This window comes from Flavobacterium terrisoli (assembly GCF_030167905.1).
Lineage (GTDB): Bacteria > Bacteroidota > Bacteroidia > Flavobacteriales > Flavobacteriaceae > Flavobacterium > Flavobacterium terrisoli.
On record NZ_JARGNA010000004.1, the window covers coordinates 288,356 to 346,026 of the forward strand.

Consider the following 57,671-nt stretch of genomic DNA (forward strand, 5'->3'; position numbering starts at 1 on the left):
TATAGGCCTGAGTCGATTTGGCTCTGTTGTCAGACAACTTCATATTGTAGGCATCTTTTCCGCGGGAATCGGTATGCGATTCGATTTTGATTTTTACATCAGGGAATTTGAGCATTACAAAAACAACTTTATCCAACTCAGCAGCAGCCTGAGGCGTTACATCATGTTTGTCATAATTAAAGAAAATAGGATTGATATCAATTTTCTCCTGGCCTTTTTCTTTTACAATCAAATCATCCAGGAAGCTCAATTCAAAATCGATGTCCTTAAACTCAACCAAATCAGCTTTTGTCATTTCAATGACTCTTTCTTCTCTGCTGTAATTTGGTTTTGTGGCTACCAATTTTACTTTTTTACCACAAGGCAATTTGATAATATAGTAACCTTTGGCATCAGTCATCACCTGATCGATTTTCTCACCGAAAGCATCATAGGCAATTACCGTGGCATTGTCGATGGTCATTTTTGATTTTACATTAATGACTTTCCCTGAAACGAATTGGTTACATTCGGGTTTGACTTTGGTAAAGGCATAAATATCGTCATCACCTTTTCCCTGCGCTCTGTTAGAAGAAACATAACCGAAAGCATCCGTAGCGTCAACAATAAAAGCAAAATCATCTTTGTTACTGTTGATTGGTGCACCGAGGTTTTTTGGCACGGTAAAATTCAATCCCTCAGAAAATTTGCTTTCATAAACATCCAAATCTCCCCAGCCATAATGGCCGTCAGAAGAGAAATACAATATTCCGTTTCGATAATAAGGAAACAATTCATTTCCAATCGTATTGATGGTCGGACCTAAATTCTGTGGTGTACTCATTGTTCCATCATCGGCAATCTGAACCACATACAAATCGGTTTCACCTAATCCGCCAGGCATATCGGAAGCAAAAAACAACCATTTGCCATCTTCGCTCAAAGCAGGATGTCCAACAGAATATTTATCACTATTGAAAAACATTTTTTCGGTTTTGGCCAACTTATCATTTTCAATCGTTCCTTTCATGATTTGAAAATTGTTGGTTCTCGACTGATCCAGAATCAACTTTTTATTTTTCAGAACATTTGTTGTATAATAAATCGTTTTCCAATCCGGGCTAAACGCAGCTGTAGCTTCATGGTATTTGGTCGCCGCATCCGGTAAAAATGGCAATTCGTTAAACAAACTTCCATCAGCGGTGTGTCTTTCGGCAACATAGAGATTCAGAAAAGGCTGCTTGTTCCAACTATAGAGTTTTTCACCAAATTGGGTAGTGTCTTTGCTCGAAGCATAAATAATCTTCTCACCGTAAAAAGCGGTTCCAAAATCTGATTTTGTAGAATTGATGTCAAGATTCTTTACTGCATAAAGCGGCTTGGCTTTGGCCACGCTATCCATGTGTTTCTTTTGATTCATATAACGGGCGATTTCTTTCTCGTCGCCTTTTTTGGTCAAAAATTCTTTGGTCAGCTTATCTGCTTTATCATAGTCCATCACACCTTTTAAGGACTGAATATATCTCAGGAAATATTCATCTGATATGGTTTGTCCCTGGATATCATAAAGCTTTTGATACCATTTGAGTGCATTTCTGTTATCATCGATATAGTAATAACAATCGGCAACGTTTTTTAGGGTTTGCGTTCCCGGCTTTTCTACTTTGGCCAAATACTCTTCATAAGTTTTTGCAGCATCAACAAAAGACAATGCCTTAAAAAGCTGATCTGCTTTCTTCAATTTCGTTTGTGCAAAACCTGATGCCAAACAAAAGAACATAACTAGGGTATATATTTTTTTCATGTTTTCAGGGTTTTAGAAAAATCTAGGCGATTTTATTTGTTGGGTTTTCTTTTGTAATTGGTAACGAAGAATAAACTCATGCGAGCCATCATTGTACTTGTTCAAATCGGTCACCGTATAATCATAGGCATAACCAATGTAAAAGCAGCTCGTGATTTGAAATCCTGCCAAGGCACTTACCGAATCACCCAAACGATGGGAAACGCCTAAGGTTACTTTCTCCTGAATTAAAAAATTAGCAGAAAGATCCGTTGAAATTGGTGCTCCGCTTACTGCTTTCAGCATGAAAGCCGGTTTGAATTTTAAATTATCGGAGAAATTAAAGACATACCCACCAATAAAATAATAATGAAGTCGGTCATAATCAATGGCTTCCTCAACATCATCATAATATTCACCTCTGATAAAAGTCGGAACCGAAGCACCGATATACCATTTATCACTGTAGTAATACAATCCGGCTCCAATAGAGGGCTTCATTTTGTTATCGATGTTTTCATTCAACAAAGGATCAATAGGATTATTGTATCTACCTCTCGACCAATCCACATTTAGGATTCGCATACCGGCTTTTAAACCAAAGGCTAGCTTTCTTTCATTAGGAAAAGCAATGCTATAGGAGAAGTTTCCATCGATATACAGTTCGTTTGAAGGTCCTAGTTTGTCATTGACCAAACTAAATCCTAAGCCAACCTTGTCATTGGCCAAAGGAGAATGAATTCCAAAAGCCTGTGTTTGTGGCGCACCATCGATTCCAATCCATTGGGAACGATGTAAAATAACAGCTTCCAACGTGCCTGTTGAACCAGCATAAGCTGAGTTCACGACCATGGTATTATACATATACTGTGTATATTCCGGATCTTGTTGCGCCTTTATCACAAAAGGGCAAAAGATGTACAGCAATAAAAAGTGTACTTTTTTAATTTTTATATATGGTTCCATACTTATTTCTTTTTAGTTTAAATAATTAAGATATGATAGTCAGTACTATCTGGTGATGGCTAGCCAACCTGTTTTCACAGGTGAATTATCACCAATATCGAGTATGTAGTAATAAGTACCGGTTGGCAGCTTATCATCTCTATTGATTGCTCCGGAAACATTGGCTGTTCCGTCCCAATCATTACTATAGCGCTTTTTATCATAAACTAAAGAACCATATCTGTTATAAACACTCAGTTTGTTGTTTGGATAACTTTCTATACAGTCGATTATAAAAGTATCATTAGCACCATCATTATTTGGGCTAAATTCATTGTAAACAACCAGGCAAATAGGAAGAACTTCTCCGTCATCACTATTGTTTGTACCATCAGAATCTACAGGATCTGAAATGTCAATTGTAGCAATGTTTAGATAATTACCTGTTGATAAAACCGTAACTGTAACCGTCAATACCGCAGTTGTATTCGCCGGTAACACAGGAATATTCCAAATTCCCGTCAGGTTATTATAGGTTCCTGCTGTGGCTGTAAAACTAACGTAGCTGTATCCTGTTGGCAGATTTTCATGAACAATTACATTTAGGAATTGACCCATACCAACATTATTTACGGTAATGGTAAACGTAACGTTATCATCGATACTCGGAGTTGGATTATCAACCTCTTTGTTTATCGTGATATCGGAACAAGTCCGAACATTTAAATCAAATGAAGCATTGTTATTGCCGCTGCAGCTATCCGCGTAAGACACACTCACATTCCCCGGACCGATGGATAACCAACTTATGGTGACAAAGTTATCAGTTGTTTGTCCGCCAGATACAATTGAACCATTAACTACTGACCAAACATAATTGGTCATTCCGGCATTGGTGGTGTAAGTTGCCTGATCCCAGACACAAGTATCATTATCACCTTGGATGGCTGCCAAACCGCTTCCGCTAAAGGTTACGCTTATCGCTAACCGAATTGCGCTTTCACAAGCTGTCGTTGCATCAACCAAAGCGGCATAATAAGTGGTTCCGTTTACCAAAGCGGTAGTTGAAGCTAATGGACTTCCTCCTGTTACATTGGCATACCAAATAACATTACTTTCATTGACTTGCAGATTGGCAATCGTTGGGGCATCAACCAAACAAAACGCCTGAGTGGTATTGTTAGTCGTTGGCGTTCCCGGATCAGAAACAGTTGCATTAACTGCCAATCGAATAGCACTTTCACAACCTGAAGCTGCATCGACCAATGCTGCATAATAAATGTTACCGTTTGCCAACGCAGTTATTGAAGCCAAAGGACTTCCGCCCGTAGCATTGGCATACCAAATGACATTACTTTCATTGACCTGGAGGTTTGCAACTGTTGGTGCATCTTCCAAACAAAATGTCTGATTCGCATTGCTTGTGGTTGGGGTTCCCGGACTTGAAAGCGTAGCACTTACTGCTAAACGTACCGCGCTCTCGCATCCGGTAGTGGCATCCAATATAGCGGCGTAATATATATTTCCATCAACCAATGCTGTGGTTGATGCTAAAGGACTTCCTCCGTTTGGACCGGAATACCAAACCACATTACTTTCATTGACTTGTAAATTGGCAATAGTTGGTGCATTGGCCAAACAAAATGTTTGGACTGCATTAGTTGTGGTTGGCGTTCCCGGATCAGAAACTGTAACATTAACTGCTAATCTCACTGCGCTTTCACAACTTGTAATTGCATCTACTAATGCCGCATAATACGTTGCTCCGTTTACTAAAGCATCAGTTGTGGCCAATTGTGTTCCGTTCGTTGAGGCATCATACCAAACCACATTGATTTCATTCACTTGAAGATTTGCAATAGTTGGCGCGTTGACCAAACAGAATGTTTGATTTGGATTGGTCGTTGTCGGTGTTCCCGGATCGGAAACCGTTACATTTATTGCCAACCTCACCGCACTTTCACAACCAGTCGTTGCATCGGTTAATCCGGCATAATAAATATTTCCATTTACTAAAGCATCGGTTGTAGCCAAAGGAAGTCCACCAGTTGGAAGAGCGTACCAAACAACATTCGTTTCGTTTACCTGTAAATTACCCACAGTTGGTGCATCTTCCAAACAAAATGGTTGGTTTACATTATTTGTGGTTGGTGTTCCAGGATCAGAAATAGTGACATTGATTGCCAATCTGTTGGCACTTTCACAACCCGTGGTTGCATCCAATAATGCGGCATAATAAGTTGTTCCACTTACTAAAACCGTTGTTGGTGACAAAGGACTTCCACCGGTAGCATTGGCATACCAGATAACATTACTTTCATTAATTTGTAAACTGGCAATCTTTGGATCATCAACCAAACAGAAAGTTTGGTTTGGATTAATGGTTGTTGGTGTTCCTGGATCTGAAACCGTAACATTAACCGCTAACCTTACTGTGCTTTCACAACCAGTTGTTGCATCAACTAAAGCAGCATAATAAACGGTTCCATTGACTAATGCATCCGTTGGAAGCAATTGAGTTCCGCCATTTGGACCTGAATACCAAACTACATTACTTTCATTCACTTGTAAATCGGCAACCGTTGGTGCATCAACCAAACAAAATGCTTGATTGGCATTGTTTGTTGTTGGTGTTCCAGGATCATTTACAGTTATTATAACTGGTTTTAATGTACCTGCTAAGTTCAAACAAGTGTTGTCACTTTGCATCGCCACATAATAAGTATAAGGACTATTTGCATTTGATAAACCCGTAGCGGTTAAAGTGCCATTGGCAGCTACTGCAAAAGTCACACCGCCAATAACAGCACCATCCATAATCGGCTGGGTTGTATCATTTCCTAGATACCAGAAAAATTGAGGGTTAAGATGTGCAGTTGTTGGAACAATAACAGCCGCTTCATTGTTACAAATTGAAGCATCGTCGGCGGTTATATCTGAAGCTACTGAGAAAGGCAGAATAGTAAACGTAATCACTTTTCTGTCATCTTCAGCCGTTTCACAAAACTCATCAGAACTCAAACCAACATAATAAGTATAAGTTCCTGGTGTTAATCCTGTTAAGGTTAACAATGATGCTGTTTCACCTGCAATCGGCTCAACTGTAGTTCCATTAAGATAATACCAATGAAATATCGGATTGGTAATGGTCATCGTAGAATTAAGTTCAGCCTGTAAAGCAATTGTTCCAGTTTCGCTACAAATATCAATATTTGCAGCTCCATTAATCAAGACTTGCGTAATGGCGTCTTCAGGAGCAGTAGTACCAACATTCAAAGTAACGATACCTCTGTCATATACTTCACATCCAAATCGGAATGGCTGTACATAATAATTATAAGTACCCGGAGCTAAATTAGACGGAACAGTAAAACTCAAACCGGTTGAAACTACATTGCCTCCGGTTGGTGCATCATACCAAATAAAAGTAGCGCAATCTTCGGGCGTAATGCTTAATTGCACAACCTGATTTGGACAGACGTCTAAAGTATTTGTAGCGTCTGCTCCTATTACCGAAGTGTCAGCACGCCTGTTTACATCGTGGATTCTTAAAAAATCCAAGACATCAACAGTACCACCAAAACGGATGGAAATTCTATCATAAGGCATAGTTTGCGGGTGCAAAACCAAACTATAAACATCACCACTGATGAGTGCTAAACTCAATAAACTCGAGGTATTATCAAGCGGTAATCCTACAGGAGTATTTCCCATATACATTTGAAGCGTAAAGCCACTCAATAGAGACAGGCTTAAAACTGTTGCCGGCTTTGACATTAAGATTTCTAATGTATCACCTGCTAATGTTGGTGTATTGAAAGAAACGGTCAAATCGGCGGCAGCCAAAATCCCAACTCCACTGTACATAGTGGCATAAGAATTCATGCTGTTATCCACTGCATCATATGGATCATCGACACCAACAGTTGCTGTAGCAACACCAACACCTAAATCATAAGCACCATAGAAAACATCTTCTATATCTGATGGATTACAAGTGATTTGAGAAACTTCTTTATCGTAATAAGCTTCATATACATCAACATTTTGAGCCACACTGGCCACAGAACCAACAATGATTCTGATTCCGTCATAATCCTGTGGTCCATTGATATCTGAAGGTACAAAAGTATATTCAAAAACATTTTCTCCAGCCAACAAATCAACTAAGGAACCCGAAATCGGCTGGATAAATCCAATATCAATTGGCACACCCGAACCGTTTCTTTTGGTTCCGACAATTGAATAAGCACCGAGTGCTACTAAGCCGCTATAATCAGAACCTAATTTTACATTTACCGGTGTACCGGCAGGAATTACGTCATCCCATTGCAAGGTCTGCCAAGTCGTTCCAATGCCTAATAATCCTAAACCGGTTACGATGGTTGAATGGGATTGAACATCTTCATCAATAGCGTTGCTTCCATTAAAAACTCCGCCGGTAATTATGGAACCCCAACTTTGGGAATCTGCATATTTTCTTTCGGTGAGCACAGGACAATTGGCCGGGTCAATAACTGCTACAAAAGCATTTCTGGAGGCAAAACAATTTCCGTTGCCAGAAACAGCCGTGAAAGTATAATAGCCCGGAGTTGAAAATGGCCCGGCTACATTTGATGCCAGCGCATTACCATCAGAATCATACCAAGTGATTGGTGCATTTGAAGTGGCACTAAAAGTAACAGAACCTCCAATATTGATCACATTATTAACATTGGTCACAACCAAATTAACCTCCGGATTAACCACAACATTAACCGGCTCTACTAAAGAAGAGCAGCTTCCGCTTAAGCTTGTGGATTGAATATGATATAATCCCGAAGTTTGAATATTGGCTGCTGCATCTGGAGTAATTGGTGTATTGGTGCTATCAAAAAAGCTGTACACAATATCACTTGAACTGTCATAATTCAAGATAGCGTCACGCAAATTAACGCTTCCGCAGCCTTCAATTGTCGGAGAAACATCCAAGCTTAGAGCTGTGGCATAATTAACGGTTACTAACTTTAAAGTATTGGCAGCATTTTCACAAACGCCATTGACCGTTAATGAAATATAATAGCTATAAGGAGAATTGATTGCGGTTAATCCCGAAATAGACAATTCACCATTAGTGTTATTTAAAACATAAGTTACTCCGGGATCACCCGAAAATCCGGTGGTGATTTCCTGAGTTTTTAGTTGGTCTTTATAATACCTGAATGTTGCACCACCAATTGAAGATGAAGGCGAAAGTACAATAACTCCATTACAAGCTTCTAAAGTATCCGGGATTGTAATATCAGCAGCAACCGGTAAATTGATTACGGTCACAGTTACCTTAATTCTTCTCGATTCTTCCGGACAACCAATTCTTTTGGCCGAAACATAATAAGAAGTATTTTGAGTTAAAACCGGTGTTACAAAAGGTTGCCCAGAATTTGAGGTGGCCAATGATGCACCACCTGTCGCCTGACTGTACCAATTTAACTCTGTTCCTGCTCCGGTTTCAGCCACTAAGCTGGCAGTACTGCCCGAACAGATTGTTGGGTTTTGGGTAAACAAATCTGTGATTGTTGGCGCTGCCGGTGCCCGATAGATTTCAAATAAATCCAAGCTTTGCGTTAGCTGAACATTCAACAAAGAATTATACCTAACGGTAATTCTATTCGCCGGTGCATTGGGTGAAAATGGAATGGTTGCAATCTGATTGCCCTGAAGCAATGTCAATAAATCTAAATTCAACAATGAATTCAGGTTTACGGTCATCACATGAGTCGGCCCATTTTCTGCCATAATCTGAATGTTATTAGCCACACCAAGCGCCAACAGCGATGGATCGACTTTCATTCGAATAAAAAACTGATCTGTAGGTTGGGATAATCCATCGTAATAAACTGTTTGTTCAACGGAAGCAGCCACGGCTAAAATCCCGAGACTTAATCTCGAATAATTACTAGTATTGGCATCCAAAACATGTTGCGGGTTGCTCACTCCGGCACCACCGAGTCCTAATAAGTCTAAATTTAAACCTGACCCACTATAAGAAGTATAACTTGCCAATCCGCAGGTATCAGGTGTTCCTATATAAAAGGCTTCATATACATCCAGGCGTTTGGTATTGCCTAAACCGATTAAAGAACCAACCCTGTTGGTCAATCGAATTCTGTCATAAGATTGTGATGGTGTCAGCGCAATAAAATATTCATTATTGGCATTGACAACAATTTTCAACCTTTGAAAGGCAAAATCGTTTATGATCTGACTATGTCCCAGAAGAACTGAAGTCGAGCCATTTTTGGCTTCAACAGTAAATTCCTGGTTACCGATAAGTAAAACGCCTCCAACATCTGCCAATAATCCTCCGAGACTTCCGCCCAGTAGGGATGGCAGAATGTTATCATCGGTTTGAATCTTAAAATAAGAAGTGGTGTTTGCCGGAAGGACAGAATCGAACTTGAGTTCTAAATGTCCGGAATAAGCGCCTATTCCAATTGCGATTCCGGAGCTGGCTCTTATCCTGGCCCTTGTAGATAAATCTCCGTCTGTTGCATTTGCAGAAAAATCAACATTATCCTGACTTGTGATTGTAGTAGCATAAACAGGCAGTGACTGTGCTTCCAATCGCTGTAGGAAGCCAAATACCATAACACAAATTACAAAACAGCTTAGCCTAAGCCTTTTGTTGGGGGTAAAATTTAATTCCATTAGCAGTAATTTAAGTGAATATTTAGGGTAACTATTTCTTAATTAACTTGTTGCTCCTGTGGTATTTTTGGGTGGTATTTTTGGGAGGGTATTTTAGTTGATTTCTTGGTCGTATTTTTTGGTTTTTGGTTTCTGAACTTGTTTAAGATAGGTTTTAATTTATAATTTAATTTTTTTGTAGTCTTTTTTCTAAATATTTGCTATAAATACCTATTTAGATAACTTTATATCGATTAAAAGTGCTACTTATAGGTTTTTCATATCACTTTTAACAATCGTTCTACATTAATTTTTAAGTAATTAATCTATATTTGTTTTTTAAAGTATAATTGAATATTTATAGTTTATAAACTAAATACCATTAAGTAGTTTTTAAAAACCCCAAATTTTAGAGAATACTTAGCTTATAAATTTACAGAGTCATAATAGTGAGATATTGACTTTTGTTTTCATAATAAAAAAAATACCACAATCGTGAATGTTTTTTTATTACTAATTGCCACCTCTATATTTTTTTATAGAGGGATTAATTATTAAAAAAATATTAACCTTTATTTTTATTGTAGGATAAAAGTATAACACATTTTGCGAATATGCAAGAGAAAACATCTCAAAATGCGAATTTAATTTTGCAAAAATTAAAATTTGCCTTAAAAATACGTACCGATATTGAACTTTCCGAGTTTTTGAACGTAAAGCCCAACACTATCTCATCCTGGAAAAAAAGGGACACATTAGACTATAGCAGTATAATCGCCATTTGCGAACTATACGAAATTGATTTGAACGATATTTTTTACAATAAAACAAATTCCAAAGGTTTTGAAAGCGTAGAAGATGGCACTTATTTGGTTTCCCGGGAATCTCAATATCAATATTGTGTCGACAATAAAGGCATTCTCGAAACACTTCCTAAATACACCTTTCCGTTTCTTAGAGGCGATGCCAGCAGGGCATTCCAAGCCATAAGTAACAATATGTTTCCTGTTATCGAGGAGCGATCATATGTGCTTTGTACTGAAACAGACATCAATCAGGTTAAAGACAATGACCTGATTGTCATAGTAAGCCAGAAGAAAGGTATTTTTATTAATCGTTTGAAAATTTTGACCGAAGAGGGCAATAGTATTTTGTTAAAAAATGACCATCCATCCCATCATGATCTTGTTTTTGACAAAGCCGATATCGATGAAATATGGCTAATAAAAGGTGTTGTTTCTTATGACATCAACAGCAATAACAAAATGAAGTTCTTGAATGATAACTTAAAAATTATGGATACGGTATTGTCAAAGATATCTTAATACCGTATCCATATTTTTAGGCTTGGATGATTCCGTTGATTTGAAGATACAACTGACCATCACTCAAAATAGCGCCTTGACTGATCAAATCAAACAAAGCAGTGCTCCGCTCTTCTTCGTATTCTTTTTTGCCTAAGTGAATTTCTACGGTATCGGTAAACAAATTATCGCTCAACCATTGCAGCCCTTCTTTTTCCATAAAATTTACTTCGGGCTCTAGCGCTTTCAAAACGATGGACTGAATTAATTTTTCCTGACAGTGAAAAAGGAAAATATGGTTTTTGGAAAAATGTTCTAAATATTGAGCATTTGATAAAACACCTTCCCAAATCAAATCAGAGAAAACATCCAATTCCTGTTCGGCCACTTCGGGCTTATCTGCCTTAATCGTATCCCATTCTGCTTTATCAATAGATTGAGCCGCCAGAAAATTACTGAACTCCTGGTGCAAGGCTTCGAACTGCTCTTTTGTTAATCTTTTATACTTCATATTATATAAGGAATAAAATAATCTATTCCGGTTTTAATTATTTGCTAAAAAAAAATCCCGATTTGCATCGGGACTTTATATACTGTATATCGAAATATTATTTCTCAGCTACAATTTCGTATGGCAATTCAACCACTACTTCTCTGTGTAATCTCACAGTAGCAGCATATTTACCTGTACGTTTAACAACACCACTAGTGATGAATTTTCTATCGATTGGCTGACCGGCAGCTTCTAGCGCCCCAGCGATATCAATGTTAGTGATAGAACCAAACAATTTCTCTCCACCAGCTTTTGCTGTAATTCTGATTTCTAAAGCTTTCAAAGCCTCAGCTAATTTTTTAGCGTCGTCAACAATTTTCGCTTCTTTGAAAGCTCTTTGTTTTAAATTTTCAGCTAAAACTTTTTTTGCAGATGGTGTTGCCAATTGAGCAAAACCTTGCGGGATTAAATAATTACGACCGTAACCGTTTTTTACTGTTACTACGTCATCTTTAAATCCTAAATTCTGAACGTCTTGTTTTAAGATCAATTCCATGTTGTTGTCCTTTATTAGAGAAGTTAGGTTCCGATTAACGGGAAACCAACAACTATTGTTTAAATATTATTTTAATAAATCGGCCACGTATGGCATTAAAGCTAAGTGACGAGCTCTTTTAACAGCTACTGATACTTTTCTTTGGTATTTCAATGAAGTTCCGGTTAAACGTCTTGGTAAAATCTTACCTTGCTCGTTTACGAATTTCAATAAGAAGTCAGGATCTTTGTAGTCTACATATTTGATTCCTGATTTTTTGAAACGACAATACTTTTTAGTTTTATTGGTTTCAATGTTTAAAGGCGTTAAATATCTGATATCTCCGTCTTTCTTTCCTGAAGCTGATTGTTGCAAATTTGCCATAATGATTAAGCTTTAGATGATTCTTTTAATTTAGCTCTTCTTCTTTCCGCCCAAGAGATAGCGTGTTTGTCTAAACTTACAGTTAAGAAACGCATCACTCTTTCGTCACGTCTGAACTCAGTTTCAAAAGCAATAAGAGCTTCTCCTGATACTTGGAATTCGAATAAGTGGTAAAAACCACTTTTCTTGTTTTGGATTTCATAAGCTAATTTTTTTAAGCCCCAATCCTCTTTAGATACCATCTTTGCTCCTTTTGACGTAAGAAAATCTTCAAATTTGCTTACTGTTTCCTTTACCTGAACTTCAGATAAAACGGGATTTAAGATGAAAACAGTTTCGTAATGATTCATAATAAATTTTGTTAAATTTTAAATTGGGCGCGAAGATAAGAATAACTTTTAAATAAACAATCGACAATAGAGAGAAATCGTCTAAAAGTAAAAAATATCGTTTAAAAGCAAAAAAAATCGATAAAATGTTAGGTAGGTTAAAAAAAAGTATTTATTTTTACATCACCAAATCTATAATAAATAGTATTATGAAACTAAATTGTGTTGTTGTTGATGATAGTTCAATCCAAAGGATGATCATTGCAAAGTTAGTAAATAATCATCCCAATCTACATTTAGTGGGTGATTTTTCTAATGCAATTGAAGCAAAAAATTGCATGTCGGTTCATACTGTTGATTTAATTTTTCTCGATATCGAGATGCCGGTCATCAGTGGATTTGATTTTCTTGACGGTTTAAAAGTTAAACCCCAAATTATTTTTATTACGTCAAAGGCTGAATACGCTATGAAAGCGTTCGATTATGATGCTACGGATTACCTACAAAAACCGATAGCTTTAGATCGTTTTAATGCCTCTGTTCGTAGAGCAATGGATTTCCATATGCTTAAGAAAGAAAATCAGGAAGAAGAAGGAGAACATATCTTTATTAAGAGTAACCTTAAAAAGCTTAAAGTTTATACCAATAAAATTAAGTGGATTGAAGCTTATGGAGATTATGTAAAAGTAGTAACAGAAGAAGATAGCAATCTGGTTCTTTCTACAATGAAATCGTTCGAACAGGATTTATCAAAAGATAAATTCATCAGAGTTCACAAATCCTACATCATCAATATTGATAAGGTAGAACGTTTCAACAGTAAGTTTGCCGAAATTGGAGTGACTAAAATTCCATTGAGTCGAAACAAAAAAGAAGATTTGATTAAAGCTTTAGCTATTGCTTAATAAAAATCAACATTTACAGTAACTTTAATCGTTCTGTATTGTGAAACCAAATCAAAACTGTTCAGTATTTTCTGGACAGTTTTTTTTGTGCCCTGTAATGGCGTTTCACTTGGAATCTTAATCATGATCGTGCGGATATATTCGTTTCGGATACGACTAATTGCCGGTTCTTCCGGACCGAGTACAGGAATCGACAGGTTTTGTTGTAAAACCTGGTACAACCACATCGAACCTTCTTTCAGCTTGTCAAAATCGCGATGCTTCAAAGTAAGCTTTATAAGGCGGTAAAATGGCGGATACTTGTAAATCTGTCTTTCGTACAATTGCTCCTTGTACATGCCTTCATAATCGTTATGGGTGACTTGCTGAATCACATTGTGTAACGGGTTATACGTTTGTATAATTACTTTTCCTCTTTTTTCACTTCTACCCGATCGCCCCGAAACCTGTGTCATCATCTGATAACTTCTTTCAAAAGCCCTGAAATCGGGATGGTATAGCATATTGTCGGCATTCATAATTCCCACCAAAGACACATTATCAAAGTCCAATCCTTTGGCGAGCATTTGCGTTCCAACCAACACATCGATTTCCCGGTTTTTAAATCCGTCAATGATTTTCTCAAAGCTGTATTTGCCACGCGTGGTGTCCTGGTCCATGCGTTTGATATTCTTATTCGGAAATAACTCTGCCAATTCCATTTCGATTTGTTCTGTACCAAAACCTTTGGTTTCCAAATCAACACTCGAACAAACATGACAATTTGAAGGTTTGGCCATATTGTAACCACAGTAATGACAACGCAATTGGTTTTTATATTTGTGATAGGTCAAACTCACATCACATTGCGGACATTGCGGCACATGGCCACAAGTCATGCATTCCAATACCGGTGAAAAACCACGGCGGTTCTGGAATAAAATTACCTGTTCGTTATTCGCAAAAGCTTCGGTGATTGCTTCAATTAAAGTCAGGCTGAAATGTCCTTTCATTTTTTTCCTGAAATAACTGTCTTTCAAATCGACCAATTCAATTTCGGGCATTTGCACTTTCCCAAAGCGTTCTTTCAAAGCAACAAAACCATATTTCCCGTTAATGGCATTGTAATAGGTTTCAATGCTTGGCGTAGCCGAACCCAGTAAAACCTTTGATTGATGGGCATTCGCCAAAACTACGGCAGCATCACGCGTATGGTATCGCGGTGCCGGATCCTGCTGTTTGAAGGTTGGCTCGTGCTCTTCATCAACGATTATTAATCCCAAATTAGAGAACGGTAAAAACAAAGCCGATCTCGCTCCAATAACTATTTGCGCATTTTGAGAATGTTGCAAAACGTTCTGCCATACTTCTACCCTTTCGTTGTTACTGTATTTCGAATGGAATACTGCAACCTTGTTTCCGAAATGTTGTGTCAAACGGGAAACCAATTGTGTGGTCAGCGCTATTTCCGGCAATAAATAAAGCACCTGTTTTCCTTCAGCAATATAGTCCTCAATGAGCTTAGTATAGATCTCCGTCTTACCGCTGGAAGTAACTCCGTGAAGCAGACAAACCTCCTTTTTGTTCAAACAATTGTTAATGCTTTCAAAGGCATTTTGTTGGGCTTCGCTCAATGATAATTCATTGTCCAGCTTGTTTTTATCAAAATTAACTCGGTCTTCCTGAATATAATACTCTTCAAAAACACCTTTATCTGCCAAAGCCTTGACAATCGCCGCAGAAGCCTGGGCTGTTTCTGTCAGTTGTTTCACTGAAATCGGCTTTTGTTCCTGTGCCTGCAACTGAAAATACTGCAACACCAATTCTTTTTGTTTGTTGGCATTCTTATTAAAGTTATCCAACAACGCAATCAGGTTTTCTTCTGATTGGTATTGCTCGTGTAAACGAATATAACGGATAAGCTTTGGTTTATATTCCTCCTGGATTTCCTCTTCAAGTGAAATGATGTTTTTATTTATCAGTTTCTGAATAACCGGCAAAACCGTTTTCTTGTTGAGAATATCAATAATATTTTGAACCTTTAAAGAGGTCTGATGCTGCAAAGCTTCATAAATCAGGAATTCATCATCCGATAATTCGGTTTCATCGACATCGGTTTCTTTTCGTTGTGAAATAATCGTTTCACTTTCCAACAATAAAGCAGAAGGCAAAGCACCGCGATACACATCGCCAATGTTGCACATGTAATATGATGCAATCCAAAACCAATGGTTGATTTGAAACTCGTTTACTATGGGTTTTTCGTCAAGAATCTGGTGGATGTCTTTGGCTTCGTAAAGCGTTGGCGCGTTTTGATGCAAGTCGATTACGAGTGCTGTGTAGATTTTGTTTTTGCCAAATGGCACAGCAATGCGCATTCCTTTGCTGATGAAACCATATTCAGCCTCCGAAACCTTGTACGTAAAAGTTTTAGGAAGAGAAAGCGGAACGATAACTTCAACAAAAAAAGACATTTGATAATGGTTTAAAGAATGCGGATAGTTTGAGTTTAACCCTGACTGAAGCAACTACCACGTAGTGCGAAAGGCAGGAATTACATTTAAAAGAAGTCTATGGTTTGGTTTCCAAAGCTTCCAATTCCTTTTGTTTGGCTCTTTTGACGTGGTTTATTGACGAATTCAAATCAAATCCTAAAAGCAAAATCATACAGTTGATCCAAATGTAAAACATCACGACGAGCAATGTTCCGATGGAACCATAAAGCTCGTTGTATTTGGAAAATTTTACGACCCAAATCCCAAAAAAATAAGACGATATGATAATTAAAACTGTCGTAAATACTGAACCTATCGAGATAAAAGAACGCTTTGCATCTCTTTTGATTCCAAATTTAAACAGCAATGAAGTCGTAATCAAAATCATCAGGATTACAAAAATATACCTTCCCATTTCTATCAAAGGAATGTCTTCTGAAAGCACATCCTGAATTTTGGTTTTTTGGATAAAAACCTCAAAAACCACTATCGCGGCAACGGTTATAATCAATACAAATGATAACAAAATAGAAAGTCCTAGCGATACAAAATACTGCCTGAAAAACTTTCTTTTCATCATGATATCAATGTGATGCGAACTCTCAAATCCGCCCAGAATAGCATTTACACCATTGGTCATCAATAAAATAGCCATGAAGAAACCCGTGGAAATCAAGCCACTGTGACTGTTGTGCAAAATATCATTGATAATCTTGTAAATGGCATCATAGGTTGTTGGCGGTACACTTTGCTGGACAAATCCCATAAAATCTTCCTGGAAACCATCAATTGGAATGTATGGAATAAGGTTCAGAATAAACAGCATAAAGGGAAACAATGCCATAAAGAAACTCCAGGCAATCGCTGCCGCTCTGTAAGAAATGGCGCCTTCAATGATTCCAACAAAGTACAAATCGAGCAATTCATAAAAGGACAAACCGTGAAGCCATGGCAATTTTATCTTATGCAACAAAGCAAATAATTGCTTGACAACAGGAATCTTGCCCAACTTAGATGCTGATGGTTCGCTCATATTAAAAGGCTTTTAGGCTTAAATCCATATTATAAACAGAATGCGTCAACGCGCCCGAAGAAATATAATCCACGCCACATTCTGCATATTGACGAATCGTAGTCTCATTGATATTCCCGGAGGATTCGGTCAGGCATTTATCACCGATAAGCACTACTGCCTTTTCGGTGTCTTCAAAGTTGAAGTTGTCAATCAGGATTCGGTAAACGCCTTCATTCTGAAGAATTTCTTCAATTTCAGCTAAATTTCTGGCTTCGACGATAATCTTTAAATCGAGGTTATTGTGCTTTAAAAATTCTTTGGTTTTGGTAATCGCATGCGTAATGCCTCCGGCAAAATCGTTGTGGTTATCTTTGAGCATAATCATATCGTACAACGCAAAACGATGGTTTTCGCCGCCACCAATTTTCACCGCCCATTTTTCGCAAGCCCTAAATCCGGGAGTCGTTTTTCGGGTATCCAGGATTTTGGTTTTGGTTCCTTCTAAAAGTTGGGCATATTGATTGGTCTTAGTCGCGATCGCTGACATTCGCTGCATTGAGTTCAAAACCAAGCGCTCGGCTTTCAAAATAGATTGAGAACTTCCCGAAACGTGAAATACAATATCACCATGTTTTACGGCTGTTCCGTCTTCTATAAATACTTCTACTTCCAAAGTTGGATCAACATTTTCGAAAACCATTTGGGCAAATTCTACTCCGGCAATGATACCGGTATCTTTAACCAAAAGTTTGGCTTTTCCTTTGGCAGTATCGGGAATACAAGCGAGCGAACTGTAATCGCCTGGGCCAATATCCTCGCGAATTCCGTTTTGAATAATTATATCAAGCTCTGTCTGAAACTGTTTCTCTGAAATCATCGGGCAACTATTGTTTGGCTAAAATAGTAAATATGTTGATTTGGTAATTCGGTTATTTGGTAATTTGTTTATTTAAAATTCTAAAAATATCAATTTTAAGATTTGAAGCCTAAGTTGTTTTATAAACAGTTAGCAATCAATTATAAACCGATGCGTCGAATAACCAAATACCCAGATTACCAAATAAACAACAAAAAAACTATCTTTGCGTCACGACAACAACACAACACATGTACAAACTACTCATTCGCCCAATTCTTTTTTGGTTTGACCCTGAAGAAGTGCATTATTTCACTTTCTCATTGGTTAAATTCATCTCCAAAATTCCTTTTGTTCCCAATATTTTAAAATTGATTTACGAAGTCGAGGACACGCGTTTGGAACGTGAAGTTTTTGGTCTTAAATTTAAAAATCCGGTTGGTTTAGCGGCAGGTTTTGACAAAGATGCTAAGTTGTATAACGAATTGTCACATTTCGGTTTCGGGTTTATTGAAATCGGAACCTTAACCCCAAAACCACAAGACGGCAATCCTAAAAAACGTTTGTTCCGTTTGAGAGAAGACAGTGCAATCATCAATCGCATGGGATTCAACAATGGCGGTGTTGAAGCGGCGGTTTTGAGATTGAAAGATAACAAAGGCGTTTTGATTGGCGGCAACATTGGCAAAAATAAAGTCACTCCGAATGAAAATGCGACTTCAGATTATTTGATTTGTTTTGATGCCTTATTCAAATATGTAGATTATTTTGTGGTGAATGTGAGTTCACCGAATACACCAAACCTGAGAGAACTACAGGAAAAGAAACCGTTGACGGAACTTTTGAATACTTTACAATCACATAATTTATTACACCAAAATCCAAAACCAATCCTGTTGAAAATCGCACCCGATTTGACCAACGAACAGTTATTGGATATTATAGATATTGTAAATGATTCCAAAATTGCGGGTGTCATTGCAACAAACACTACCATTTCCCGCGAAGGTTTGCAATCGGAAAACAAAGTGGAAACCGGTGGATTGTCGGGTAAACCTTTGACAGATCGTTCAACCGAAGTGATTCGTTTCCTTTCGGAGAAAAGCAACAAAGCCTTTCCTATTATTGGTGTTGGCGGAATTCATTCGGCGGAAGATGCCATTGAAAAACTGGAAGCCGGAGCGAGTTTGGTGCAATTGTATACCGGATTTATCTATGAAGGTCCAAATTTAATCAAGGAAATCAACGAAGCAATTCTAAGAAAATCTTCCTAACTTAGCCTCAACAAATCAAACCAGTTGAAATCACCAATCAAAATTATAGAATGTCCACGCGATGCTATGCAAGGCATTAAAACCTTTATTCCTACTGAGAAGAAAGTGGATTATATTCAATCCTTACTTCGCGTAGGTTTTGACACGATTGATTTTGGTAGTTTTGTTTCTCCTAAAGCGATTCCGCAAATGCAGGACACTGCTGAAGTTTTGGCACAACTGGATTTATCACAAACACAAAGCAAGCTCTTAGCTATCATTGCCAATACACAAGGCGCACAATTGGCTTCGGTTCACAAGGAAATTCAATACTTAGGTTTTCCGTTTTCGATTTCAGAAAACTTTCAGATGCGTAATACGCACAAGACCATTGCCGAAAGTTTAATCACACTTCAAGAGATTTTAGATATTGCCAACGCTTCCGATAAAGAAGTCGTAGCTTATCTTTCTATGGGTTTTGGGAATCCGTATGGCGATCCCTGGAATGTGGAAATTGTAGGCGAATGGACAGAAAGACTGGCCAATATGGGCGTAAAAATCTTGTCACTTTCCGATACCATTGGCAGTTCAACGCCTGAAGTGATTGAGTATTTGTTTTCAAATTTGATCCCAAAATATCCCAACATTGAATTTGGCGCACACTTACATACGACTCCTGATAAATGGCACGAGAAGGTTGATGCGGCATACAAAGCCGGCTGTCGTCGTTTTGACGGTGCTATCCAAGGCTTTGGCGGTTGCCCGATGGCGAAAGACGATTTGACAGGCAATATGCCGACAGAAAAGCTCCTATCCTATTTCACTGCGCAAAAGGAAAACACCAATACCAGCCCGATGAGTTTTGAAAGCGCTTATAACGAAGCGTCCAAGATTTTCAATCTGTATCATTAAAAAGTTAAAAACTTCGTAAATCTTACTTCGTACTTCCAACATTTAACGTATATTTGCACGCAATTTAACTACAACTACAAATTGCAATGAATGCACACAACACAAAAATCATCGGTGAAGGCTTAACTTACGATGATGTTCTTTTGGTTCCGAATTTTTCAGAAGTTTTACCAAGAGAAGTGAATATCCAATCTAAATTTTCCAAAAACATAATGCTCAATGTTCCAATAGTTTCCGCTGCCATGGATACTGTTACCGAAAGCGCTATGGCGATTGCTATGGCTCAGGAAGGCGGAATTGGTGTGTTACACAAAAACATGACGATTGAGCAACAGGCTACCAAAGTTCGCAAAGTAAAACGTGCCGAAAGTGGTATGATCATCGATCCGGTGACTTTGCCTTTGACGGCTAAAGTGATTGATGCCAAAGCGGCGATGAAGGAATTTGGTATTGGCGGTATTCCGATTGTAGATGACAACAAAACCTTAAAAGGAATCGTAACCAACCGGGATTTGCGTTTTGAAAAAGACAATTCACGCCCGATTGTGGAAGTGATGACTTCTCAAAATTTGGTTACCGTCGCTGAAGGCACTTCTTTAGAACAAGCCGAAGTCGTTTTACAAGGCAACAAAATTGAAAAACTTCCTGTAGTTAATGCTGATTATAAATTAGTCGGGTTAATTACTTTTAGAGATATTACAAAACTTACTCAAAAACCAATCGCCAACAAAGATAAGTTTGGACGTTTGAGAGTCGCAGCTGCCATTGGCGTTACCGCCGATTCATTGCAAAGAACAGAAGCGTTGGTCAATGCCGGTGTTGATGCCATTATCATCGATACCGCTCACGGACATACCGCAGGCGTTGTCAATGTATTGAAAGAGGTTAAAGCAAAATTCCCTCAGATAGATGTAGTTGTAGGTAATATTGCCACACCTGAAGCAGCTAAATATTTAGTGGAACACGGTGCCGATGGTGTAAAAGTCGGAATTGGTCCGGGTTCCATTTGTACCACACGTGTTGTAGCCGGAGTTGGATTCCCGCAATTCTCAGCCGTTTTAGAAGTTGCCGCAGCTTTAAAAGGAACCGGAATTCCGGTAATTGCAGACGGTGGAATTCGCTATACCGGTGATATTCCTAAAGCCATTGCAGCCGGAGCCAGTTCGGTAATGCTGGGTTCATTATTGGCCGGAACCAAAGAATCTCCGGGAGAAACCATCATTTTTGAAGGCAGAAAATTCAAATCATACCGTGGAATGGGTTCAGTTGAAGCCATGCAGGAAGGTTCAAAAGACCGTTATTTCCAAGACGTAGAAGACGATATCAAAAAGTTAGTTCCGGAAGGAATCGTAGGTCGTGTTCCTTATAAAGGAGAATTGAACGAAAGCATGCAGCAATTCATTGGCGGACTTCGCGCCGGAATGGGTTATTGTGGTTCAAAAGATATTCCGACCTTACAGGAAACCGGAAGATTCGTTAGAATCACTTCTAGCGGAATTACAGAAAGTCATCCACACAATGTGACGATTACTAAGGAAGCTCCGAATTATTCGAGATAAGTTTTAGGGATAAAAAAAAAAGCATAAGTTTAATTCTTATGCCTTTTTTTTTTATCTAACAGCGGAAGACTATTCATTTTTTTTCAGTTCTTCTTTCAAAGCCTCATAAGCTCCCGTACCACTAAAATTTTCGGGCTCAAAAAACAAACTTTCAAGTACATAAACAACATCTAAATCGTCTAGTATTTTTTTCTTAAAAGCCTCTTTGATTACATTTGGCATCTTAAAACTAAGGAAACGATCTATAGCCTTTTCACCCTTTTTATAAATTCTTTCTTCAAATTTTTGATAAAAAAACAGGATTTCATCATTCTTCGGCGCCAGCTCATTTTTCAATTTGGCTAAATGCCCAATGTTTTCTGATGCAAAGAACTTATACTTTATATTGCCATATGTTTTTTCGCAAAACAACACATCTTTATATTGGTTACTATAGCTGTTTTTACAATCATTCTTTTTAACAAATTCATTATTCAACGGTTCGTGATAGTCAAAGTCCTCATTAAATGTTCCTTCTCTGCGCGTAATCGCATAACCATCGCCGTCTTTCTCAACGGATGAACTTTTATAACTAATGCTTGGGCGCTTTGAAACAGTTTTTATATCTTCAGCTTCCCATTTTATATAGTAATAAGGATGCTCATCTTCATAATTAGCACCATCTTTGTTGAAAAAATCAATTCTGATTAGTTCTTTGCATCTGATTTCAAAAAGTTCTCTTTCAATTTCAAAACGATCAGTAAAAGTAAAATACTGTCTAAATTCATCCATTTTTTGAATATTCGATTCGCTGCAATCCGACTTGGAGAAATCTAATGTATAATACAATTTCGAACCGTCGTAGTTATAATACTTCCAAGTGCCAATCATTTTACCATCCTGATAAAAAGATTCGACTATCAATTTACCATCACGATAAATTTTCCAATTTTCAATACCTTTTACCAATTGCATTTTGGAAAAAAAAGTACTGTTGTTCATTTTTGTCTTTTTTTCGTAAAATTGTGGTTTTCCCTCTTTGAATATTCCTTTGGATACAGTATCGCCATCCATTGAAAACCCATAAAAGTATTCTAAAACACGGTTAGACAATTTGTACTTATACTGAATTTTTCCACTTTCGTAATAATTTTTGATTACTTCTCCTTCAGGAAAATCATCCTTCATCATTGCTTTATAAGAAAGGAAACCCTTTTCATAGGTTTCAATAGGCCCATCAAAAACCCCATTCTTAAAATGCATTAATTCCTTGAGGTTGCTTTCGTTTTTGTATTTTATATACCTGCCATTCATTTTCCCGTTAACAAATTCAACTTCTGCCTGCATTTTACCATTTGGAAAATAATTCCTCGAAAAGCCATCTAAAATACCATTATTGTAACCTACTTCACTTTGAAGTTTACCATCTGAATAATAGGTAACCATTCTACCGTTTGGGTTATTGTTTTTGAATTCCGCTCTTCTTTCAACTGCTCCATTATGGTAATACCATTGCGCAACACCTTCGTGAACAAGTGGATCAACAGCTACTTTTGAATAGCCTTCAAACTGTATTTTACCGTCAATAAAATAATCCTTAATCAAATAAAGATCAATCTCTTTTTTGACAATCCTATAATACAAAGCATTTTCCTTACTGGATGGTTTCCAGTCTTTATCGAAATAAACCTTTTCCTGGCTTTGTACTCCAATAAAAAAGAAAAGAAAAAAGGATATAAAAACAGTTTGTTTCATAAAGTAAATTTTAAATCCCCAAATAATTGCTCGGAGAAATCGCCAGCAATTCCGCTTTGATATCATCCGAAACATTCAATGTTCCGATAAAAGCGTGGATGGATTCCTTGTTCATCACTTCATTCGTTCTGGTCAATCCTTTCAAAGCTTCATAAGGATTTGGGTAACCTTCACGACGCAAAATCGTTTGAATGGCTTCAGCAACCACAGCCCAGTTTTTCTCTAAATCTTCGGCGAATTTGGATTCGTTCAACAACAATTTGTTCAACCCTTTTAAGGTCGCTTCAAAAGCAATAATGGTATGTCCAAAAGGAACACCAACGTTCCTCAAAACCGTACTATCGGTCAAATCGCGTTGTAATCTTGAAATCGGCAATTTGGCTGAAAGATGTTCAAAAATCGCATTGGCAATCCCTAAGTTGCCTTCCGAGTTTTCAAAGTCAATCGGGTTTACTTTATGTGGCATAGCCGAAGAACCAATTTCTCCTGCTTTGATTTTTTGTTTGAAATAGTCCATCGAAACATACGTCCAGATGTCACGGTCTAAATCGATGATGATGGTATTGATTCTTTTTAACGCATCAAAGAAAGCCGCAAAATGGTCGTAATGTTCTATTTGAGTTGTCGGGAAAGAATGTTGCAGTCCCAAAGTTTCTTCCACGAATGTGGTTCCGAATTGTTTCCAATCCACATTCGGATAAGCTACGTGATGCGCGTTGAAATTCCCTGTCGCACCGCCAAACTTGGCCGCAAACGGAATATTAAACAACAAACGCATTTGCTCTTCCAAACGTTCAACAAATACCAAAATCTCTTTTCCTAAACGCGTTGGTGATGCCGGCTGACCATGAGTTCTGGCCAACATTGGAATATCCTTCCATTCCATGCTCAACTCTTTTAGTCTTGCGATTAAGGCAATCAGGCTTGGCAGGTATACTTTTTCAAAAGCTTCTTTGGTTGAAAGCGGAATCGCAGTATTATTGATATCTTGGGAAGTCAACCCGAAATGGATGAATTCCTTGAAATCACTCAAACCTAAAACCTCAAACTTATCCTTGATGAAATACTCCACTGCTTTCACATCGTGGTTGGTTGTTTTTTCAGTTTCTTTAATAACCAATGCGTCTTCGGTAGTGAAGTTTTTATAGATATTTCTAAGCGCTTCAAAGCTGCTTTTATTGACTCTGCTTAATTGAGGTAAATCGCTTTCACATAGCGCAATAAAATATTCAACTTCAACTAATACTCGATATTTTATCAAGGCTTCTTCGGAGAAAAAAGCGGCTAAAGGTTTGGTCGCTTTTCTGTATCTTCCGTCAATGGGTGAAATGGCATTTAAAGTAGTTAATGACATGGTTTGTGTGTTGTTTTTGTGTGGTGCAAAAATAGTTATAAGTTATAAGTTATGAGTTATGAGTTATGAGTTTTTTGCTCTAAATCTTGTAATTTTTGTTTTAAAAATGGCACGCCTTCGGTGGCATTCATTGAGATTACTTCTAAAGGATTTTGTAAATCATAAATAATCGCCGGTTTTGGGTCGATATAAAACACCGGGACATTTCGGTTGGCATAATGCATTAAACCCGCAGCGGGATAGACCTGCAGCGACGAACCAATGACCGACAGATAATCTGCCGTTTCAACAATATCAACTGCTTCTTCCAAGGCTGGAACGGCTTCGCCAAACCAAACAATATGTGGCCTCAATTGGTTTCCATTCGAATCAAAATCACCCAAATTCAAATCGGAAACCCAGTCTAAAACCTCAAACCGATAATGATTATCGCTTCGCACTTTGAGTAATTCGCCATGCAAATGCAAAACCTTAGTGCTTCCGGCTTGTTCATGGAGATTGTCCACATTCTGCGTTATGATGTGAACATCAAAATCATTTTCGAGTTCGGCCAAAGTAAGATGCCCGAGATTCGGTTTTACTTCGTGCAATTGTTTTCGGCGTTGGTTGTAGAAATCCAAAACCAGTTCTTTGTTTTTAAGCCAGCCTTCATACGAAGCCACTTCCATCACATCATGTCCTTCCCATAATCCGTCGGCATCGCGAAAGGTTTTGATACCGCTTTCGGCAGAAATTCCGGCACCGGTTAAAACGACTAGTTTTTTCTTCATTATTTACTTATACTATGTTTCAGAACAAACTTGTCATTCCGAGGAACGAGGAATCTCATCAAGTAAGTCAGATTATGTGATTTCTCCTTTGTCGAAATGACAAAAACAAGAGATATCAAAGTTATAAAAGTAATATTTTAAATAAATTCAATTTTCCTATTTTAGCAAAATATTTATATATGATGACCGACCTCGATTACCTAAAATACCTCGAAGAATTTTTATCAGATAACCGCAAAGAGCGATTTCGCAATGTATTGAGCAATCGCACCAATCACTTTACGATTGCTGTGGAAGATGTTTATCAGTTTCACAATACGAGTGCGGTAATGCGCAGCTGTGAAGTTTTTGGGATACAGGAAATCAATATCGTGGAGCAGCGTTTTGGCAAAAACATCGATAAGGAAATTGCCATGGGCGCTCAAAAATGGGTCGACATCAACAAGTTTGACAACATTTCTAATTGCATTCAAACCCTAAAAAACAAAGGTTACCAAATCATCGCTACGACGCCGCACAATGATTCCTGTTTGTTACACGAATTTGATGTGACCAAAAAAAGTGCATTGTTCTTTGGCACTGAAAAAGAAGGACTTTCTGAGGAAGTAATGCAGCAGGCTGATGGTTTTTTGAAAATTCCGATGGTTGGTTTTACGGAAAGCCTGAATATCTCGGTTTCGGCAGCCATTATCATTCAGGACATTACCACTCGCCTACGCCAATCTGACGTCGACTGGAAACTTTCCGAAGATGAAATACTGGAAAAGCGTCTGGCTTGGGCTAAGAATTCAATTAAAGATATTAAGCGTATTGAGGAACGATACTACACCGAAAAATAACTAATCGTTAAGATACTTTTCGTGCTTTTTGGTCAGTACTTTATACTGCTCATAACATTCGCTGATGGCATCCAAAACCTGTAAATCATTCGCGGTTTGGATAAAAGATTCCGAATAATTGCAACGTTGCAGGATTTCGGCGATTTCTTTTTTATCTACGCCTAAAAGTACCGAAATCATTTCCCGGTCAAATTTGGATTCCAACAGATTACGGACCGTATCATCCTTTTTCATTTGTTTTAATTTCTTTAGTTCCTTGGGTTTGTTGCCAAAGAAATTATACAACATATCCGCCGGATTAAAGATAGAACCCAAAACCCTTGTAAAGGCATTTGGAGAGTTTTCACCTGCTTCATAAGCTGTTGGAAGCCCGGAAATACTGTAGCGGTAGTTTTCTTTTTCCGGGATTAACTTGGAATCGATTTCCAGATAACCCGTTAAATCGTATTTTTTGACAATCACTTCTTCCAAAGCAATCGCTTTTTCGGTCATTAAAATTTTAGCCGTACCATTTTTCAACCAGTCATTGGTTACTCTTACGCGTAAAGATTGATAGCCCAATATGGAAATATGCAACGTATCACTCACACTTACTTCCATTTCAAAATATCCGCTGGCATTGGTTACTACGCCTTTCACTTTGTTGACATTAATCACATTGGCATTAGGAATAGGCAACAACGAATTATCATTGACAATTGTTCCGGTAACTTTCTGGCCGGTCGGTATAACCTGAGCGAAAGCACTAAGTGAACAAAGGAAAAGAAGTATAAAGGTAAAATATCTCATAGCTGATTTTGATGGTTTAAAAGTATGAAACTCTTTTAAGATATTTTGCTGTTTGTTGGCAGAATTAGAACAAAATTAACAAAATGGAGTATATACCTTAAAAAACTCCGTTTTCACCTCAATTATTGAGCAAAAACGGAGTTATGAAAATTTATTTTTTTGAAGCTTTAGCTTTTTCTTGGTCTTCTGTTTTTAGCAGCTTCAAAAGAACGACCTGCCGGTCTGTCGCTATTGCCTTCAGAACGTCTTGGCGCTCTTTCTTCTCTTTGGAATGAACCTGGTTCTCTTCTTGAAGCATCATTTCTGTCGCTTCTGAAACCACCTTCACGTCTTGGAGCTGAGCTTCTTTCGCCTCTGTCGCTTCTTGGACCAAAGCTTCCGCCGCCACTTCTTGGAGCAGAACTTCTGCCTCCAAATCCGCCTGAGCTTCTTCTTTCTCCGCCACCACTTCTTCCGTTATGGTCGCGTCTGTCGCGGCTTCCACCTTCATTTTTAGAAATTTCAACGTTGATTCTTCTTCCGTTAAGGTCAAATCCGTTAAGAATAGACATTACTTTATCAGTATGTTCTCCATCAGTGTTAAAGAAAGAGAAACCTTCTTTTACATCTACTTTGAATACGTCATCACGACCTAAGTCTAAAGTTTCCTTTAAGAAATCTTTCAACTGCATCCAATCGAAATCGTCACGCGCACCAATGTTTACGAAATAACGAACAGGATCTCCGGCTCTGATTTCTCTTGGTTCAGAACCTCTTTCGCTTCTTTCGCCTTTTTCACCTGATAAATCGCGTTTCTTTTTGTAGTAAGCAATAAATCTGTTGAATTCAACCGATACCATTTTCTTGATTAATTCCTCTTTTGATAAACCGTCAAGCACTTCGTTAATAGCAGGAAGATAGTTGTCTATCTCGTGATCTACTTCGGTATCCTTGATTTTATTGGCTAAGTGCAACAATTGGATTTCACAGATTTCAATTCCGCTTGGAATCGTTTTCTCCTGGAATTTTTGTTGGATGATTCTTTCGATAGACGAAATTTTACGCAATTCACTTTTAGTAATGATTACGATTGAAGTTCCCAATTTACCGGCACGACCTGTACGGCCAGAACGGTGATTGTAAGTTTCAATTTCATCCGGCAACTGATAGTTTACCACGTGAGTGATGTTATCAACGTCAATTCCACGAGCCGCAACGTCTGTTGCCACAAGCATCTGAATTTGACGGCCACGGAAAGATTTCATTACACCATCACGTTGCGCCTGAGATAAATCTCCGTGCAAAGCTGCGGCATTGTATCCATCTTCGATTAGCTTTTCAGCCACCGCTTGGGTATCTCTTTTGGTTCTACAAAAAACTACCGAGAAGATATCCGGATTAGCATCAGCTAATCTTTTCAAAGCTTCGTAACGGTCACGGGCATTCACACAATAAAATTCGTGTGATACTGTAGCTGAACCTGAGTTTTTGGTTCCAACGGTTACTTCTGCCGGATCGTGCATGAATTTTTTAGCAATTCTTGCTACCTCAGCAGGCATCGTCGCTGAAAACAACCAAGTGTTTTTTTCATCTGGAGTATCTGACAATATCGAAACGATATCTTCATAAAACCCCATGTTTAGCATCTCATCTGCTTCATCAAGAATACAGAAATTGATGTTTTTAATGTTTACAAGACCACGATTGATCATGTCTTGCATTCTACCGGGTGTGGCCACAATAATCTGTGCTCCACGTTTTACTTCTCTGGCTTGCTCCGTAATGCTTGCACCACCATAAACTGCCACTGTATGTAAACCCTTTACATATTTTGAGTATTGTTTAATCTCGTTGGTGATTTGTAAGCATAGCTCACGCGTTGGTGATAAAATTAACGCTTGCGTACTTCTGTCTTCGGCATCAATTTTTTGAATAAGCGGGAAACCAAAAGCGGCGGTTTTCCCTGTTCCTGTTTGCGCTAACGCAACCAAGTCTGTGTTTTGCTCCAATAGTACTGGAATCGCTTTTTCTTGTACTTCTGACGGATTCTCAAATCCTAGATCTTTGATCGCCAGCAGTAACGATTCATTCAGACCTAATTGTTCAAATTTATTCATATAAAGTTTTAAAATTTGGTGCAAAGGTAATCTTTATATACCATATAAACTAATTTGTTAGTTATTGATAATTAATAAGTTACATATTCGCAACAATAAAACAAGATATGATATCTGTCAGCCAGATGGTTTTTACCTTAAAAATTATGTCAAAAAATTAACTAATTGTTTGACTGCCAGTCCGCGATGACTGATAGCAGATTTTTCAGCTATGGTCAACTCCGCAAAGGTTTTATCATAACCATCGGCTACAAAAACCGGATCATATCCAAAACCGTTTGTTCCGATTTTTTCTTCAATGATTTTCCCATTAATGATTCCGGTGAAAAGGTGCTGGTTTCCGTTTAAATTCAGGCAGATTACTGTTTTGAAATTGGCTTTTCTATTGGTTTCACCATCAAGATTAGCCAACAGTTTATCCATATTGTCATTGTCATTTCGTTGTTTTCCGGCATAACGGGCAGAATAAACCCCGGGTTCACCGTTCAATGCATCGACTTCCAAACCAGAATCATCTGCAAAACAATTGTAGCCAAATTTTTCTGTAACATGATTGGCCTTTAAAATCGCATTGCCTTCAATGGCGTCAGCAGTTTCGGGAATATCTTCAAAACAACCGATGTCTTCCAGGCTCAGGATTCGAATAGACGCAGGCAGCAAAAGCTGGATTTCTTTAATTTTATTTTGGTTGTTGGAGGCAAAAACTAATTCCATTTGAAGCGCATTTGTTTAATAAATGCAAAGATGAGAATAATATTTCTATCAATATTCGCAGAACATAAGATTAACGAGTGTAGTAAACTTCGCTAAAAAAATAGTTTTCAATGGCATAAATGCTATAAATTACTACTCATAAGCACTGATTTGGCCTATTTTTTTAAGTTTTAAGAATTGTTGAATCTCATACGGCTCTATATTCGTAAGTAACTCAAAATACCACTAACCCCGATATGAAAAAAGCAATTACTATTAAGAGTAGTAAAAAATGGTTATGCCTTGTCGGCATTTTTCTATTCTCTTTTCAAAATACCTCAGCCCAATTCCATTTAAAGAAAGACAAAACTGAACAAACCATATCAATACACAGCAAAGCTGAATATGTTGATGTTGGTAAGGTTGATGTGACTTTAAATCAAATCCGGAATATCAAAGGGTTCCAATTTTCGCCTATGGAAAAGGAAAATATGGACTTTGGGTTTACCAATCATAATATTTGGGTGCGCTTTCAGTTAAAGAACACAACAAATGAAGAGCTAAATTACTTTTTTGAAACCGCCAGGCCCATCACTGATTTAGCGGAATTGTATGTTATAAAAGACAATGCGTCGATTATAAAATACATTAGCGGAGATGCAATCCCATATTCTGAAAGAAGTTTTAAGCTCCGGAAGACTATTTTCAAGATTAATCTGGCGCCAAATGAATCACAGCAATTTTATTTACACGTCAAAAGCGACGGGGAACAGCTTTCCATGCCGATGGTATTGCATACCACCGAAAGCATATTGGAACAAAGTTCGTTTGAGCAGTTTATTTTTGGGTTTTTCTATGGCATCCTGATTATCGCAGCCATTTTATACCTTTTCTTTTTCTTTGCAATGCGCGACAAAACATTCTTATTTTACAGCATGTATGTTGTCTTTATTGGATTATTACAGTTTTCAATTGATGGCTATTTCTACAAATTTGTAACACCTCAATCGGGCTGGTTTTCATTGCATGCCGTAATTATTTTTGCCTGTTTTGCCAATTTCTTCTTAGGGCGTTATGCTCAGGTATACCTGAAAGTAAAAGAGTATAATCGATTTATAAACAATGCTTTTTACGTTATGTATGGATTGGATTTGCTTTTATTTATTTCCTTATTCATTATTCCAAAAGCACTCCAATACTCCTATCCTATTGCCAATGGTTTGGGATTGGTTTTATTGCTATTGATCATCGCCACCCAAAGCATAATTTTTATCCGTACCAAAAAAATTGATCGCTTTTTTGCAACCGGTATCTTCTTCCTTATCTCGGGTTTTGTGGTTTTTATCCTGAAAAACTTCAGCATATTGCCGCTTACCTTTTTAACAGAAAACAGTTCTAAACTAGGAACCGGAATGGAAGTCATCTTCCTGTCGCTTTCGATGGCCAACTTAATCCGGAATCTCAAAAACGAACGGGAAGAATTGCAAAATTTAGCCTTACAACGTTCAGAAGAAATGAACGAACTGAAGTCCTATTTCTTATCCAATATCAGTCATGAATTGCGAACCCCTTTAAATGCTATTCTAAATACAGCTAAATCTATGGCTAAGGACAGTAATGACAAGCAAATTCAGGATGGAAGCCAAATTATCAAATATTCAACCTATAGCCTGCTGAGTTCTGTGAACGACATTTTAGATTTTTCCAAAATTGAAAAAAATGAAATCAAACTGGAACTTGCTGATTTTGATATCGTCAAAACCGCTGAACATATTGCTAACAATTTTGCTCGTGAAGCCAGTGACAAAGGACTCGATTTCACATTTCAAAAAGGTGACGATTTACCCGAAATGGTCAAAGGTGATTCAGTAAGGTTGAATCAGATTTTACACAATGTTTTGAGCAATGCACTTAAATTTACCCATGAAGGATTTGTCAAATTCAAATTAGAAGCCAAAAAAGGGAAAGACAACAAAGTGCAAATCACCTTTACCATCAGTGACACCGGAGTTGGGATTTCAAAGGAAAAAATCAACAGCATCTATGATTCGTTTTCACAGGAAGGCATCAATAACAAAAGGAAATTTGGCGGTCTTGGCCTTGGTCTTTATATCGTAAAACACTTAGTGGATTTGCACAAAGGCAAAATCAAAATGGAAAGCACACCCGATTTAGGAACTGTTTGCGAAATACAATTGAGTTATGAAATGGTCGAAATGGCCAAGCAAACAACTGTTGATAACGCCTCATCATTTGAATATGACTTGAAAGGTAAATCTATTCTAGTGGTTGAAGACAATGCGATGAACCAGATGGTGATTAAAATGATTACCAAAAAATGGTTGAATACTACAGTTGAATTTGCCAATAACGGACAAGAAGGCGTACAAAAGCTAATCGAAAAAAATTACGACATCATTCTCATGGATTTGCAAATGCCAATTATGGATGGTTATGAAGCTACAATCGCCATCCGGAACGGTGAAGCCGGTGAAGACAAGAAAACCATTCCGATTATTGCTTTGACCGCTGATGTCATGGAAAGCACCAAAACAAGAGTAATTGAAATTGGAATGAACAAATACCTATCAAAACCTGTGGACAAAGACACTCTTTTTGAAATCATTAAATTATTGGTAAGCTAAATCCATTCTGCATTTTTCAACATTTTGCGGTTTATAATTTCTAATTGTAATGATTAGGAGTAAACTAAATTTATAATTACTTTTGCCACGACTAAAACACAAAGTGATTATGGTAAAAGATTTATTCGAAAGAATACAAAACAATAAAGGACCGTTAGGAAAATGGGCTTCTCAAGCCGAAGGTTACTATGTATTTCCAAAACTGGAAGGTGAATTAGGCCCAAGAATGCAATTCCACGGCAAAGAAATATTAAACTGGTCAATCAATGATTATTTAGGTTTAGCCAATCATCCTGAAGTGCGTCAGGCAGATACTGATGCAGCAGCTCAATATGGTGCAGCTTACCCAATGGGCGCCCGTATGATGAGTGGCCACACTGATGTTCACGAACAACTGGAGAATGAATTGGCGGCTTTTGTACAAAAGGAATCAGCTTACTTATTAAACTTCGGTTACCAGGGAATTATGTCATGTATTGATGCATTGGTTACTAAAAATGATATCATTGTTTATGATGTTGATGCTCACGCCTGTATCATTGACGGTGTACGTTTGCACATGGGTAAACGTTTTACCTACAAGCACAATGACTTGGAAAGCATGGAGAAAAATCTTCAACGTGCGACCAAAATGGCGCAGGAAACCGGTGGTGGAATTCTTTTCATTACGGAAGGTGTTTTCGGAATGCGTGGCCAACAAGGAAAACTGAAAGAGATTGTAGAAATGAAAAAGAAATACAATTTCCGTTTATTGGTTGATGACGCTCACGGTTTTGGAACACTTGGTAAAACAGGTGCCGGAGCCGGAGAAGAACAAGGTTGTCAGGATGGAATTGATGTGTATTTCTCTACTTTTGCCAAATCAATGGCGAGTATCGGAGCATTCCTTGCAGCTGATAAAGACATTATTGATTATTTAAAATACAATTTGCGTTCGCAAATGTTTGCCAAAGCTTTACCAATGATTCAAACCGTTGGCGCTTTGAAAAGATTACAGTTGTTGAGAGACAATCCGGGATTGAAAGACAAACTTTGGGAAAACGTAAACGCACTACAAAACGGATTAAAAGCCCACGGATTTAACATTGGTGATACCAATACGTGTGTGACTCCGGTTTATTTGGAAGGTTCTATTCCGGAAGCAATGGTCATGGTGAATGACTTAAGAGAAAACTATGGTATCTTCTTGTCTATCGTGGTTTATCCTGTAATTCCAAAAGGGATTATCTTGTTGAGAATGATTCCAACCGCTTCACACACTTTAGCCGATATTGAAGAAACCTTAACTGCTTTTGATGCTATCCGCGAAAAATTAGTAAACGGAACTTACAAAAAGATTGCAGATGCTACTACAGTAGATGTATCTTAGGTAAAGCCAATTGATATAAAATTAAAAAACCATCCCTTTCAGGATGGTTTTTCTCTTTTTAAAATTAATTAAAAAAACACTTAACACTCTCTTTATAAAGTGCAATCAGATATTACTCTGAAATCACTTTTTTAATGATTGTTCCTTTGTCAGATGATATTTTAACAAAGTACATTTGTGCTTGTTGTTTGGTGAAGTTCACTGGAATTGTAATTTCTTTATTGGCACGAACATCAGTATCTGTTTGTGTTGACAATAAAACACCTCTGATATCATAAACCTCAATAGTTACCGGTACATTGCTTTCAAATCTGTAAGTCATTGTCAGATTGTCTTTGAAAGGAACTGGGTAAATATCTACATCTACAACTTCTGTCAAACCTGCTTTAGCAATAATCAGCGGAGGACAAGCCTGAGTTGTTGGAGAGAATTCTACAAAGAATCTACATTTATCAAATCCTACATTGATTGCTGCTACTGCATCATTAATGTTAGAATGAGTTACTCCAGGAGGCAATAAACCACCTAAGGCATTTTTAGCCAATTGGAATAAATCCCAAACTTTTGGTTGTGCAGGTAATGCTGCAATTACATTCGCTGGAATTGGAAGCTGAGAACTTTGTATAGCGTTTGGTTGCAATAAACAATCTGCCTGAACCGGATCTTCACATGATGAATCAGTAGCTCTGGCTGCAGTTACAAGATACATTCCGCCACTGCCTTCAAGACTAAAGTTTCCTACTGATTCAGACAAATCTGCCGGCATATAAAGATTTAATGCCAATGCAATAGTTTGTCCTAACAATACATTTCTGATTTTACCGTTTTGAAGCGGTTGTACTGTATAAGGTGTGTAATCACCTGTTATAGAAGCTGCAGGACCGTTGCCCGGCATAATTTCTATAATTTTATTTACATCAGCGGGAGTAGCAGTAAATGAGCCTCCCGGATCAGCTGCGCCGGTTCCTCTACCAATATACATGTATTCACCCGGCATATTAAGCAGGCTGTTTAGTATCAAATTATAGGTGGTCGATTGTCCGTCAGGAGTACAAGCAATACCTCCTTTATTACCATAATACCCTTGGGTATAAGTACAGAATGTTCTACAGTTTTGAATGGTTACGTCTGCGGAATCTGATGCTGTACATCCATTGGCAGGATTTGTAACAGTCACTGTATAAGTTCCTGCAGTCACTGTTGGTGTTGCTGTGTCAGCGCCTGAAATAATATTACCCCCGTTACTTGCTACCCAGGCAAATGTTGCTCCAAGTGTAGAAGACGAACCGCTTAAAGAAGTTGAGGAACCACCACAAGGAATGGAGGCATCATCACCTGCTGAAGCGTTTGGTGGTGTATTATTTAAGGTTACTACCGCAAAATCAGAGGCGGTACATCCATTAGCCGGATTAGTAACAGTCAAAGTATAAGTTCCTATTGCATCTACGGTTGGTGTTGCTGTATTGGCGCCTGAAACGATATGACCTCCATTACTCGCTACCCAGGCAAATGTCGCTCCCGGTGTAGAAGAAGAACCGCTCAAGGCTATTGAGCTAACAACACAAGTCAATTCTTTATCAGGACCAGCATTTACATTTGGTGGCGTATTATTCAAAGTTACTAAAGCCACATCAGTAGCAGTACAACCATTAGCCGGATTAGTCACCGTTAAAGTATAAGTTCCTGCAGCATTTACTGTAGGTGTTGCTGTATTGGCTCCTGAAACGATATTTCCTCCGTTACTCGCTACCCAGGCAAAGGTTGCGCCAGGTGTAGAAGATGAACCGCTTAATGCAATTGAAGTAGTAGTACAAGTCAATTCTTTATCAGCTCCAGCATTTACATTTGGTGGTGTATTGTTTAAAGTTACTAAAGCCACATCAGTTGCTGTACAACCATTAGCCGGATTAGTCACCGTTAAAGTATATGTTCCTGCAGCATTTACCGTTGGCGTAGCCGTATTGGCTCCTGAAACAATATTACCTCCGTTACTCGCTACCCAGGCAAAAGTAGCACCTGGTGTAGAAGATGATCCGCTTAAAGCAATAGAAGTAGTAGTACAAGTCAATTCTTTATCAGCTCCAGCATTTACATTTGGTGGTGTATTGTTTAAAGTTACTAAAGCCACATCGGTAGCAGTACAACCATTAGCCGGATTAGTCACCGTTAAAGTATATGTTCCTGCAGCATTTACCGTTGGCGTAGCCGTATTGGCGCCTGAAACAATATTTCCTCCGTTACTCGCTACCCAGGCAAAGGTTGCGCCAGGTGTAGAGGATGATCCGCTTAATGCAATTGAAGTCGTTGTACAAGTCAGTACTTTATCGGCTCCAGCATTTACATTTGGTGGTGTGCCATTTAAAGTAACCAAAGCAACATCGGTTGCAGTACAACCATTAGCCGGATTGGTTACCGTTAAAGTGTATGTGCCTGCGGCATTTACTGTAGGTGTTGCTGTATTGGCGCCTGAAACAATATTACCTCCGTTACTCGCTACCCAGGCAAAGGTTGCGCCAGGTGTAGAAGATGAACCGCTTAATGCAATTGAGGTTGTAGTACAAGTCAGTACTTTATCGGCTCCAGCATTTACATTTGGTGGTGTATTGTTTAAAGTTACTAAAGCCACATCAGTAGCAGTACAACCATTAGCCGGATTAGTAACAGTCAAAGTATAAGTTCCTGCAGCATTTACTGTAGGTGTTGCTGTATTGGCTCCTGAAACGATATTTCCACCGTTACTCGCTACCCAGGCAAAAGTGGCACCAGGTGTAGAAGATGATCCGCTTAATGCAATTGAAGTTGTAGTACAAGTCAATTCTTTATCAGCTCCAGCATTGGCATTTGGTGGCGTATTGTTTAAGGTCACAACAGCAAAATCAGTTGCAGTACAATTCCCTACCGGACTTGTAACTGTCAAGGTATAAGTACCTGCTGCATCTACTGTTGGTGTAGCTGTATCGGCTCCTGAAACGATATTTCCTCCGTTACTCGCAACCCAAGAAAAAGTAGCTCCTACCATCGAGGAAGAACCACTCAATGCAATTGAGGTTGTAGTACAAGTCAGTTCCTTATCAGGACCGGCATTGGCATCCGGAGCATCAATTACAGTCAGATTTCCTGTGGCTGGTTCAGATTCACAGAAATTAGGACCGGCACCTTGAGCGATAACCGTAACCGTGGTACTTGAAGTCGCCGGATCTATTGTAAAGACATTGTTGGCTGTAAATGGCCCACCGTTGAATGAATAAGTTATTGGTTCAATACCTCCATTAACAACAGCGGTAAATGTGGCCTGTCCTCCACTACAAACTGTAACATCATTGATGGTAACTTCAGGCTGAACATTAAAGTTTCCTCCGGCAAAGTCATCCAATGAAGCGGTTACTGATTGTGAAGCTCTGGCTTCTAATAAGAAACTGGAAAAACATGTGTTGGTTAAGTTTAAACTCGACAAATCAACTTGTCCTTCATAAAATTCATTGGTATCATAGGTTGGATTTAAGAAAGTCCAACCGTCAGGTATAGGATAAGCTGAAGCGTTATTTATCGCTACGGTTCCGCTGAGACTAGTGGTATTCAAACGACCATTTGTATTGGGAACATTTCCGCCTGTACCAACCCATTGAAAAATTTGCACTGTGGCTAATGATCCTCCGTTAGTAAAATCAGCAAGAATAAGGATATCACCTACTGCATGTGCGGGAGCAAAATCTCCTCCATCCGGTGACGTCTGTAAGACCCTTGGTGATGTTCCATTTAGGAAAAACCAAAAACCAATTTGGGCATCTCCATTGTTGGATGTTCTGTCACCGGCAAAATACAATACGCCATTATCATCCAGAACAGCGGCGGCATTGGCAATGTCATTTTTGGCCTTGGTTTGCCCTATAACCCAAGTCAAATGTTCATTTGTCGTTCCATCAGCAAAGAAAAAATCTTTGGAACTGGTAAACTGGTTATCAACCTGACCCGTTCCGAAGGCATCAAGTACATAACTTTTTACGCTAAAGAAAGCGAAGTTTTCAGCATCCCAATCTTCGGGATTACCATCAACCGTAATAGTTTGAGCTATCGAAGCATTAGAAAATAAAAAAAGTCCCAACAGCAAAATAAAACTATTGACACTTTTGCCAAGACTACTCAATCTATTTAAGACATTATTACTGTCTCCTACTTCATTCTCAGGAACGGTGTCCCTGCAACCGTGAAAGTCCATGACTTTCGAATGCATAATTTTTTTCATAATGTAGGGTGTTAGAGTTATACCACATCATGAGCAAATTAAAATTTGATAAACCTGAGGAATGAATTTTCTACTTAAAGATAATTTATATCGGCTTCTAAAAAAAAGGAGTGTAAAGTTACTGCATTTCATAAACACTCGTTAAAATTTAATCAAATTATCTATAAAAAGATTAATTTATCCGATTAAATACATTTCTTTAACAAGTATTTTTACAATTTTACAATAAATAAGATTTATCTGTAATCCAATTATTTGCACATTTTATAATCGAATTTATCCTAATATCCCCACTACCAAAAAGACCTTCTGAACAGTGCTTTGTAGCAATAACATCCATAAAAAAAAGCGGACTTTTGGTCCGCTTTACTATTCTTATGCAATTTCTGATTTACTGCACTTTGATAATCTTGCTTTCGTCAATATTGAAGGCTTTTACCACGGCATTGTAATCATTGAAGTTTACTTTTGCGTCTTTTCCAAAATAAGCTGGTATCACTACCACTCTGAAAACTTGGTTTAATCGGTAACTTGAACTTACACCGGCCAAATCAAAGCCTTCCATATAAACTTGGGCATCAAATCGGGTGAAGTCAAAATCATATCTCAAATCTAAAGTACCATCACCGAAAAAATAGGTTTCAGGTAATGGTTTCCAAATATCTTCACCTTGGAATGAACCTGACAGACGATACACTAAAACCATGTCAGAGTTGAAAATCGCATGCGGATATTCCAACACTACACTGTAGTCATTTGGTAAAAAATTCACATTTGTGTATTCAAATACTTCACCAATGGTATCATTATCGATAGCATCTCCATCATTGTCGTTCACTGTACAGCTTTGCAACGTTATCATCCCGATAAAAGCTACAATAAGGGTAATCTTTTTCATAGTATATAGTTTTAAAATGATTAATGATATTTGGCTTTATTCAATATTGATGCCAAACTTTTCTTTTTAACAAAAATTTACAATAGCAAAATATATTTATCTTTGTGAAGCCTTGCCGCCACTTGTAAAACTGAATGTCCAGTGGGCATCCTCCACTTAAATCAAATATGGGAAGAAACAATCCAAAAAACATCAAAGCGCACAATGACAAACTTCACAAAGCGCAAGATAAGGAAAAAGCAAAGAAAGCAGCTCGTGCAGAACAGCTAAAAGCGATAGTAAAAAAGTTTAATGAGAATAAAGACGAAAAATAAAACCTCACATCACTGTGAGGTTTTTATCTATATTCTAAGTCTTCATTACATATTCCTTCTATACTGGCCGCCCACTTCAAACAAAGCTGAAGTAATTTGTCCTAACGAACAATACTTCGTCGCTTCCATCAGTCTTTCAAACAGATTTTTATTACTAATAGCAGCTTCCTGCAACATATTCAAATGTTCTTCTTCCAATCCGGTGTTGGCCTGGTGAAGTGTTTCCAATGTTTTGATTTGGAATTGTTTTTCTTCTTCTGTCGCACGGATTACTTCCATTGGTACAACCGTTGGTGATCCTTTTGAACTCAGGAAAGTGTTCACCCCGATGATTGGGAATTCTCCTGTATGTTTCAAGGTTTCGTAATACAAACTTTCTTCCTGAATTTTACTTCTTTGGTACATCGTTTCCATCGCGCCAAGTACTCCGCCACGTTCAGTGATTCTGTCAAATTCCTGTAATACTGCTTCTTCTACTAAATCGGTTAGTTCTTCAATGATGAACGAACCCTGGATTGGATTTTCATTTTTGGCCAAGCCCAATTCCTTATTTATAATCAACTGGATTGCCATCGCTCTGCGCACTGATTCCTCGGTTGGCGTGGTAATAGCTTCGTCATACGCATTGGTGTGCAATGAATTACAGTTGTCATAAATCGCATACAATGCTTGTAAAGTCGTACGAATATCATTGAAGTCAATTTCCTGTGCGTGTAACGAACGACCTGAGGTCTGGATGTGGTATTTCAACATCTGTGCTCTTTCGTTGGCGTTGTATTTTTGTTTCATGGCTTTCGCCCAAATTTTACGCGCTACTCTTCCGATAACCGCATATTCAGGGTCAATTCCGTTAGAGAAGAAGAATGATAAGTTTGGTCCAAAATCATTAATGTTCATGCCACGGCTTAAATAATATTCCACATAAGTGAAACCATTCGCCAACGTGAACGCCAATTGCGTAATTGGGTTCGCTCCTGCTTCCGCAATGTGATAACCCGAAATCGAAACCGAATAGAAATTACGCACATTCTTTTGGATAAAATATTCCTGAACGTCACCCATCAATCGCAAGGCGAATTCTGTAGAGAAAATACAGGTATTCTGCGCTTGGTCTTCTTTTAAGATATCCGCCTGAACCGTTCCGCGAACCTGAGTAAGCGTTTTGATTTTGATTTCGTCATAGATTTCTTTTGGCAATACCTGATCTCCGGTTACACCTAAAAGCATTAAACCTAAACCATTATTTCCTTTAGGCAATTCACCATTGTATCTCGGACGCGCTACTTTTTTAGCCTTATAAATTTCATTGATTTTCTCTTCGATTTCCACCTGAAGATTGTTTTCAATGATGTATTTTTCACAGTTTTGGTCGATAGCCGCGTTCATAAAGAATCCAAGCAACATCGGTGCCGGACCGTTAATTGTCATCGAAACCGAAGTCATCGCGTGACTCAAATCGAAACCGGAATATAATTTTTTGGCATCATCCAAACAACAAATAGAAACTCCGGCATTTCCGATTTTTCCATAAATATCCGGACGTAAATCAGGGTCGTTTCCGTATAAGGTTACCGAGTCAAAAGCTGTCGACAAACGTTTCGCAGGCATTCCGAGAGAAACATAATGGAAACGACGGTTGGTTCTTTCCGGTCCGCCTTCTCCGGCAAACATACGCGTTGGATCTTCACCCTCACGTTTGAATGGATACAAACCGGAAGCAAACGGGAATTCTCCAGGAACATTCTCTTGTAAATTCCATTTTAAAATATCGCCCCAAGCTTGGTATTTGGGCAACGCTACTTTTGGAATTTGGCTGTGGGACAAACTCTCAGTGTGGGTATCAATCTTAATTTCCTTGTCACGTACTTTAAAGCTATAGACAGGGTTTTTATATTTGTTTACCTTGTCATTCCAGGTCAGAATGATTTCCCAATTGAATGGATCAAGGTTCATTTTTACTCTATCAAATTCCTTAACCAATAAGTTTAGGAAGTCTTTGTTATCTTCATTGAAATTCAAACTATTAACATCAACACCAGCTTTATCAATATCAGCCTGTTTTTTAGCAACGCTTTCAATGGTTTTATAAATACCATATAACTTCTGAGCGACTTCAACCTGCGTTAAAACAGTTTCGTCATATTTGCGGTTGTTCTCGGCAATTTCAGATAAATAACGCGTTCTGTGTGGTGGAATGACAAATATCTTCTCACTCATTTCACGAGTGATTTCGAAAGTGGATTTTAAATCAGCTCCGGTTTTTTCTACAATCTTATCCATGATTTTTTTGTAGAGCGTATTCATCCCCGGATCATTGAATTGTGATGCAATGGTTCCGATAACCGGCATTTCATCAGGATTGGTATCCCAAAGATTGTGATTGCGTTGGTATTGCTTTTTCACATCGCGAATCGCATCCAATGCACCACGTTTATCGAATTTATTAATCGCTACCAAATCCGCAAAGTCAAGCATGTCGATTTTTTCCAATTGGGTTGCGGCACCAAATTCCGGTGTCATTACATATAAGGAAACATCTGAATGTTCTAAAATCTCGGTATCACTTTGACCAATTCCTGAAGTTTCAAGAATAATAATATCGTATTTAGCCGCTTTCAACACCTGAATGGCTTCAGCTACATATTTAGAAAGAGCCAAATTCGATTGACGAGTAGCCAACGAACGCATATAAACTCTAGGATTGTTAATAGCATTCATACGGATTCTGTCTCCCAACAAAGCGCCGCCTGTTTTTCTTTTTGACGGATCAACCGAAATCAATCCGATGGTTTTTTCAGGGAAATCGATTAAGAATCTACGGACCAATTCATCCACTAAAGATGATTTACCCGCACCACCGGTACCGGTAATTCCCAAAACGGGAATTTGTGTTGATTCATTTTTCTTATGAATGGTGTCCAAAGTTTCTTTGGCTACATCAGGGAAATTCTCTGCCGAAGAAATCACGCGGGCAATCGCCGTTGGGTTCTTTTCTTCTAAATGGTTGATTTCTCCATTCAATACATCACCCACAGGAAAATCAGACTGTTTTACCAAATCATTGATCATTCCCTGTAATCCCAAAGCACGTCCGTCATCCGGAGAATAAATACGGGTAATGCCATATTCATGCAATTCAGAAATCTCAGAAGGCAAAATTACACCGCCGCCGCCGCCAAATATTTTGATATGACCGGCGCCTTTTTCCTTTAATAAATCGTGCATGTATTTGAAATACTCATTGTGACCACCTTGGTAAGATGTCATCGCAATGGCATTGGCATCTTCTTGTATGGCTGTGTTCACAACTTCTTCTACACTACGGTCGTGACCAAGGTGAATAACTTCAACACCAGTCGCCTGGATGATGCGGCGCATGATGTTTATCGCGGCATCGTGACCGTCAAAAAGAGAAGCTGCAGTTACAATTCTGACTTTATTTTTTGGAATATACGGGATTTGTGGTTCCATTTTGAGAATATGATAATTTAAGTGCCGCAATTTACGCAATTAATAAAAATTACACTGTAAATCGATGGCATAATTTTTGTCAAGTTTAGACAAATATTAACAGTTGCCAAATAATCTATTTCTAACTTTGACATTCAAATATCTTTTATGAAATCGAAGATTCACGAATTCGGAAAAAACAATTTAAAAAACATGAGTAAAACAATCCTTGCCCTTTTAATTTCTTATAGCTTACTAAGCTGTGCTGAACTACAACAAGTTGCCAATCAATTTCCGGATATAAACTCCAATGGTCAACTCGACATTGCCGGCGGACTCAAAGAAGCGCTCAACAATGGAATTTCCAAACAAGTATCAAAATTAACAGCCATGGATGGTTTCTATAAAAACGAAGCCGTTAAAATCCTGATGCCGGAAGAATTGCAGAAAGTTGACAAAGCTTTGAGAAAAATTGGCTTGAGTTCATTAGCTGATGACGGAATCAAAATGCTGAATCGCGCTGCCGAAGATGCCACAAAAGAAGCTACTCCGATATTTATAGATGCTGTAATGCAGATGAGTTTTACTGATGCCAAAAACATTTTGATGGGTGATGAACGTTCGGCTACGACTTATTTACAAAATACAACCACCACTCCATTGTATGCCAAATTCAATCCGGTAATCAAAAATTCATTTGCCAAAGTTGGTGCCGATAAGGTTTGGAGCAATATAATTACCAAGTACAACGCTATTCCTTTGGTTAAAAAAGTAAATCCTGACTTGACCGATTATACAACCAACAAAGCGTTGGAAGGTGTTTACAAGATGATTGCGGTGGAAGAAAAAAACATCAGAACTGATATCAAATCGAGAACGTCAAACCTACTGCAAAAAGTTTTTGCCTTGCAAGACAAGAAGTAGCAAGGCGTTTCTAAAATTTTAGAAATCAATAACATAAGTATAACATAACCTTAACATAAGAACTCTAAAACGAGCCTTATCTTTGCAGAGTAATAAATTGGTTTTTTATTATATTGGTTAGGTTAGTTAAAAAATCGCCGGTGTCTGGGAAGACATCGGCATTTTTTTTTAAGCTATTTTTTCGTGCAGTTTTTTGAAATAAGCAAAGGCTTTTACCAATCGGCTGCCATACCAGGAAAACATCTCTCCATCCACAAAAACAGTCTTGGCATGATGGGTAAAGCGACCTAATTCAAAAGCATGTTCGTCTTTAAACGGAAATGGCTCTGAAGACAATAGAACCAAATCGGGATCACCTTGAATTCGCATTTTCTGGATAATCACTTCAGGATATCTTCCTTCATACTTCGGATGATTATTGTAAATATTTTCGAATTTATTGAGCTTTAATAATTCATTGATAAAAGTATCGCCGCCGGCTACCATATAAGGATTGGCCCAAATAAAATAAGCCACCTTACTGACTGGTTTGTCTTTAATGAAATGTTGGAAATCGGTGCAGGCAAAATTGATTTTGTCAATCCATTTCTGTGCTTCGGTTCTTTTATTAAAGAGTGCACCAAAATCTTCTATCATTTTCTGATTGTCATCCAGCGTAATGATATTGGTTACCCAAACGGGACAAATTTTGGATAATTCCGCTACGATTTCGAGCGTATTCTCTTCTTTATTGGCAATGATAATATCCGGTTGTAGCTCAAGTATCTTCTCCAAATTCACTTTTTTGGTACCGCCGATAATCTTTTTGGTCGATTTAAAATGAAATGGATGCACACAAAATTTAGTAATCCCAACGATGCTTTCTTCCAAATCCAAATCATACAGCAATTCGGTTTGGGATGGCACAAGCGAAACTATTCTTTTGGGCGTAGTTTCAAAAGTGTGTGTTGTACCGAGTTGGTCTGTGAATGTTTTGGCCACGTTGTTACATAATTATTGGTCTGCAAACTTATTTCTTTTTTGGCAATTTCACAGCGCTTTGCAAAGTCAATTACTCTAGTTTAATTCGCTTTGGTATAGTTTTTATATAGGTACAACAACATCTTTCAATCATTTTAATAGGTTATGTTTGCCAATAATCTTTAAATCAATCCTGATGCGTAATTTCCTTGTCATAGTCTGTCTGCTTATCTTCTTTACACTTCAGGCGCAAGTCATTCAGGATAATTTTGAAGGAAACGGAAATATCGCTACCTGGTTTGGTGACGATTGTGCCATCGAACATCCATTTGCCAATCCGTTTCAAAGTGGTACTAATACTTCGGCTAATGTTTTAAGATATGCCGATACCGGAGATGCCTATGCCAATGTTCGTTTTGACTCCAGTTACAATTTTGATTTAACGCCCAATAGTTCGTTTTCCTTTAAAATATATATTCCTTCCAACAGCATTACAGGAACGCAACCCAATCAGATTTCGCTTAAGCTTCAAAACGGTGATTTAGCCGAACCCTGGACAAGCCAATGTGAAATCATCAAACCGCTTTTGTTGAACCAATGGCAAACAATAACCTTTGATTTTGCCACTAATCCTTATCTTAATTACAACCCCAATTCCGGAAATCCGATAAACCGATATGACTTTAACCGTGTTGTAATTCAAATCAATGGTGAAGGCAATACAGATCAGGTTTTAGCCTATATCGATGATTTTTATCATGCCGGTTCGGTAAATCCGGTATTCAACAATTTAGTCTGGTCGGATGAGTTTGATGTACCCGGCGCTGTAAATTCACTTAAATGGCACCATCAAACCCAATTGCCAAATGGTGACAGTTGGTACAACGGCGAAATACAACATTATACCAATCGCCAGATCAATTCTAATGTCAGCGGTGGCTTTTTGAATATCGTGGCCAGAAAAGAAACCTATACCGATCAGGGCGTAACCAAACAATATACTTCTGCCCGATTGAATTCTAAATTTGCTTTTACTTATGGCCGAATGGAAGTTCGTGCCAAATTGCCTTCGGGTGCCGGAACCTGGCCTGCGATATGGACCTTAGGCAAAAACGTTATTGAACCCGGTGCTTATTGGTCGGCTACAAACGGAACCGTCAATTGGCCGGCTTGCGGTGAAATAGATGTAATGGAACATTGGGGAAACAACCAGAACTTTGTTCAAAGTGCGATGCATACGCCTTCCAGTTTCGGCAATACGGTAAATCTTGGCGGGCAAACCATACCGACAGCCTCAAGCCAATTCCATATTTATGCTTTAGACTGGAATTCAGAAAGAATGATCTTTACGGTAGACGACGTAATTCATTATGTTTACAACCCCGCGGTAAAAAACGCATCGACCTGGCCTTTTAATGCACCGCAATATATATTGTTGAATTTTGCCATTGAAGGCAATATTCCAGCATCTTTTAACCAAGGTACATTCCAGGTTGATTATGTAAGGGTTTATCAGGAAAGTACGTTGTCAAACGCAGAACCAATTGCATTAAGCGAACCTGTTTTATTCCCAAATCCGGTGGAGAACGAACTGACTATTGAAAATATCAATTCAGAAATGCATGGAAAAATATACTCGCTTTTGGGTCAGGAATTACAGTCTTTTATGGTCAACGAAAATCAAAGCACCGTTGATTTTTCGGCTTACGCCAAAGGCATTTATATTGTAAAGATTGAAACGGAAACCGGCACGAAAACCTATAAAATCCTTAAGAATTAGCAATCGATAAAATCGTTTCCATTTCCTGTTGCAATTTTAGGGCTTCTTCCCTCGCCTTTTGGGCAAAATCTGTACCGTTGGAAGCATAAATAATCCCACGTGAAGAGTTGATCAACAAGCCAACATCCTCATTCATTCCGTATTGACAAACTTCTGAAAGACTTCCGCCCTGTGCACCAACACCGGGAACCAGAAAGAAACTGTTTGGAACAATTTTTCGAATTTCGGCAAAATATTCCGCTTTGGTTGCGCCCACAACATACATCAGGTTATGGCTGTTTTTCCAGGTTTTGGAAGCTTTGATAACTGTTTTGTATAATGCTGAACCGTCAACATTTTTCGTCTGAAAATCAAAAGCACCATCATTGGATGTCAGAGCCAGCATAATGGCGTGTTTATTCTCAAAAGCCAAAAACGGTTCGACCGAATCTTTACCCATATAAGGTGCAACGGTTACACTGTCAAAATTGAAATCTTCCAAAAAAGCTTTGGCATACATCGTTGAGGTATTTCCAATGTCACCGCGTTTTGCATCTGCGATAGTGAAGATTTCCGGATGGTTTTCGTTGAGGTAATTGATGGTTTTTTGGAGTGATACCCAACCTTTCAATCCATAAGCTTCATAGAAAGCCATATTGGGTTTATAGGAAACACATAAATCATGTGTGGCATCAATAATCGCTTTGTTGAATTCGAAAATAGGATCTTCTGAGGCTAATAAATGCTGAGGAATCTTGGTTAAATCGACATCCAAACCAATACATAGAAAGGATTTCTTTTGGCTAATTTGCTGAACGAGTTGCTGTGTTGTCATTTTTTGTAGTTGTGGCGCAAAGTTACAAATTGCAAAACAAAATGTGATAATTTTATAACATTAGCTTGAAATTATGTAACGGGCTTTTTTGGTAACTAAAATATCTTTGTAAAGCTAATAATAAGTAATGCCTTATTTTATTATAGCTGATAATAAAAGTTGGGGTTAGAGAGAAAAAAAAGCCGTATTAATTTACGGCTTTTTTGATGCCAAATATTTTTGTTACATTTATGGACAATTATCATCTGAACCCACTTTTATGAAAATCTTTATCAAATTTGACTTTAATGCCGTTTGCAGGAAAGTCCTGGAAGAAAAACTTTTAAAATATAATATACAACACCGAGTGCTCGGTTTTGGTGAGGTTGAATTTTTGGGGAAGGTTGATACCGAAGATTTTACTGCATTCACCGAGGAACTCAAAGAATATGGCATCGATATCATTGAAAACCAGAAAACTATTTTGGTTCAGAAAATGAAAGACACCATAATAGAAATGATTCACAGTCCGGAATTAGTAAATGTCAAAAGCTCTGTTTATCTTGCAGAAAAATTGAGTCACAGTTATGGCTATTTATCTAATTTGTTTTCTGATGTAACGTATACCTCAATTGAGAATTACATCATTTTGCAAAAAATAGAATATGCCAAACAACTTATCGTAAGCGGTCAGCTGAGTTTAACAGAAATTGCTTTTAAACTCAACTACTCCAGCGTAGCGCATTTGAGTACTCAATTTAAGAATGTCACAGGAATTACACCGTCGGCATTCCAAAGAATAATATCTAAAAGAAGAGAGATAGCTAACAAAAAATAATTTATGGATAAGGAATATATACATATCATTCTGGCTGATGATGACGAAGACGACAGATTGTTTTTTACAGATGCCTTTGATGAATTAAAAATCAATACTAAAGTCAATACATTTAACGATGGCGTTGAATTGATGAATTATTTGAATAAGCCTGATGCCATTTTGCCGAATGTGTTGTTTCTTGATTTGAACATGCCACGAAAAAACGGTATCGAATGCCTTGATGAGATTAAGAGTGACGAACGATTCAGTGATATTGCCATCGCTATCTTTTCAACTTCCTCATCTGAAGAACATATTGAAGAAACCTTTATCAGAGGTGCCAATATTTACATCAAAAAGCCAAGCGATTTTGCAACGCTGAAAAAAGTATTGTCAGATGTGGTTACCATCAATTGGCAGTACCATACCTCAGGGTTAAACAAGGATAATTTTTTATTAAGAATCTAACATAAATGCCATGAAGCTGACTAATACGTTTTATAAATCACCCATTTTTCTCAAAAGCGTTTTTGTAGTTTCCATTTTTGCCATATTCTTCATCTCTGCGGTTACTTTCAAACACCTTAATGCACTCAACGAATCCTCCAAATGGATCAATCATTCCTATGATGTCAATTTGGAATTGGAGCGTTTATTCTCCTATTTGAAAGATTCCGAAACCGGTCAGCGTGGTTTTATGATTACCAAAGACTCTACTTTTTTGGTTCCGTATATTAATTCCAAAGAGAAAATCAATCGTTCGTTTGCACTGGTGGAACGCTATACCAAAAATGTTCCCGGACAGGAAACCAATTTCAGGAAATTACAGTTTTATATCAGCAAAAGGCAAAATTACCTTTCAAAGACTTTACACAGATCACTATACAAAGGATTGAATGATAAAGAACTAAGGCACCAAATGCTCGTTGGCAAAGAAACAATGGATAGCGTGCGGAGCCAGATGGACAAGATGATTCTTTTGGAGAAAAAAACCTTAATCGCAAGAGAATTAAATTATAAAGACACCATAAAGGTCACGCCAATCTTTATCTATATAACACTATTGATAACGCTGGTCTTGATTTCCATTTCCTATATCCGGATCAATCGCGATTTAGAAAAAATGCAAGTCGCAAATAACCGTTTGACGGTGCTCAATGAGACCAACAATCTCGCAGAAATTGTGGGTAATTTTGGAAGCTGGCAAATGAATATTCACACCAATGAATATGCTTTCTCGGATAATATTTACCGATTACTCGGTCGCGAACCCCAATCGTTTAAGCATGGACAGGATGATTTTCTGAAACATGTACATCCCGAAGACAAAACCCATTTTGAAGCCATCAACTCTGAAAGATTAGAAAAAGAAAACCTTCCGACGTTTACGTACAGAGTCATCAGAAAAGACAAAAAGCTGCGTTATTTCAGAACGACAGGCAGAATTGTAACCAACAAATCGGGAACTGATATTTTAATTGGAACGACCAGTGATGTAACCGAAGAAGTTTTGGCCTCATTGTCACTAGAACAACAAAACCTGGAACTGGAAGCCAGCAACAAAGAGCTGTTGGCTTTTAACTATGTAGCGAGCCATGATTTGCAGGAACCATTGCGCAAAATCCAGACTTTCATTTCAAGGCTTTCCGAAAAAGAATCGGATACCCTTTCTAACAACGGAAAAGAATTCATCGCCCGTATACATTCTTCAGCAGAGCGAATGAGAATCCTGATAGACGATCTGCTTCAGTATTCGAGAGCCAATAAAACCGAGAAGGTTTTTGAAAAAGTGGAACTCAATGACTTATTGGAGAACGCCAAATCTGATTTAGCGGAAGTTATCGAAGAGAAAAAAGCCGAAATAAAAAATAATGCCCTGCCAAAAATGAAAGTAATTCCATTTCAGATTCAGCAGTTGTTTATCAACCTGATTGGAAATTCATTAAAGTACAGCAAAGAAGGTGTGGCACCAAAAATCAAAATTACGGCCGAAAGAGTAACGGCTTTTGAAGAGGAAATGATACCAAAGAACACCAAGAATAAATTCTATAAAATCACCTTTGAAGATAATGGAATTGGCTTTGAACAGGAATATGCCGAAAAAATATTTGTGTTGTTCAACCGATTGCACAATAAAACAGAATATGCCGGAACCGGAATTGGCTTAGCCATTTGCAAGAAAATAGTCGAAAATCACAAAGGCTACATTTTTGCAGAAGGCAAGCCCAATAAAGGCTCAATCTTCACCATTTATCTTTCGGAAGACTGCTAAAAAGATTTGTTGGTAAAAAAATGAAATCCTATGTTTTACATAGGATTTTTTTATGCCCATAATGGAAATTCTATAACAATTAAAAAAATTGTTGTAACGCAAAAACGGGTGACTCATTGCAACTTTGTAGTATAATAAATCATACAAATTTATTGTTAAACAAAAAAATCTGTCCCATGAGAAATTTTGTCCTACTATTTACAGCATTATCACTACTACAAGTGAATGCTCAAGTCACAGAAGAAAAAAAACTAACTGTTGACCCGCAAACCAATTGTGAATTGCGTTACTACTATTTCCCTAATATGCAGGCTTATTACGATATGAAAAATGAAGTATTCCATTATCAGGAAAATAACACCTGGGTAATTAGTCCTGAACTTCCTAAAAATTATTGCGGTTACTCGCTTTACAAAAAAGAAAGAGTAGTCATTACCGATTTTGAAGGTGATAATCCGGAACAATTTATCAAAATCCACAAAGAAATGTATCCGTTTAATCCTAAAGGAAGAGCTAAAAGACCAGCACAACCAATCATAACAGGAGAACCTGTCGTTGTTTTTTAATAAACACCAAAAAAACGGCTATGAAAAAAAACAGCATCCTAAGTTTATGCTTGGCCGTGAAATCACAAAAATAAAACTGTCAAAATAATAGCAAAATTAAATAACAATATCATGCAAAATTTATTATACACAATCGCCGTGGTGTTAATAGTACTCTGGGTTTTCGGATTCCTGGTATACAATGTAGGCGCCATAATCCATATTCTATTGTTAATTGCAGTAGTTGCTGTACTGCTGAAGGTCATTAAAGGAAAAGAGATATAGATGGTAGAAAACGACATAACAATCTTTTAAAATCAATACCATGAAAACTATTTTTAGAAATTCCGTGAAATTAGTTGCGGTGTTATGTCTGTTCATTTCGACTGCAACATTTGCTCAAGAAGCAGAAAAGAAAAATTACGATCAAGGTTTCCGTTTAGGATTTGGACTAAGTGGTGGTTTGCCACTTCAGGATCCATACGAATTTAATATAGGTGGAGATATTCGACTTCAATATGATTTATCCACAAAATACTCTTTGACTTTTACAACAGGATTTAATAATTTTTTCGTTAACGGAGACGATAATGATTTAGGTTATATTCCGGTAAAAGGTGGATTTAAAGCTTTCGTCCTAAAAGACAAACTTTATTTACTAGCTGAAGTTGGTGCCGCTTTTGCCGTAACCAATGATTATGATGACACTTCATTCTTATTAAGTCCCGGCATAGGTTACGCAAATGAATACTTTGACGCCAGTTTGCGTTACGAACACTATACCGACTTTCCGATAGTCAACGATAATGGAACCGCCGATAAAGGTTTGGGACAAATTGCTTTGAGATTTGCTTACGGATTTAGGCTCTAGCATTTTGAGTCTACTGCTAATAAGCAAGAAAAAGGGCTAACGTTTTATGTTAGCCCTTTTTATATTAGAAAACTTCGCTTTCTTTTAGTTTCTCAGTATTGGCAACCAATTGAAGTTCATCAATCATCTTCTGAAGGTTACCATTCATAAAACCATCTAAATCAAAAATACTCAATCCAATTCGGTGATCGGTAATTCTTCCCTGAGCATAATTATAGGTTCTAATCTTAGCCGAACGGTCACCGCTACTCACCTGAGACGAACGCTTGGTTGCATCTTCGGCTTGTTTTTTGGCCAATTCCATTTCGTATAAACGCGAACGCAAAACCGTTAAGGCTTTGTCTTTATTTTTATGTTGTGATTTCTCATCCTGACATTGCGCAACTAAACCAGTTGGAATGTGTGTCATACGCACCGCCGATTTGGTTGTATTTACCGATTGTCCTCCCGGACCTGATGAACAGAAGAAATCAATACGAACATCATTCATGTCAATTTGCACATCAAACTCTTCCGCTTCCGGTAAAACCATTACCGTTGCTGCCGAAGTATGAACTCTACCTTGTGTTTCCGTTTGCGGTACACGTTGTACACGGTGAACACCCGCTTCAAATTTCAGGGTTCCGTAAACATCTTCTCCGGTTACTTCAAAAATCACCTCTTTAAAACCACCGGCAGTTCCTTCGTTCATGTCAACTACCGAAGTCCTCCAACCTCTGCCCTCACAATATTTGGTATACATTCTGTATAAATCACCAGCAAAAATAGAGGCTTCATCACCACCGGTTCCGGCACGGATTTCCACCATTACATTTTTAGCATCTTCAGGATCTTTCGGAATCAAAAGGAATTTGATTTCCTCTTCCAATTGTGGCAAACGATCTTTGGCTTCATCCATTTGCATCTTGGCCATTTCCACCATTTCAGCATCAGAACCATCATCCAAAATCTCGTTGGCTTCAGCAATATTATCAGTTAGGCGTACATATTCCTCACGCTTATCCATTAATGCTTTTAATCCTTTGTATTCCTGATTTAACTGTACATAACGCTTTTGGTCGGCGATTACATCAGGCTGAATAATCAAATCTGATATCTCGTCGAAGCGTTGTTTTACATATTGTAATCTGTCTAACATTTGTTTTTCTTTCTATTTTGGAGTGCAAAAATAGTGAAAAGTGTTCATTTATAGGTTGGGCGTTAACAGATTTTTTATAGTATTGCTAAAAAAACAGATCCTAATGGAATATAATGTTTACGAACCGAAATCAAGTCTTTCCGGCAAGGTAAAATGTTATTGGAGCCTGGAAGATTCCGAAAACAAGGACCAAAACAAAAAAGACCGGGTTTTTCCCGATGGCTGCGTCGAACTACTATTTCATTATGGTGACTTTTTCAAAAAATATGAAGACAACGGCACTTCAGAAATTCAGCCCAAGAGCTTTGTTTATGGCCAGATTACCAAATTCATTGACCTTGAACCAACCGGAAGAATCGGCATTTTCAGCGTGCGCTTTCAACCAAACGGGTTGCAGAATTTCATTGATGTAAAAGTTTCTGACTTAACAGACCGAATCATTTCATTAAAGGATTTATGGGGCAATGAAGGTAAGATGCTTGAAACCCAAATGCTTTCCGCAGCGAATAATGAAGAACGGTTAACCATCATTGAACGTTTTCTGGAAAGCCAACAAAGACCAATCACAGAGAAAGACATCCAGATTGAAAAATGCGTCACTGCCATAATGGAATCAAACGGCATTATTTCGATTGAAAAACTGATTGAGGAATTTCAAATCAGCAAACGCCATCTGGAAAGAAGTTTTATTTCCAATGTTGGTGTTAGCCTAAAGTTCTTTTCGCGGATTATTCGCTTTAATTATGCTTTGCAGTTAATCAACGACAAAGATTTCAGTAGTTTTACCAATGTGGCGCTGGATGGCGGATTTTATGATCAGGCACATTTTATAAAAGACTTCAAAGAAATCACCGGATTGAATCCAAAACAATACTTTTGTGAAAATCTTGAAATGGTAAAATTCTTTAATCTTTAGAAGATGTCGCTTTTTTACAATTATGAGGATTAAAAATAATCGAGTTTTGTATCGAAATATAACTTAAAAAAAAAATGAAACAGAAAAACTACATCGCTATTGGGATTATCACTGCTGCCCTATTCATTTGCTGTCAAAAGCCAAAGGAAAACAAATATGCTAAATTGGAAAAAATGAATTGGCTGATTGGTCAATGGGAAAACAAAATGCCTTATGGTGTTTTAACCGAAACCTGGATTAAAGACAACGACAGTACGTTTTCGGGTAAAAGCTATTTTATCAAAAATGAAAAAGATACGGTTCATTCTGAAAGCATAATTTTAACACAAGTCAATGACCAACTGATTTACAGACCAACGGTAAAAGGACAAAACAATGATGAAGCAGTTGATTTCAAACTGACTTCAGATACAGATAACAGTTTTGCCTTTGAAAATCCAAAACACGATTTCCCACAAAAAATTGTCTACAAAAAAATAAACGATAAATCATTAATGGCTACAATTTCAGGAAACCAAGGTGGAAAACCGGTTTCAGAAAGCTATCCGATGTCCAAAAAATAAGCCGGAAATTACCTTTTTCATCTATAAACCTCACCATTGCGTGAGGTTTTTCATTTGTAAACCAAAGTAAATCAATCCCATAAAAATATTATTTATATTTAGTCTAAATAAGTTTTGCAAATTAATTTCGTCCGTATATATTTGCATTATTATTTTTAATTAATCTAAATAAAGATGAAAAACATAATTATCCTATCCACTTCACTTCTATTTACAATGACGGTTTTAGCTCAAGAAACTAAAAAAGACAGCATCACCACATTGAAAGAAGTTGAAATCAACACCAACAAATACAAATACAAAAGAGAAAAGAGCACCACAGTTGCTAAGATGCCACTAAACAATATTGAAAACCCACAAGTTTACAGTACGGTCACCAGCGAACTATTAAAAGAACAAGTAGTTACTACTTTCAATGATGCTTTAAAAAATGCCACCGGTGTTGCCCGACTTTGGGAATCAACCGGTCGTGGCGGTGATGGGGCAGAATTTTACATCATCAGAGGATTTGCCACGCAACCAACCATGATTAATGGTTTGCCTGGGATCAACAACGGAACAATTGACCCTATAAACATTGATAACATTGAGGTTATTAAAGGTCCATCAGGAACTTTGTATGGCAGCAGCCTGATTTCTTATGGTGGATTAATTAACATCGTGACCAAAAAACCATACTCTAAATTTGGTGGCGAAATCGGGTACAATGCCGGAACCTACGGCATGGACAGAGTCAGCGCTGACATTAATGTTCCTTTAAGTGCCGATGTTGACATCAGAGTAAATACAGCCTACCAGAAAGAAAACTCCTTTCAGGATGCCGGTTTTGCCAAATCATTCTTTTTTGCCCCATCGTTGACTTACAGGGTTAACAACAAGCTGACATTTTTAATCAATACTGAATTTACCCAAAGGTCATCAGCCAATGCGCCGATGATATTCCTAAGCAGGTATTCAGCGTTGTCGTTTGATTCCATGGATTTATTTGAAAAAAGTTATAAAAAATCATACACCTCAAATGAGTTGGCCATCAACAATCCTACATACAATATGCAGGCGCAAATGATTTATAAATTATCAGACCAATGGACCTCACAAACTGCCTTATCAAGAAGCAGCAGTAAAACAGGTGGCTATTACTCCTATTTATGGGATTCAGCCAATGGCGATGAGTTTACCCGATTTATCTCCAAAAGAAACGGAGAAACATTCGCTACAGATATCCAGCAAAATTTCATTGGAGATTTCAAAATCGGAGAAATGAGAAATCGTTTGGTTGCCGGAGTCGATTATTACAAATCTAATATTGATAATGGAAGTACCGGATGGGTTGGCAACGGAATTGTTTCATTAGTAAACCAAACGGATACCGGAGATTTAACCCAAGCCGGAGTGGATAATCTTTTGGTTGGTTCTTTCGAAGGAAACTCAACAGCAGAAACCGAAGTTTTGAGTGCCTATTTTTCGAATGTTTTGAATGTAACCAATAAACTTTCGGTAATGGCCAGTTTGCGTGTTGATAATTTCAAAGGAAAAACTGCTTATTGGTCAACTGACGAAGTCAAAAGCCAAACCAGTCTTTCACCAAAATTCGGTGCGGTTTACCAACTAATTGAAAACAAAGTCTCCGTTTTTAGTAATTATACAAACGGATTTATCAATGTAGCACCACGACTAGTGTCGGATGCCGATGGTTCTAATCAGAGAATGAAAGCTTTTGATCCTGAATATGCCAATCAATATGAATTTGGTTTAAAAACAAACCTTTATAAAGACATTATTTCAGCTTCCATCAGCTATTACAATATTGATGTAAAAGACAGATTGATGACAGATCCAACCAACATCAACAATTCTATTCAAGGCGGTGAAGTAAACAGTAAAGGTGTTGAAGTAAGCTTTACAGCCAACCCAATGAAAGGATTTAACATCATTGCGGGTTATGGCTATAACGACAACGAAGTAACAAAAGACAATCCCGGTGACGGTTACCTAGGTCATCGTTCTGAAGAAGCAGGACCACAAAATTTAGTGAACTTATGGGCCAATTATACTTTCTTAGTCGGTGATTTAAAAGGATTCGGATTTGGTTTTGGCGGAAATTATGCCAGCGAATATAAAACATTACACAGAGCCAACATCGGGACATTTGAATTACCATCTTTCACTGTTCTGAACTCTGCTTTATCCTACAACAACGATAAATTCAACCTTACTTTAAAAGTAAATAATTTATTAAACGAAAAATATTATTCCGGTTGGTCAACCGTAACGCCTCAAAAATTGAGAAGTCTGACTGCCGCATTAACGTATAAATTTTAATTCCATATTAGAATTTGGTTACCTGTTTGTTTAATTAAACTCCTCATTTCGGTGAGGAGTTTTCACACTTAATAAATGAAGAATATCACATTTAAAAAAGCAATCCGAAATGTTCACCTTTGGTTGGGATTAAGTTCCGGGATTATCGTATTCATTATAGCGATTACAGGCTGTTTGTATGCTTTTCAGGAAGAAATTCAGAACATTACTGAAGAATACCGTTTTGTAGAAAAACAGCATGCACGATTCCTATTACCATCACAATTAGAAAAAATAGCCCGAGCTGAATTCCCAAATAAAGTACTTCATGCCATTAAATATAATGGCTCAGTCAAATCGGCTGAAGCGATTTTCTATAGTCATGATGATACTGTTGCGGCCAATGACTACTATAATATCATCTACATAAATCCGTATACCGGAGAAGTTTTGGAAGTAGCCAATATGTATTCCGGCTTCTTCAGATGGGTTTTGGATGGCCATTTTTATCTTTGGTTACCACACGAAATTGGGCAAACAGTTTGCGCTTCGGCAACATTGATTTTCTTATTCATGCTCATAACCGGATTGATTCTTTGGTTCCCCAAAAATAAAAAAGCAGCCAAACAACGCTTTTGGTTTCGATGGAAAGAAGGTTTGAAATGGAAACGAAAAAACTACGACTTGCACAATATCACCGGATTTTATGTGATGTCAATCGCTTTAATCTTCGCGGCAACCGGCTTGGTTTGGGGTTTTCCTTGGTTTGCTTATGGCTATTACACCATTACCGGCGGTAAAAAATCATTGCTTTATGAAGATCCAAGTTCCAAAAAAGAAATGGCTGTTGCAACTGTTGAAAAGCCTTTAGATAAAGTTTGGTTACTGATGCAAAAGGAATATCCGGATGCCAAATCAATCGAAGTTCATCCACCGGAAACAAAAACTTCCTCTATTGCTGCAAACGCCAACTTGGATGAAGGAACTTATTGGAAAACGGATTATCGCTATTTTGAACAATACACTTTGAAAGAGAAAAATGTAAATCACCTCTTTGGAAAGTTACAAGATGCTAAAACAGCCGATAAACTGATACGAATGAATTATGATATTCACACCGGAGCCATATTGGGTTTACCTGGAAAAGTATTCGCTTTTTTAATTAGTTTGTTGATTGCCAGCTTGCCTATTACAGGATTCCT

Annotated in this window: 43 protein-coding genes (2 of these 43 running past the window's edge); 21 read left to right on the forward strand and 22 right to left on the reverse strand. The window is 37.8% G+C overall.

Features of this window, described 5'->3' with window-relative positions:
• The 3 genes in view from P1K33_RS07135 to P1K33_RS07145 are tightly spaced (at most 45 nt apart) and all read right to left on the reverse strand, a layout consistent with a single transcriptional unit that may run on beyond the window.
• A protein-coding gene (locus tag P1K33_RS07135) for an OmpA family protein (protein WP_284652230.1) crosses the window boundary here: on the reverse strand, window positions 1–1,783 show its 5' portion. Its footprint begins 152 nt before the window's first position; 1,783 of the gene's 1,935 nt are visible here — the first part of the coding sequence; its start codon is at window positions 1,781–1,783; the stop codon falls past the left edge of the window.
• Between the two features lie 12 nt (window positions 1,784–1,795).
• The gene (locus tag P1K33_RS07140; protein ID WP_284652231.1) at window positions 1,796–2,728 is read right to left on the reverse strand and encodes a PorP/SprF family type IX secretion system membrane protein; all 933 of its coding nucleotides are present in this window, start codon (window positions 2,726–2,728) and stop codon (window positions 1,796–1,798) included.
• A 45-nt stretch (window positions 2,729–2,773) separates the two neighbouring features.
• On the reverse strand, window positions 2,774–9,394 hold the full coding sequence (locus P1K33_RS07145; protein ID WP_284652232.1) for an Ig-like domain-containing protein: 6,621 nt from the start codon (window positions 9,392–9,394) through the stop codon (window positions 2,774–2,776).
• 629 nt (window positions 9,395–10,023) lie between these two features.
• Here P1K33_RS07145 and P1K33_RS07150 point away from each other — a divergent pair.
• Window positions 10,024–10,698, forward strand: coding sequence for a LexA family transcriptional regulator (locus P1K33_RS07150; protein WP_284652233.1), 675 nt, complete (start codon window positions 10,024–10,026; stop codon window positions 10,696–10,698).
• A 16-nt stretch (window positions 10,699–10,714) separates the two neighbouring features.
• Here P1K33_RS07150 and P1K33_RS07155 read toward each other — a convergent pair whose 3' ends face one another.
• The 4 genes from P1K33_RS07155 to rpsF form a co-directional block, all read right to left on the reverse strand.
• The gene (locus P1K33_RS07155) at window positions 10,715–11,188 is read right to left on the reverse strand and encodes a DUF6495 family protein (RefSeq protein WP_284652234.1); all 474 of its coding nucleotides are present in this window, start codon (window positions 11,186–11,188) and stop codon (window positions 10,715–10,717) included.
• A gap of 97 nt (window positions 11,189–11,285) precedes the next feature.
• The gene (gene rplI, locus P1K33_RS07160; protein WP_284652235.1) at window positions 11,286–11,726 is read right to left on the reverse strand and encodes a 50S ribosomal protein L9; all 441 of its coding nucleotides are present in this window, start codon (window positions 11,724–11,726) and stop codon (window positions 11,286–11,288) included.
• Window positions 11,727–11,792: 66 nt separating this feature from the next.
• Window positions 11,793–12,089 carry a 30S ribosomal protein S18 gene (gene rpsR / locus P1K33_RS07165; RefSeq protein WP_131476582.1) on the reverse strand — a complete coding sequence of 99 codons (297 nt, stop codon included), beginning with the start codon at window positions 12,087–12,089 and terminating at the stop codon, window positions 11,793–11,795.
• 5 nt (window positions 12,090–12,094) lie between these two features.
• Window positions 12,095–12,439: a 30S ribosomal protein S6 gene (gene rpsF / locus P1K33_RS07170; protein ID WP_284652236.1), complete on the reverse strand. Its 345-nt coding sequence runs from the start codon at window positions 12,437–12,439 to the stop codon at window positions 12,095–12,097.
• Window positions 12,440–12,627: 188 nt separating this feature from the next.
• On the opposite strand from rpsF, the gene P1K33_RS07175 reads away from it, so the two are divergent.
• Window positions 12,628–13,323: a LytR/AlgR family response regulator transcription factor gene (locus tag P1K33_RS07175; protein ID WP_176306018.1), complete on the forward strand. Its 696-nt coding sequence runs from the start codon at window positions 12,628–12,630 to the stop codon at window positions 13,321–13,323.
• Here the strand turns inward: P1K33_RS07175 and priA are convergent.
• The 3 genes from priA to nadC form a co-directional block, all read right to left on the reverse strand.
• Window positions 13,320–15,776, reverse strand: a complete 2,457-nt coding sequence (gene priA / locus P1K33_RS07180; RefSeq protein ID WP_284652237.1) for a replication restart helicase PriA — start codon at window positions 15,774–15,776, stop codon at window positions 13,320–13,322. The two genes, P1K33_RS07175 and priA, sit on opposite strands and share 4 nt — an antisense overlap.
• Before the next feature lie 97 nt (window positions 15,777–15,873).
• A complete protein-coding gene (locus P1K33_RS07185) occupies window positions 15,874–16,830 on the reverse strand; it encodes a YihY/virulence factor BrkB family protein (protein WP_284652238.1) in 957 nt (318 codons plus the stop codon).
• A 1-nt stretch (window position 16,831) separates the two neighbouring features.
• Window positions 16,832–17,689 (reverse strand): carboxylating nicotinate-nucleotide diphosphorylase, encoded by an 858-nt coding sequence (nadC, locus tag P1K33_RS07190; RefSeq protein ID WP_284652239.1) that lies wholly within the window; start codon window positions 17,687–17,689, stop codon window positions 16,832–16,834.
• Window positions 17,690–17,919: 230 nt separating this feature from the next.
• Between nadC and P1K33_RS07195 the strand changes: the two genes are divergently transcribed.
• The 3 genes from P1K33_RS07195 (at window position 17,920) to guaB (ending at window position 21,392) form a co-directional block, all read left to right on the forward strand.
• Window positions 17,920–18,942 carry a quinone-dependent dihydroorotate dehydrogenase gene (locus tag P1K33_RS07195; RefSeq protein ID WP_284652240.1) on the forward strand — a complete coding sequence of 341 codons (1,023 nt, stop codon included), beginning with the start codon at window positions 17,920–17,922 and terminating at the stop codon, window positions 18,940–18,942.
• Window positions 18,943–18,966: 24 nt separating this feature from the next.
• On the forward strand, window positions 18,967–19,833 hold the full coding sequence (locus P1K33_RS07200; RefSeq protein ID WP_284652241.1) for a hydroxymethylglutaryl-CoA lyase: 867 nt from the start codon (window positions 18,967–18,969) through the stop codon (window positions 19,831–19,833).
• A gap of 86 nt (window positions 19,834–19,919) precedes the next feature.
• On the forward strand, window positions 19,920–21,392 hold the full coding sequence (gene guaB, locus P1K33_RS07205; RefSeq protein WP_284652242.1) for an IMP dehydrogenase: 1,473 nt from the start codon (window positions 19,920–19,922) through the stop codon (window positions 21,390–21,392).
• A gap of 69 nt (window positions 21,393–21,461) precedes the next feature.
• Here guaB and P1K33_RS07210 read toward each other — a convergent pair whose 3' ends face one another.
• The 3 genes from P1K33_RS07210 to P1K33_RS07220 are packed head-to-tail and all read right to left on the reverse strand — an operon-like array spanning window position 21,462 to window position 25,250.
• A complete protein-coding gene (locus P1K33_RS07210) occupies window positions 21,462–23,126 on the reverse strand; it encodes a toxin-antitoxin system YwqK family antitoxin (RefSeq protein ID WP_284652243.1) in 1,665 nt (554 codons plus the stop codon).
• Between the two features lie 10 nt (window positions 23,127–23,136).
• On the reverse strand, window positions 23,137–24,480 hold the full coding sequence (gene purB, locus P1K33_RS07215; RefSeq protein ID WP_284652244.1) for an adenylosuccinate lyase: 1,344 nt from the start codon (window positions 24,478–24,480) through the stop codon (window positions 23,137–23,139).
• A 56-nt stretch (window positions 24,481–24,536) separates the two neighbouring features.
• Window positions 24,537–25,250, reverse strand: coding sequence for an SIR2 family NAD-dependent protein deacylase (locus tag P1K33_RS07220; RefSeq protein ID WP_284652245.1), 714 nt, complete (start codon window positions 25,248–25,250; stop codon window positions 24,537–24,539).
• A gap of 182 nt (window positions 25,251–25,432) precedes the next feature.
• On the opposite strand from P1K33_RS07220, the gene P1K33_RS07225 reads away from it, so the two are divergent.
• Window positions 25,433–26,089 (forward strand): TrmH family RNA methyltransferase, encoded by a 657-nt coding sequence (locus P1K33_RS07225; RefSeq protein WP_284652303.1) that lies wholly within the window; start codon window positions 25,433–25,435, stop codon window positions 26,087–26,089.
• On the opposite strand, the gene P1K33_RS07230 is transcribed toward P1K33_RS07225, so the two are convergent.
• From P1K33_RS07230 to P1K33_RS07240, 3 genes are all read right to left on the reverse strand, one after another.
• A complete protein-coding gene (locus P1K33_RS07230) occupies window positions 26,090–26,878 on the reverse strand; it encodes a carboxypeptidase-like regulatory domain-containing protein (RefSeq protein WP_284652246.1) in 789 nt (262 codons plus the stop codon).
• 167 nt (window positions 26,879–27,045) lie between these two features.
• The gene (locus tag P1K33_RS07235; protein WP_284652247.1) at window positions 27,046–28,974 is read right to left on the reverse strand and encodes a DEAD/DEAH box helicase; all 1,929 of its coding nucleotides are present in this window, start codon (window positions 28,972–28,974) and stop codon (window positions 27,046–27,048) included.
• A gap of 144 nt (window positions 28,975–29,118) precedes the next feature.
• Complete coding sequence (locus tag P1K33_RS07240; RefSeq protein ID WP_284652248.1) at window positions 29,119–29,688, reverse strand: non-canonical purine NTP diphosphatase; 570 nt, start codon at window positions 29,686–29,688, stop codon at window positions 29,119–29,121.
• A gap of 236 nt (window positions 29,689–29,924) precedes the next feature.
• Between P1K33_RS07240 and P1K33_RS07245 the strand changes: the two genes are divergently transcribed.
• Both P1K33_RS07245 and capB read left to right on the forward strand, forming a co-directional pair.
• Window positions 29,925–32,312 (forward strand): hybrid sensor histidine kinase/response regulator, encoded by a 2,388-nt coding sequence (locus P1K33_RS07245; protein WP_284652249.1) that lies wholly within the window; start codon window positions 29,925–29,927, stop codon window positions 32,310–32,312.
• A 109-nt stretch (window positions 32,313–32,421) separates the two neighbouring features.
• Window positions 32,422–33,681, forward strand: a complete 1,260-nt coding sequence (gene capB / locus P1K33_RS07250) for a cysteate-C-fatty acyltransferase (protein WP_284652250.1) — start codon at window positions 32,422–32,424, stop codon at window positions 33,679–33,681.
• Between the two features lie 112 nt (window positions 33,682–33,793).
• On the opposite strand, the gene P1K33_RS07255 is transcribed toward capB, so the two are convergent.
• Together P1K33_RS07255 and P1K33_RS07260 are read right to left on the reverse strand one after the other, a co-directional pair.
• Entirely contained in the window at window positions 33,794–37,924 is a 4,131-nt protein-coding gene (locus P1K33_RS07255) for a T9SS type A sorting domain-containing protein (RefSeq protein WP_284652251.1), read from the reverse strand.
• Window positions 37,925–38,315: 391 nt separating this feature from the next.
• Entirely contained in the window at window positions 38,316–38,822 is a 507-nt protein-coding gene (locus tag P1K33_RS07260; RefSeq protein WP_284652252.1) for a hypothetical protein, read from the reverse strand.
• Window positions 38,823–38,989: 167 nt separating this feature from the next.
• Between P1K33_RS07260 and P1K33_RS07265 the strand changes: the two genes are divergently transcribed.
• Window positions 38,990–39,136, forward strand: a complete 147-nt coding sequence (locus tag P1K33_RS07265; RefSeq protein ID WP_284652253.1) for a hypothetical protein — start codon at window positions 38,990–38,992, stop codon at window positions 39,134–39,136.
• A 45-nt stretch (window positions 39,137–39,181) separates the two neighbouring features.
• On the opposite strand, the gene P1K33_RS07270 is transcribed toward P1K33_RS07265, so the two are convergent.
• Entirely contained in the window at window positions 39,182–42,607 is a 3,426-nt protein-coding gene (locus P1K33_RS07270; protein ID WP_284652254.1) for a methylmalonyl-CoA mutase family protein, read from the reverse strand.
• A gap of 192 nt (window positions 42,608–42,799) precedes the next feature.
• Here P1K33_RS07270 and P1K33_RS07275 point away from each other — a divergent pair, with 192 nt between their 5' ends.
• Window positions 42,800–43,510, forward strand: a complete 711-nt coding sequence (locus P1K33_RS07275) for a DUF4197 domain-containing protein (RefSeq protein ID WP_284652304.1) — start codon at window positions 42,800–42,802, stop codon at window positions 43,508–43,510.
• Between the two features lie 168 nt (window positions 43,511–43,678).
• Here the strand turns inward: P1K33_RS07275 and P1K33_RS07280 are convergent, their stop codons facing one another.
• On the reverse strand, window positions 43,679–44,491 hold the full coding sequence (locus tag P1K33_RS07280; RefSeq protein WP_284652255.1) for an ABC transporter substrate-binding protein: 813 nt from the start codon (window positions 44,489–44,491) through the stop codon (window positions 43,679–43,681).
• A gap of 175 nt (window positions 44,492–44,666) precedes the next feature.
• Between P1K33_RS07280 and P1K33_RS07285 the strand changes: the two genes are divergently transcribed.
• Window positions 44,667–46,250: a family 16 glycosylhydrolase gene (locus tag P1K33_RS07285; protein ID WP_284652256.1), complete on the forward strand. Its 1,584-nt coding sequence runs from the start codon at window positions 44,667–44,669 to the stop codon at window positions 46,248–46,250.
• On the opposite strand, the gene pyrF is transcribed toward P1K33_RS07285, so the two are convergent.
• A complete protein-coding gene (pyrF, locus tag P1K33_RS07290) occupies window positions 46,240–47,064 on the reverse strand; it encodes an orotidine-5'-phosphate decarboxylase (protein WP_284652257.1) in 825 nt (274 codons plus the stop codon). The genes P1K33_RS07285 and pyrF overlap by 11 nt on opposite strands.
• A gap of 259 nt (window positions 47,065–47,323) precedes the next feature.
• Here pyrF and P1K33_RS07295 point away from each other — a divergent pair, with 259 nt between their 5' ends.
• From P1K33_RS07295 to P1K33_RS07320, 6 genes are all read left to right on the forward strand, one after another.
• Window positions 47,324–47,881, forward strand: coding sequence for a helix-turn-helix domain-containing protein (locus P1K33_RS07295; RefSeq protein WP_284652258.1), 558 nt, complete (start codon window positions 47,324–47,326; stop codon window positions 47,879–47,881).
• Window positions 47,882–47,884: 3 nt separating this feature from the next.
• On the forward strand, window positions 47,885–48,331 hold the full coding sequence (locus tag P1K33_RS07300; protein ID WP_284652259.1) for a response regulator: 447 nt from the start codon (window positions 47,885–47,887) through the stop codon (window positions 48,329–48,331).
• A 10-nt stretch (window positions 48,332–48,341) separates the two neighbouring features.
• Entirely contained in the window at window positions 48,342–50,135 is a 1,794-nt protein-coding gene (locus P1K33_RS07305; RefSeq protein ID WP_284652260.1) for a sensor histidine kinase, read from the forward strand.
• 176 nt (window positions 50,136–50,311) lie between these two features.
• Window positions 50,312–50,701: a hypothetical protein gene (locus tag P1K33_RS07310; protein WP_284652261.1), complete on the forward strand. Its 390-nt coding sequence runs from the start codon at window positions 50,312–50,314 to the stop codon at window positions 50,699–50,701.
• Window positions 50,702–50,812: 111 nt separating this feature from the next.
• Entirely contained in the window at window positions 50,813–50,965 is a 153-nt protein-coding gene (locus P1K33_RS07315) for a lmo0937 family membrane protein (protein ID WP_284652262.1), read from the forward strand.
• A gap of 40 nt (window positions 50,966–51,005) precedes the next feature.
• Window positions 51,006–51,551, forward strand: a complete 546-nt coding sequence (locus P1K33_RS07320; protein ID WP_284652263.1) for a hypothetical protein — start codon at window positions 51,006–51,008, stop codon at window positions 51,549–51,551.
• Window positions 51,552–51,615: 64 nt separating this feature from the next.
• Here the strand turns inward: P1K33_RS07320 and prfA are convergent, their stop codons facing one another.
• Window positions 51,616–52,689: a peptide chain release factor 1 gene (gene prfA, locus P1K33_RS07325; protein ID WP_284652264.1), complete on the reverse strand. Its 1,074-nt coding sequence runs from the start codon at window positions 52,687–52,689 to the stop codon at window positions 51,616–51,618.
• A gap of 103 nt (window positions 52,690–52,792) precedes the next feature.
• Between prfA and P1K33_RS07330 the strand changes: the two genes are divergently transcribed.
• The 4 genes from P1K33_RS07330 to P1K33_RS07345 all read left to right on the forward strand — a co-directional run.
• Complete coding sequence (locus tag P1K33_RS07330) at window positions 52,793–53,605, forward strand: helix-turn-helix transcriptional regulator (RefSeq protein ID WP_284652265.1); 813 nt, start codon at window positions 52,793–52,795, stop codon at window positions 53,603–53,605.
• A 74-nt stretch (window positions 53,606–53,679) separates the two neighbouring features.
• On the forward strand, window positions 53,680–54,168 hold the full coding sequence (locus tag P1K33_RS07335; protein WP_284652266.1) for a DUF6265 family protein: 489 nt from the start codon (window positions 53,680–53,682) through the stop codon (window positions 54,166–54,168).
• Window positions 54,169–54,342: 174 nt separating this feature from the next.
• Window positions 54,343–56,490 (forward strand): TonB-dependent siderophore receptor, encoded by a 2,148-nt coding sequence (locus P1K33_RS07340; protein WP_284652267.1) that lies wholly within the window; start codon window positions 54,343–54,345, stop codon window positions 56,488–56,490.
• Between the two features lie 75 nt (window positions 56,491–56,565).
• Window positions 56,566–57,671, forward strand: partial view of a PepSY-associated TM helix domain-containing protein gene (locus tag P1K33_RS07345; protein WP_284652268.1) — the 5' portion only. The gene runs 40 nt beyond the window's last position; 1,106 of the gene's 1,146 nt are visible here — the first part of the coding sequence; it begins with the start codon at window positions 56,566–56,568; its stop codon lies off the right edge, out of view.

Coding starts and splice junctions, on each gene's coding strand:
- P1K33_RS07140 (WP_284652231.1), bottom strand. CDS start 2,728: ATGGAACCATATATAAAAATTAAAAAAGTACACTTTTTATTGCTGTAC.
- P1K33_RS07145 (WP_284652232.1), bottom strand. CDS start 9,394: ATGGAATTAAATTTTACCCCCAACAAAAGGCTTAGGCTAAGCTGTTTT.
- P1K33_RS07155 (WP_284652234.1), bottom strand. CDS start 11,188: ATGAAGTATAAAAGATTAACAAAAGAGCAGTTCGAAGCCTTGCACCAG.
- rplI (WP_284652235.1), bottom strand. CDS start 11,726: ATGGAATTGATCTTAAAACAAGACGTTCAGAATTTAGGATTTAAAGAT.
- rpsR (WP_131476582.1), bottom strand. CDS start 12,089: ATGGCAAATTTGCAACAATCAGCTTCAGGAAAGAAAGACGGAGATATC.
- rpsF (WP_284652236.1), bottom strand. CDS start 12,439: ATGAATCATTACGAAACTGTTTTCATCTTAAATCCCGTTTTATCTGAA.
- P1K33_RS07175 (WP_176306018.1), top strand. CDS start 12,628: ATGAAACTAAATTGTGTTGTTGTTGATGATAGTTCAATCCAAAGGATG.
- priA (WP_284652237.1), bottom strand. CDS start 15,776: ATGTCTTTTTTTGTTGAAGTTATCGTTCCGCTTTCTCTTCCTAAAACT.
- P1K33_RS07185 (WP_284652238.1), bottom strand. CDS start 16,830: ATGAGCGAACCATCAGCATCTAAGTTGGGCAAGATTCCTGTTGTCAAG.
- nadC (WP_284652239.1), bottom strand. CDS start 17,689: ATGATTTCAGAGAAACAGTTTCAGACAGAGCTTGATATAATTATTCAA.
- P1K33_RS07195 (WP_284652240.1), top strand. CDS start 17,920: ATGTACAAACTACTCATTCGCCCAATTCTTTTTTGGTTTGACCCTGAA.
- guaB (WP_284652242.1), top strand. CDS start 19,920: ATGAATGCACACAACACAAAAATCATCGGTGAAGGCTTAACTTACGAT.
- P1K33_RS07210 (WP_284652243.1), bottom strand. CDS start 23,126: ATGAAACAAACTGTTTTTATATCCTTTTTTCTTTTCTTTTTTATTGGA.
- purB (WP_284652244.1), bottom strand. CDS start 24,480: ATGTCATTAACTACTTTAAATGCCATTTCACCCATTGACGGAAGATAC.
- P1K33_RS07220 (WP_284652245.1), bottom strand. CDS start 25,250: ATGAAGAAAAAACTAGTCGTTTTAACCGGTGCCGGAATTTCTGCCGAA.
- P1K33_RS07225 (WP_284652303.1), top strand. CDS start 25,433: ATGACCGACCTCGATTACCTAAAATACCTCGAAGAATTTTTATCAGAT.
- P1K33_RS07230 (WP_284652246.1), bottom strand. CDS start 26,878: ATGAGATATTTTACCTTTATACTTCTTTTCCTTTGTTCACTTAGTGCT.
- P1K33_RS07235 (WP_284652247.1), bottom strand. CDS start 28,974: ATGAATAAATTTGAACAATTAGGTCTGAATGAATCGTTACTGCTGGCG.
- P1K33_RS07240 (WP_284652248.1), bottom strand. CDS start 29,688: ATGGAATTAGTTTTTGCCTCCAACAACCAAAATAAAATTAAAGAAATC.
- P1K33_RS07245 (WP_284652249.1), top strand. CDS start 29,925: ATGAAAAAAGCAATTACTATTAAGAGTAGTAAAAAATGGTTATGCCTT.
- capB (WP_284652250.1), top strand. CDS start 32,422: ATGGTAAAAGATTTATTCGAAAGAATACAAAACAATAAAGGACCGTTA.
- P1K33_RS07255 (WP_284652251.1), bottom strand. CDS start 37,924: ATGAAAAAAATTATGCATTCGAAAGTCATGGACTTTCACGGTTGCAGG.
- P1K33_RS07260 (WP_284652252.1), bottom strand. CDS start 38,822: ATGAAAAAGATTACCCTTATTGTAGCTTTTATCGGGATGATAACGTTG.
- P1K33_RS07265 (WP_284652253.1), top strand. CDS start 38,990: ATGGGAAGAAACAATCCAAAAAACATCAAAGCGCACAATGACAAACTT.
- P1K33_RS07270 (WP_284652254.1), bottom strand. CDS start 42,607: ATGGAACCACAAATCCCGTATATTCCAAAAAATAAAGTCAGAATTGTA.
- P1K33_RS07275 (WP_284652304.1), top strand. CDS start 42,800: ATGAGTAAAACAATCCTTGCCCTTTTAATTTCTTATAGCTTACTAAGC.
- P1K33_RS07285 (WP_284652256.1), top strand. CDS start 44,667: ATGCGTAATTTCCTTGTCATAGTCTGTCTGCTTATCTTCTTTACACTT.
- pyrF (WP_284652257.1), bottom strand. CDS start 47,064: ATGACAACACAGCAACTCGTTCAGCAAATTAGCCAAAAGAAATCCTTT.
- P1K33_RS07295 (WP_284652258.1), top strand. CDS start 47,324: ATGAAAATCTTTATCAAATTTGACTTTAATGCCGTTTGCAGGAAAGTC.
- P1K33_RS07300 (WP_284652259.1), top strand. CDS start 47,885: ATGGATAAGGAATATATACATATCATTCTGGCTGATGATGACGAAGAC.
- P1K33_RS07305 (WP_284652260.1), top strand. CDS start 48,342: ATGAAGCTGACTAATACGTTTTATAAATCACCCATTTTTCTCAAAAGC.
- P1K33_RS07310 (WP_284652261.1), top strand. CDS start 50,312: ATGAGAAATTTTGTCCTACTATTTACAGCATTATCACTACTACAAGTG.
- P1K33_RS07315 (WP_284652262.1), top strand. CDS start 50,813: ATGCAAAATTTATTATACACAATCGCCGTGGTGTTAATAGTACTCTGG.
- P1K33_RS07320 (WP_284652263.1), top strand. CDS start 51,006: ATGAAAACTATTTTTAGAAATTCCGTGAAATTAGTTGCGGTGTTATGT.
- prfA (WP_284652264.1), bottom strand. CDS start 52,689: ATGTTAGACAGATTACAATATGTAAAACAACGCTTCGACGAGATATCA.
- P1K33_RS07330 (WP_284652265.1), top strand. CDS start 52,793: ATGGAATATAATGTTTACGAACCGAAATCAAGTCTTTCCGGCAAGGTA.
- P1K33_RS07335 (WP_284652266.1), top strand. CDS start 53,680: ATGAAACAGAAAAACTACATCGCTATTGGGATTATCACTGCTGCCCTA.
- P1K33_RS07340 (WP_284652267.1), top strand. CDS start 54,343: ATGAAAAACATAATTATCCTATCCACTTCACTTCTATTTACAATGACG.